Here is a 40,561-nt window from a genome sequence, read left to right on the forward strand (position 1 = left end):
ATGCGTTCGATCCGCAGCATCGCCTCGCCCGGCCAGAGGCCCAGCGAGACGATCACCTGCGGGCGCAGATCGTCGATCAGTGCGGGCAATTGGCGGCGCATGCCTTGGAAATCGACAGGCAGGACATGACCCCGCACCATTGCGCCGCCGATGCGGACGCCATCCAGCGCGCGGCTGACCAGTTCCGACGGATTGGCGCTGCGGCCGCCATAGCCCTGAAATCCTGTGACCAGGATCATGTCCGAACCCTTCTGCCCCGCGGTGGCCTGCGGCCAACCGATCCCCGGGCAGATTGCCGCTGCGGCGGCGAAAAGTCACCACCGGAAACGCTGGCAGGGTTTGGCGTATTGACCCGGCCCGATCAGAAGCCACCCGCCACCATCAGAAGCGGCAGCAGCAGGCCGAACATCAGCATGTCGGCGCTGAAGCCCAGATCATCGTTGCCATCGTCTTCCGGCATGTCCTCGGCCCGCTGGGCGTCCAGTTCCTCTTGCCGCGCGGCGATCTCTTCCAATGAGGGGCCGCCTGTGAACCAGAAAGCCTCGTCCACAGCAGCGACCTTGGCGACGGCTGGCTGCATCATGCTGACCGCCTGCAACGTGTCCTCCGTATCGCCCTCGCCCAGAGCTGCCATCAGATCGGGCGCAAAATCCGCACCGCCGATGGTGACTTGCACGATCTCGCGCGGGGCGAGGGTGACGGACACGAAGCCGTTGTCATAATGCGACTCCGGGTCGAGTTCGGTCAGAACCGGTGTGGCGGTGTTGCTGCCCACAAGATCCCCCGGGGCCACGCCCAGTTTCGTCATGGTGATCGAGTCAAAGCCGGTGACGAGGGAACTGATGTCCACTGTCGTTTCATGCGTTTCGTCAGGGTTGGTGGATTGCAGATAGAGCACCATCTTTTCGTTTCCTGCAAAGACATGCGCTTCGGCATTTTCCAGCGCCAGTTCGCTTTGCTGCCTGTTCGCGCCGTTCAGAACAACGGCGCGCGTGCCCGGCAGGGCCTCGGACATCATGCGGAAAAAGGCGCCGCCCACAGTCTCGTCCGGGTTGCCTTCATCCCCCATCAGATTGGAATTGCTGCCTTGCTGCACCGCCCAGACATAGGCGGCCGAGACATCGTGAAGGCCCATCGCCTCGACCAGATCCAGCATCTCGCCGGCTTGGACCAGACCGAAATCCGTCTCGGCGTCACGACCGGGCGAGCGCACGTTCCATTCGGTGATGACGGGCTTCACGTCATTGAACCCCTCGTCCCAGAACGTGTCGATCAGGCGCAATTCGAACGTATGGCTTGAGGTTTCGAATTCGCCCTTGGAATAGACATGCGCGATCACGCCATCGACGGCTGCGCGTTCTTCGGGCAGATCGAACTCGCGCACGATCAGCAGATTGGCGATCTTGGACCAGGCGACGGTGCCGTTGGAATAGATGAAGCCATCGTCCAGCGGCAGGTCATATTCCGCGCTGAACTGATCCAGCTGGTCCTGCGCTGTCCCACTGTAGCGCCCGTCCAGCGCGGCGTAGCCATTGTCCAGACCGACCTGCACATTGACCGTCGTCTCGGCGAAGAGGGTGTCGAAATCGGGATGGGTGGTCAACTCCTCTTTCACGATCCGGGCCATGGCGCTGGCTACGCGCCCGTATTCGACCGAGGTCATTTCGCCGCTGTCCCAGTATTCATTGCCGATCTCGAACCCCGCGATCCGGGGCGCGCCGTAGAAGCCGTCCAGCGTGTCGCGGAGGAAGTCGCGCAGGGTGTCTTCGTCAATGGCGGCAAAACGGTCGCCATTGGCATCCGCCTGCTGGCTGAGTTGCGAGCGGGTGGGCAGCACGATCATCACCGATCGGTCCGTTTCCTCCGCAAAAGCCATGAACTCGGAATAAGGCAACAGCGGCTGATCGGCCCCGGTGATGTAATGCTCGGCCATCAGGCGGTCAGGATCGGACAGATCGAAATACCGTTCTGTCAATGATCCGCCCGGGTAGCGGATGGTGCTGACGCCAAGGTGTTCGACGGCCTCGTCATAGGTGCCGTTCTCGCCCAGCTTGTCGCGGGTTGCGAGGATATTGGCACCAAAGTGATCGGCGGTATATGTTTGCTCATAGGCAGTCTTGATGGCAAGGCGGGTCATGGTCGGGCCTCGGGCGTGGCGGATTACACGTCCGAGGCTTTGCAGATTATGTGCCTTAACCAATTTTCACGACGGCACGTTGGTATTGCGCGCCTTGCCATGCGGCAGGGTGGCCCGACTTTCGGATGGGTCCTGTCGCCACATGGTCGTGACGGCGCGGCAGATGGGATCACGGCGCGCCGGATGGCACGGGAAACCGCGCGCGGTCGGGGCTGTGGTCAGCTGCGGATCCGGGCTGCCCTGATGCGGCTGGGTGCGGTGCCGAACCGGCGGCGGAAGGCGCGGGAAAAACCGGTGGGATCGACAAAGCCACAGCGCAGCGCCACTTCACGCAGGCTGTGGCGGGTGTCGGTGATCATGCGCCGCGCGGTTTGCAGGCGCAGGTCCAGATAGGCGGCAGCAGGCCCCTGCCCCAGCGTGTCGCGGAACAACTGCTCCATGCGGCGCAGGCCCAGACCTTGGGCGCGGGCGATGACCTCAAGCGGCAGGGGATCTTCCAGATGGGCGTTCATCATGGCAAGGGCGGCGGCAAGGCGCGGGTCATCGGCCATGGGCAACATGCCGGGCCGTTGCGGGCGGGTGCCATCGGTCTGCGCCTCGTATTGGAACGATGCGGCCACCTGCCCCGCAACAGCCGCGCCGCAGCGCGCACCGATCAGGTGCAGCATCAGATCGGCGGCCGGAGCCGCCCCGCCGGCGGTGAAACGGTTGCGCGACAGAACGAAACGGTCCGGCACCACATCGACGCGGGGATGGGCAGTGGCGAAATCCTCAAGATCCTCCCAATGGACGGTGGCGCGGTGCCCGTCCAGCAATCCGGCGCGGGCCAGCACCCAAGGCCCCGCATCGACCGCCCCGATGGCGCGAAAGCGCGGAGCCATCCGGCGCAGCCCGGCGATCAGGGGGCGGGTCGCGATCTCGGACTGGTTGTAGCCTGCAACGACGATCAGCACATCGGCGCCTTCTGCTGCGGCAAGCGCGCCCAGTGCGGGCAGTTCGATCCCGCAGGTCAGGGATACCGCTGCCCCGTCGGGAGACACCACACGCCAGCGAAACCCCTCGCGCCCCAGATGGCGGTTGGCGTTGCGCAGCGGGTCCAGCACTGACGCAACCTCAAGGATCGAGGCGCGAGGCAGGACCAGCACCGCGATTTCGAGCGGGTCGTCAGAGGCCGTGAAGATCGTTTCTGTAAATGCCATTTCCATTTCGTAAATCGCCAAGAGTGGCCATGCAAGCCTGATAGCCTGATCCCGACCAAGGGAGGGTTTCCATGCCATTGACCATGAACCGAGAGGTTTTCATCACCTGCGCCGTGACCGGATCGGGCGGCACACAGGACATGTCGCCCCATGTGCCTCGCTCGCCCGAGGCCATCGCCGCCTCTGCCATCGACGCGGCCAAGGCGGGTGCTGCGGTGGTGCATTGCCATGTGCGCGACCCTGAAACCGGCGCGCCCGCGCGTGATCCCGCGCTTTACCGCGAGGTGACCGAGCGGATCCGCGATGCGCAGGTCGATGTGGTGCTGAACCTGACGGCGGGCATGGGCGGCGACCTGATGTTCGACGGGACCGAGGCCATGAACCGCATGTCACAGCGCTCTGACATGGCGGGGGCCACGGAACGGGTGCAGCACGTCGTGGAATGCCGCCCTGAAATCTGCACGCTGGATTGCGGCACGATGAATTTCGCCGAGGCCGACTATGTCATGGTCAACACGCCCGGCATGCTGCGCGACATGGCGCGGCGCATGACCGACGCAGGTGTGCGGATCGAGATCGAAGCCTTTGACACCGGCCATCTGTGGTTCGCCAAGAAGCTGGTCGAGGAGGGCGTGATCCCCGCTCCGGTTCTGGTGCAGCTGTGCATGGGCGTGCCATGGGGCGCGCCGGATGATCTGAACACCTTCATGGCGATGGTGAATAATGTGCCGAAGGATTGGCACTGGTCAGCCTTTTCCATCGGGCGCAACGAGATGCCTTATGTGGCGGCCTCGGTGCTTGCAGGGGGCAATGTGCGCGTGGGGCTGGAAGACAATCTCTATCTCGAAAAGGGCGTGCTGGCGACCAATGCGCAACTGGTAGAACGCGCCGTCAGCATCATCGAGAATATGGGCGCTCGGGTGATCGGACCCGATGCCGTGCGGCAACGCCTGCAACTGGACAAGAGGGCGCCGCTATGAAGGCCGCGATCATCGGGGGCGGCGTCATCGGCGGCGGCTGGGCCGCGCGCTTCCTGCTCAATGGCTGGGATGTGGCGGTGTTCGACCCCGACCCCGAGGCGCCGCGCAAGATCGAGGCGGTCATGGCCAATGCCCGCGCCTCCCTCCCGGCGCTGTCGGATGTGCCGATGCCTGCACCGGGGCGCCTGACATATCCCGCGACGATCGCCGAGGCGGTGACGGGGGCGGATTACATTCAGGAATCCGTGTCCGAGCAATTGGCCCTGAAACATCGGGTCTATGCCGAGATTCAATCGCATGCGCCAGACGCGCCGCTGGGATCGTCGACATCGGGGTTCAAGCCTTCGCAATTGCAGGAAGGCGCAATCAACCCAGCGACGATTTTTGTCGCCCATCCGTTCAACCCGGTCTACCTGCTGCCTTTGGCCGAGGTGGTGCCCAGCGCCGCCTCGGACCCTGCACTGATCGAACGGGGCAAGGATACGCTGCGCGCCATCGGCATGTTCCCCCTGCATATCCGCAAGGAGATCGACGCCCATATTGCCGACCGTTTCCTTGAGGCGGTGTGGCGCGAGGCGCTGTGGCTGGTCAAGGACGGGATCGCCACCACCGAGGAAATCGACGAGGCGATCCGCATGGGCTTTGGCCTGCGCTGGGGTCAGATGGGCCTGTTCGAGACCTATCGCATCGCGGGTGGCGAGGCGGGGATGAAGCACTTCATGGCGCAGTTCGGCCCCTGTCTGGCCTGGCCCTGGACCAAGCTGACGGATGTGCCCGAGTTCAACGACGAATTGGTCGATCTGATCGCCGGGCAATCGGATGCGCAATCGGGGCACCATTCGATCCGCGACTTGGAGCGTATCCGGGATTCCAACCTCGTGGGCTTTCTGCGGACGTTGAAGGAACGCGACTGGGGCGCGGGGCGGGTGCTGAACGCCCATGATGCCGCGCGGCGCGAGGCTGCTGTTGCCGCCACTCCGACAGGTGCGCCGCTGGTGCTGGCGCAGTTGCAGGTTCTGCCGGGGTGGATCGACTATAACGGCCACATGACCGAAAGCCGTTATCTGTTCGCGGGGTCCGAGACGTCGGACGCCTTCCTGCGCCTGATCGGGGCGGGGATGGAGTATGTGGCCGGTGGGCACAGCTATTACACCGCCGAGACGCATATCCTGCATCTGGGAGAGGCCAAGCTGGGCGACCGTCTGACCGGATCGTTGCAGGTCCTGGCGGCGGATCAGAAGCGGCTGCACGTGTTCATCCGTATCGAAAAGGACGGGGTTGCGGTGGCGACGCTGGAGCAGATGCTGCTGCATGTGGACATGACGGCTGGGCGTGCCTGTCCTGCTGCACCCGGCGTGCTGGACAGCCTGTTCCGCATCCGCGATGCCCATGCCGCGCTGCCTCGCCCGGACAGCGTGGGCCGCCATGTCGGGCAAGGGAAAGGCTGATGCATTTCGCCCTGACCGATGAGCAGCGCATGATCGTGGATACCACCCGCGCCTTCGTGGAGGCCGAGCTTTATCCGCACGAGGCGCTGGTGGAGCGCACAGGCCATCTGCCGATGGAGCTGATCCGCGAGGTGCAGGCCAAGGCGATGGCGGCGGGCCTTTATGCCGCCAACATGCCCGAGGACGTGGGCGGCGCCGGCCTCGATCCGCTGTCATGGCTGCTTTATGAGCGGGAATTGGGCCGCGCCAACTATGCGCTGCACTGGACCTGCGTGGCGCGACCCTCGAACATCCTGCTGGCGGGCACGGAGGCGCAGCGGCAAAAATATCTGATGCCCTGTATCCGGGGCGAGACATGGGATTGTCTGGCCATGACCGAGCCGGGGGCCGGATCGGACCTGCGCGGGATGCAGGCCACGGCGCGGCAGGACGGCGGAGATTGGGTGCTGAACGGCACAAAGCATTTCATCAGCCATGCCGATATCGCGGGCTTCACCATCGCCTTCATGGCGACCGGTGAAGAAGACACGCCGCGCGGCCGGAAGAAGAAGATTACCGCCTTCTTCGTGGACAAGGGCACCAGAGGCTTCACCGTCCGCGACGGCTATCGCAACGTGAGCCATCGGGGCTACAGCAATGCCGTGCTGGACTTCGACGATTGCCGCGTGCCCGCTGAAAACGTTCTGGGCGAGGTCCACAAGGGGTTCGAGGTCGCCAATGACTGGCTGGGCGCCACCCGCCTGCAAGTCGCCGCCACCTGTCTGGGCCGCGCCGATCGCGCGCTGGGGCATGCGATCCGCTACGCCGCCGACCGCCGCCAGTTCGGGCAGGCCATCGGCAAGTTTCAGGGCGTCAGCTTCAAACTGGCCGATATGGCGATGGAGTTGAAGGCAGCGGAACTCCTGACATGGGAGGCGGGCTGGAAATTCGACCAAGGCAGCGTCACCGATGCAGACATGGCCATGGCCAAGCTCAAGGCGACCGAGGTGCTGGCCATGGTCGCGGATGAGGCCATCCAGATCCATGGCGGCATGGGGCTGATGGATGAATTGCCGCTGGAACGCATCTGGCGCGACGCGCGGGTCGAGCGGATCTGGGAAGGCACATCCGAGATCCAGCGCCACATCATCAGCCGCGAACTGCTGCGCCCCCACGAATGAAGCAGGGGGGCTGTCTGCCCCCCACGTTCAGCTTTGCTGAACGCCCCCCCCGAGGATATTTCAGGACGGAAAATGTGCAAATCCCGGTGTGATCTTCAGCAAGTGTTTACCAAGCACTGCCATATTGGGCCCACGGTACAGGCGGGGACGCCGATGACCGTGACGGGAAATGGCACCTCGTTGGCCGATGGTCAGCGGGGTGTTTCCATTTTTCGTCCTCAAATCTCCCGGGTGGGGTCCGGGGAGGGCAGCGCCCTCCCCGGCCTGTCGGACTGCGCCGGGTTCTGGACATGACGGCCCTCGCTCGCCTGTTGCGCCCCCGTTCCATCGCCGTGCTGGGCGCGGGATGGGCGGCCAATGTGATCGAGCAATGCCGCAGGATGGGGTTTGACGGACCGGTCTGGCCCGTGCATCCCACGCGGGACAGCATCGCGGGCGTGCCATGCCATCGCAGCCTTGCCGAGCTTCCCGCAGCCCCGGATGCCACCTTCATTGGTGTGAACCGCCATGCCACATTGGATGTAGTGGCGGAACTGGCCGCGATGGGCGCAGGAGGCGCCATCTGTTTCGCCGCAGGCTGGCGCGAAGCGGGTGAGGCGGATCTGCAGGATCAGCTTGTTTCCATTTCAGGAACAATGCCGATTCTAGGGCCGAATTGTTATGGCCTCATCAATTATCTTGACGGCGCCTTGCTCTGGCCCGACCAGCATGGCGGGCGACGGGTAGACCGTGGTGTCGCGCTGTTGAGCCAATCCTCGAATATCGTGATCAACCTGACCATGCAGGCGCGGGGCCTGCCCGTGGCCTATGTCGCCTGTCTGGGCAATGCCGCCAAGGTGGGCTTGGCTGAACTGGCGGGCGCGCTGCTGGACGATCCGCGCGTCACGGCGCTGGGTCTTTACATCGAAGGCTTGGGCGATGCGGCGGCAGTCGCCGCGTTGGCGCAGGCCGCGCGGGCGGCCGGCAAAGGGATCGTTGCGATCAAGTCGGGCAAGACCGCCGCGGCGCGCGAGGCGGCGGCTTCACATACCGCGTCACTGGCCGGGGGCGGTGCTGCGTCATCCGCCTATCTGCACCAGATCGGCGTGGCCGAGGTGAACACGCCCGCCGAACTGATCGAGACCCTGAAGATCCTGCATGTCCGTGGGCCCGGACTGGGGCGGCGGCTGTGTTCGCTGTCCTGTTCGGGCGGCGAGGCGGGATTGGTGGCCGATATGGCTGCCCCCTACGGGTTGGACTTCCCAACCCCATCCACGGCGCAGCGGGAGCGGTTGTCGGGTATCCTCGGCCCCCTCGTCACCATCGCCAACCCTTTGGACTACCACACCTTCATCTGGGGCGACGGGCCACGCACAACGGATGTCTTCACCACCATGCTGGAGGGATACGATGCGGGCATCTTCATCATCGACCCGCCGCGCCCGGATCGGTGCGATCCGTCGAGTTTCGAGCCTGCGCTGGAGGCGATCGTCGCAGCGGGGCGCGCCACGGGCAAGCCGGCCTTCCCGGTTGCCTCCCTGCCCGAGAATTTTGACGAGGCGCGGGCGATTGCCTTGATGGATCAGGGCATTGCGCCCTTGATGGGGTTGGAGACGGCGCTGGCCGCGATCCGGGCGGCGCAGGGAACGGGTGGCCGCGCGGGGTGGCGACCGTGGCCGGTGGCGCCGCGTGACGCGCCGTTGACCCTGATGCCGGAGCCGGAGGCCAAGACGCTATTGGCGGCGCAGGGTATTCCTGTGCCCCGCGGGGTGAGCGCGCCGGATCTGTCTGCGGTGCTGCCACTGGCGCAAAACCTGTCCCCGCCACTGGTGCTGAAAGGGATCGGCTTTGCCCACAAGACCGAGGCGGGGGCAGTGCGGCTGCACCTGTCCACGCTGGAAGGTCAGGCTGATATGCCCGGTTCCGCAGGCTATCTGGCCGAGGAGATGGTGACTGGCGCGCTGGCCGAATTGCTGATCGGGGCGCGGCGCGATCCGGTCTATGGCGCGACGCTGACGATCGGGTTTGGCGGCGTAACGGCGGAACTGCTGGACGATACCGCCACGCTGGTCCTGCCGGTCACGGGGGATGAGATCCGCGTGGCCTTGCGGTCCTTGCGCCTGTGGCCGCTGCTGGATGGCTATCGCGGGCGGGCACGGGCGAATGTGGCGGCCGTGGTCGAGGTCGCCTTGGCCTTGCAGGCGATGCTGGCGGCTGACAGGCTGCTGGCAGAGATAGAGATCAACCCCCTGATGGTGACGACCGACGGGGCCATCGCGGTGGATGCCGTGATCTGGAGGGAAGAAACATGATGCAGATGCGCGAGAGCGGCCCGATCAAGACACGGCGCGAGGGCGCGATCCTTGAAGTGACGCTGGACCGACCCAAGGCCAATGCGATCGATCTGGCCACCAGCCGGATCATGGGCGAGGTGTTCCGCGATTTCCGCGATGAGGATGGGTTGCGCGTGGCGATCCTGCGGGCGGAGGGCGAGAAATTCTTTTGCCCCGGCTGGGATCTGAAGGCGGCGGCGGATGGCGATGCGGTGGACGGGGATTACGGCGTGGGTGGCTTTGGCGGCTTGCAGGAGTTGCCGCATCTGAACAAGCCGGTCATTGCCGCCGTCAATGGCATCTGCTGCGGCGGCGGGCTGGAACTGGCCTTGAGTTGCGATCTGATCCTTGCCTCAAGCAACGCGACCTTTGCCTTGCCGGAAATCCGGTCGGGCACGGTGGCGGATGCAGCCTCGATCAAGCTGCCGAAGCGGATTCCTTATCATGTGGCAATGGACCTGCTGCTGACGGGGCGGTGGTTCGACGCCGATGAAGCCCTGCGTTGGGGGCTGCTGCGCGAGATCACGACGCCTGCCGACCTGTTGCCGAAGGCATGGGATCTGGCGCGACTGCTGGAGGCCGGACCGCCGCTGGTCTATGCCGCAATCAAGGAGATCGTGCGCGAGGCGGAAGCGATGCGATTTCAGGATGCGCTGAACCGCATCACCAAGCGGCAGTTCGCGACCGTGGACCGGCTCTATTCCAGCGAGGATCAACTGGAAGGCGCGCGCGCCTTTGCCGAAAAGCGCGACCCCGTCTGGAGGGGGCGCTGAGAGGGTGCGCGCCGCCTCGGGCCGGGGCTGTAGGCGCGCTGCCTTGGCATGATCCGCGCCGATTGCGCCCTGCCCTTCTACAGCAGCGCCTTCTGCATCATCATGTGGACGCCCTTTTCACGGTTCACTGTCTGCGTGATCCGCAGGTCTCCGGCCAATGAGCACAGCATATAGGCTTGCTCGCGTGTGATGCCCGCGCGGGATGCCACAAGGGCGATCATCCGGCGCAGGGCGATTTCCACGCAAACGTCCAGATCGGGATGCATGCCCATGGTGATGAAATGGGTGGGAGTCTCGGCCTCGGGATAAGTCAGGTCCATGTCGCGGCGCAGGGTGAGGCGGAAACGGCCTTGCAGCGCGGTTTCAATGGCGGTCACGCAGACTTCTCCATCGCCCTGCGCGCCGTGCCCGTCGCCGCAGGAGAAGAGCGCCCCCTCGGCCAGCACGGGCAGATAGAGCGTGGTGCCCGCCACCAGCTCCTTGTTGTCGAGATTGCCACCATGGGCGCGCGGTTCGATCGTCGAAATGCGGCCCCATGCGGGCGGTGGAGCCACGCCCATCACGCCGAAGAACGGCGCAAGCGGCAGTTTCAGCCCCCAGGGCATCGTCGCCTCGCCCCGTTTGGCATCCAGCGGGATCGTTGTGTGGTGCATCTGCGGAAAGTCCAGCGGCAGTGTCCCCGCCAAGGGCCGGATGAAATTGTAACCCCAGTCCTGCCGCAGCTGCACATCCAGAATATCCACCTGCAACACATCGCCGGGTTTCGCGCCCGCGACCGCCACGGGGCCGGTCAGAATATGGCCCGGCATTGCGGGTGCGCCTGCGGCGTGGATCTCGTGCAGTTCGGGGGGCACATGGAAACCCTCTCCCGGCAAGACCTGCGGCCCGCCCGAAACCGTGTTGATGGTCACCTCATCCCCGCTGGCCACCGTCGCGACAGGTGACAGGCTCGCATCGAAGTAACCCCAATGGCAGGTTTTCGGTCCGGCTTCGACAATCATGGAGGCACCTTTGCATCTGTGGCCGGAGGCGCGGCAACGCCGACGGGACGGAGTGGATCTGATCCTGCGGCGATGCTACCCGGCTGCGCGCGAAGGTGCAAACGGCGTGGCGCGTGATGGTCACTCCAATGGCGGATAGGCGGGGGGAAAGATCTCATCCACCGGGGGGTGGCCCCATGTCCGGTCGGGGTATTTGTCCCGCAGCCCGTCGAATTGCGCCTGCGCGCGGGTGCGGGCGGCCGCCATGTCGATGCCTGCCACCTGCCCTTCGCGCATGGACAGCCGCCCATCGACAAAGACGGCCCGCGTGACGCGGCCCGTCGCGCCAAGGATCAGAGTGCGGACCGGATCGACGCGGGGGGCCATCAGGGTGTCCTGCATGTCGAAGATCGCGATATCGGCCTTGGCTCCCGGTTCCAGCCGTCCGAGGTCGGGCCGTCCCAGTGCGGCGGCCCCGCCAAGGGTCGCCGCGTCAAGCATGTGTTCGGGTGCCGCGTCATGGATGCTGTCGCCCGCCATGCGCGCCATCATCACGCCAACGGCCATGTTCAGCACCATGTCGGGCGGGGCGGTGTCCGTGCCCATGCCGATGTTGATCCCCATCCGGCGCAGCTTGCCGAAGGAGCGCAGCATCGCGCCCGAGCGGGCAAAGACCAGTGGACAATGCGCGACCGTCACGCCGTGATCGGCATAGAGGCGCAGGTCGTCATCGGTGGCATAGGTCGCATGTGGCGCGATCAGGCGGGGTGACAGCGCGCCGAACCCGGCCATCCATTGCGGCGCGGTGGTGCCATGCAGGCTGTGCACCGTATCACGCTCCATCTGCCCCTGGGCCATGTGCAGGCGCACCGGCACGTCCAGATCCGCAGCCGCCGCCATGGTGCGGCTGAGCAGGTCCTGCGTGCAGGTTTCCACGCGGTCGGGGGCCAACATCCCCTGCACCAGCCCGCCGAAGCGGCCTGACTGCGCGGTGATGAAATGTATCGCGTCATTCAGGCCAGCCAGCCCGCGCGCTTCGTCGAAGCGGGGCTCCAGAATACCCGGCGCGGTGCAGACCATTCCGCCAGAGCGATAAGCCGGGCCCAACCAGACGCGCAGGCCCAATGCCCCCGCCGCCTCGGCTGCGGCTTCGAATTCCGCGACATTCTCGCCCCATTCCCGGTAGAACAGCGAGGCGATGGGCAGGGCCGAGGTGATGCCGTTGCAGAGCAACTGCGCAAAGCTGAAGCGTTTCTGAAAGGCCAGTTCCTCGGGCGTATACATCTCATAGGGGCCACGGCGGAGATAGGATTCGGGCCAGACGCGGCCCTTGGCCCATGCAGGGCCGCAGTCGACACCCAGTGTGGTGGTGTCCAGATCGGACAGGGCGTCAAGGTCGATCAAGCCGGGGGATATCAGCACCTCGCCCAGATCGACGCGCCGGGCCACCTCGCCCTCGAAGCGGGGGCCGACATGGAGGATGCGGTCCTCCTCGATCACGATCTCGCCGTTTTCCAGCAGCCGGTGGCCGCCGTCACGATGCGCGACGATCCAGCGCGCGGCCAACGCGGTGCGCCCCTTGAGGCGCGCGCCCAATGTCAGATCAGAGAGCATCACGGTGCCTCCATCACGGGTTTGCCGCCGCGCCCGGTCACGCGCCCGCCCTTGACGGTCAACTGGACAGGTCCGCCCATCGCCACCGCCTCGGCCAAAGTGCGGCCGGGCAGCAGGGCCAGATCGGCGGGGTTACCCACGGCCAGTCGGTGATCCATGACACCCATCACGGCGGCGCCACCCGTGGTAACCAGATCCAGCGCCAGCGCCAGATCGGCATCGGCGCGCAGGTTGTTCTTCTGTGCCACGATCCGCGCCCGATCCAGCATGTCGGGGCGGTTCCACGGGTTCCATGTGTCCAGAACGCCGTCGCAGCCCGCCCCCATGCGCAGCCCCGCGCCACGCACCCGTTTGAGGTTGGGCACCTCGCGCGAGGGCGCACCCGTGGTCAGGATCGCGACATCCTGTTCGGCCAGTTCGGCCAGCAGCACCTCGACCCGGTTCCAGTCGGGCATGCCAAGGCAGAAGGCGTGGCTGACCGCGACCTTGCCCTTCATCCCCAGCGCGGCCGTGCGTTCAAGGATCAGTTCCAGCGAAAAGGCCCCCATGTCACCGGGTTCGTGCAGGTGGATGTCGATCCCGCGCCCGTGTTTGTCGGCCAGGGCGAAGATTGCATCCAGATGGCCTTTCGGGTCGCGGTCGATCCCGCAGGGGTCAAGGCCGCCCACCAGATCGGCCCCCATGGCCATGGCCTCGTCCAGCAGTTCCAGCGTGCCGGGGCGGATCATCAGGCCGGATTGGGGGAAGGCCACGATCTCGATCTCGACCACGCCGCGCAGGGTGTCGCGGGTGTTCAGGACACCCTCCAGCACGGAGAGGCCATTATCCGTGTCCACGTCCACATGGCTGCGGATATGGGTGGTGCCGTTGCCCACCAGTGCCAGCGCATGCCGCATGGATTGCCGCGCGGGATCGAGGCCCAGTTCGCGCCGCGCGCGGCGTTCGTTGTTGATCATGGAACGGAGGTCGGTGCCGACGGCGTTCTCATACCAGCCCATGCCCATCACCGTCTTGTCCAGATGGGTATGCGCCTCGACCAGACCGGGGGTGGCGATGGCCCCGCCTGCATCCTCGGTCGCGATGCCGGGCGCTGTGATCCCGGACGCGATTTCGGCAATCCGGCCGCCCCGGATCAGCAGGTCAGTGGCGGGCGCGCCCATGGGGCGCAGGTTGCGGATCAGCAGGTCAGTCATGCGGCCTCCGGGGCGAAGCCCCCTGTCTTGACGCGCGGCCAGGCATAGCCGCCCAGTTTCGATGTGCGATAGCCCATGCCGACCAGCGCCTCGGCCTGCCGGACGGCGGCTGTGACGCCGTCGATCACCAGAACGCCGGTGTCACGCGAAAGCTTGTCGCAAAGCTCGGCCATGCCGGCGCAGCCAAGGATCACCGCCTCGGCCCCGTCATGCGCCTGCGCGGCGCGGATCTCGGCAGCAATCAATGCCTCGGCGCAGATGGGATCTTCCTCCAGTGCCAGAACGGGCAGGTCGATGGCGCGCACGCGGCGGCAACGCCGCCCGGCACCATAGGCATCGGCCAGATCCTCGATGATCGGGACAGAGCGCGGCAGGGTCGTGACCACCGAAAAGCGCGCGGACAGCGTCATGGCGACGCTGATCGCCGCCTGACAGAGGCCCAGCACCGGACCTGCTGCCACTTCGCGCGCCGCATCAAGGCCAGGATCGTCGAAACAGGCAATGACGTGCGCGGCGGCCCCGCGCGCTTCGGCGGCGCGAATGGCGGCCAGCATGGCAGGCACGGCCAGCGCCTCATCGGCATAGCCTTCGATCGAGGCAGGTGTGGCCCGGGCCGTCACAAGGTCGATCTTGGTACCGGGCGAGGCCACCCGCCGCGCCGCGCGTCCGATCTGGTCGGTCATCGCGGCGGTGGAGTTCGGATTGATGACATGGATCAGCATCATCGTGCCTTTGCTGTCTTTGGGGTCAGTTGCGCCGCTTCCCAGGTCGCCGCTTCCGCAGGTTTCAACAACTCGAACTGTCGATCCGCGACGATGTAATTGTCCGCATGCAGCCGCGCGATGGGTTGATAGACATCCGGGTTCACATAGCGGCCCTGCGCGTCCATGCAGTCGTCGCGCACGGTCATTTCCACCACTTCGCCCAGAATGATGGCGCGGGACGGAAAGTCGATGATCCGTTCGACCCGACATTCCATCGCGCAAGGGGTGCGCGTGATGTAATGGGCGTCAATCTGGCGGCAGGGCGCGGTGTCCAGTCCGGCAAAGGCAGGCTCATCCACATCGGGGGCGAAATTGACCCCGCAGAGGATCATCGCCTCGGCCAGTTCCATATCCACCATGTTGACGCAGAATTGCCCGGTGCGGCGAATATTGACCAGCGTGTCCTTCTCTTGCCCGTCGCCGCGCGTCTGCACGCCAAGGATCACGATGGGTGGGTCTTGCGAAAAGACGTTGAAGAAGCTCATCGGGGCGGCGTTGCTGTGCCCGCCTTCGGACCGCGTGGTGACCAGCGCGATGGGGCGCGGGCCGACGAAATTCGTCAGCAGGCGGTAGCGGTCCTGCGGGGGCAGTTGAGTGAAATCGAACTCCATCATCCGGCCTTTCTGAGTGGCATGGGGTCGGTGCGCCCCTCCTGCACGGCATGGCACCGCACCTGGCTGTCGCCATGGGCGCGAAAAACAGGAGCCTCGGTCCGGCAGCGCTCATTGGCAAGGGGGCAGCGCGGGTGGAAATGGCATCCCGAAGGTGGCGTGATGGGGTTGGGCACCTCGCCCGCCGGGCGGTCCATGTCGCGATGCGCCATGGTGATGTCCGGCACCGTGTCCAGCAAGAGCCGCGTATAGGGATGCTGGGGTGCCGCGAAGATGCGGTCCGCCGGGGCCAGTTCCACCAGACGGCCCAGATACATGACCCCGATCTGGTCCGAGATGAAATTAACCACCGCCAGATCATGGCTGATGAACAGATAGGTCAGGCCCAGCTCGCGCTGCAATTCCCGCATCAGGTTCAGAATCTGCGCCTGCACCGACACATCAAGGGCCGAGGTCGGCTCGTCACAGACCAGAAACTCGGGCTTGGTGGAAATCGCCCGCGCGATGGAAATGCGCTGCCGCTGGCCGCCCGAGAATTCGTGCGGGAACTTCTCGCCGTCTGCGGCGGACAGGCCCACGAATTCCAGCAGGCGGTCCACCTCCTTGCGGCGCGCCACCGGGTCGGGATGGGTTGCGAAGCTTTTCATCGGCTCGCCGATGATGCGCGCCACGCGCCAGCGCGGGTTGAGGCTGGCATAGGGGTCCTGAAATATCATCTGCATCCGGCGGCGCACCGCAGGGGGCTGACCTGCGCGCGAGCCCGCCAATTCGTGCCCGTCAAAGCGGATGCTGCCTGCCGATGGCTGCGTCAGCCCCATCAGCAATTTGGCCACGGTGGATTTGCCGCAACCGGATTCCCCCACAAGGCTGAGCGTGGTGCCGCGCGGAATGGTGAAATCGACACCATCGACCGCATGCACATATTTGCGCCCGCCGCCCTGCGTAAGCCGGGTCAGAAAGGGTTGGGACAGATCGAAAGTCTTTTTCAGACCGGTGACGGTCAGGATCGGATCGGTCATGCGGGAACCTCCTCGGACAGATGGCAGGCGACGGACCTTGTGGCATGGCCTGTCAGGTCGGGGCGAGTTTGCCCGCAAATCTCGATGCGCACCGGGCAGCGCGGGGCAAAGGCGCAACCGGCAGGGCGCGCATGGGGGCGCGGCATCGCGCCTTCGATCTGCGGCAGCACATCGGGGCGCGCGCCGATCCGCGGGATCGAGGCCATGAGACCGCGCGTATAGGGGTGGCGCGGCGCGGTCAGCACCTCGGCCACCGGGCCCACCTCGACGATGCGGCCCGCATACATCACGGCGACACGATCTGCGGTTTCGGCAATCACGCCCATGTCATGGGTGACGAGGATGACCGCCACGCCGGTTTCGCGTGCCAGTTTGCGCAGAAGCGCGATGATCTGCGCCTGCACACTAACATCCAGCGCGGTCGTGGGTTCATCCGCAATCACCAGACGCGGCTCGGCGCACAAGGCCAGCGCGATGACCACACGCTGCCGCATCCCGCCGGAATATTGATGCGGATAAGTGTCGATCCGCGCCTCGGGGGCGGGGATGCCGACGCGGCGCAGCCAGTCGATGGCGCGGGCGCGGGCCTCGTCCTTGGGCAGTTTCAGATGGGTCTGGATCGTCTCGATCAGCTGCTCGCCCACGGTCAGCACGGGGTTGAGGCTGGTCAGCGGGTCCTGAAAGATCGCCCCGATCCGCCGCCCGCGGATGCGGCGCATCTCATCGGGGCGCAGGGTGTCGATGCGCTGGCCTTCCAGCCGGATCTCGCCCGCGGCGATGCGGCCGGGGGGTTCGATCAGTCCGATGATGGCGGCCCCGGTCATGGATTTGCCGGCACCGGATTCGCCCACCATCCCCAGGATCTCGCCGGGTGAGACGCTCAGGCTTACATCCTCGATCGCGTTGACGGTGCCGCTGCGACCGGGAAAGGCCACGGTCAGGTTTTCGACGGTCAGAAGGGTCATGGCGCTTACCTCAGTTTGGGGTTCAGGGCGTCGCGCAGCCAGTCACCCAGAAGGTTGACCGCCAGCACAAGGGCCACCAGCACGACGGAGGGGAAGATGACGACCCACCAGATGCCCGAGAACAGGTATTCGTTGCCGATGCGGATCAGCGTGCCAAGGCTGGGCTGGGTCGCGGGCATGCCCACGCCAAGGAAGGACAGCGTCGCCTCGGTCAGCACGGCCATGCCAAGGTTGATCGTGGCGATGACAAGCACCGGGCCAAGCACGTTGGGCAGGATGTGGTGCAGCATGATGCCCATGCCCGACACGCCGTTGATGCGCGCGGCCTGCACATATTCCTTCTGCCGCTCGACCATGGTCGAGCCGCGCACGGTGCGGGCATATTGCACCCAGTTGGTCAGGCCGATGGCCAGGATCAAGACCCAGATCGCCGCATCCGCGTGGCGTTCAGGCGGCAGCACGCCGCGTGCGATGCCGTTGACGAGCAGCGCCACAAGAATGGCCGGGAAACTCAGCAGGATGTCGGCCACCCGCATGATGGCCCCGTCGACCATGCCGCCCACGAACCCGCCCAGAAGACCCAGCGAGATGCCCACGACCGCCGCCAGCGCCACGCTGGCAAAGCCCACGATCAGCGACAGGCGCAGACCATAGAGGATCGAGGAGTACAGATCGCGCGCCTGTTCATCCGTGCCCAGAAAATAGCGCGGATCGCCGCCTTCGATCCAAGCGGGAGGCAATTCGCTGTCCAGCAGGAAGAGTTGCGAAATGTCATAGGGGTTCTGCGTTGCCAGCAGCGGCGCGAACAATGCGGCGGCGAAGAGGATCAGGATCAGCACGCTTGAGATGCGCGCGGTCCAGGAGCGGCGGAAGTTCCACGCCACATCGCTGTTCCACAGACGGGTCAGCGCCGAGGGGGTGGTCTTGATCTGAGTGGTGTCGGTCATGGCGTCCTCCGGCAGGTCAATGGGCCGCCCGCGCGCCCTCGACCCGCAGACGCGGGTCCAGCACGGCATAGAGCAGATCGACAGTTGTGTTGATGATCACGAAGATCAGGCTGACCAGCACCAGATAGGCGGCCATCACGGGCACATCGCCAAAGCTGACGGCCTGAATGAACAGCGCCCCCATGCCCGGCCACTGGAAGACGGTTTCGGTGATGATGGCAAAGGCGATCAGCCCACCCAGTTGCAGCCCGAAGATGGTGATCACGGGAATCAGCGTGTTCTTCAACGCGTGGTGGAAATGGATGGAGCGGTTGGTCAGGCCCCGCGCCTTGGCGAACTTGATGTAGTCGGTGCGCAGCACCTCCATCATCTCGGCACGGACCAGCCGCATGATCAAGGTCAACTGGAAGAGGCAGAGCATCACGGAGGGCAGGATCAGCGCCTTGAGGCCCGAGAGCGTCAGGAACCCAGTGGACCACCAGCCGACATCGACCACCGTGCCCCGCCCGAAGGAGGGCAGCCAGCCCAGCCAAACCGAGAAGACAAGTATCAGCAGGATACCCGTCACGAACGTCGGCAGCGAGATCCCGACCAGTGACATGAGTTGCAGCGCCTGCGTTGAAAAGCTGTGCGGCCTGAGCGCGGTCAGGATACCCAAGGGGATGCCCAGCACCAGCGACAGCCCGGCTGCCACAAGCACCAGTTCCGCCGTGGCCGGGAACCGTTCCGCCAGCAGGGTCGAAACCGGCCGCGCGTTGCGCCATGACAGGCCGAAATCCCCGGTGGCGGCACGGGCGACGAAGCGGCCGTACTGGACGTAAAGCGGCTGATCCAGACCAAGACGTTCGCGCACGGCGTCACGTTCCTCGGTCGTGGCCGTCTCGGCCACCATGGAATTGACCGGATCACCCATGAAACGGAACATCATGAAAGCGATCAGCGCGACGGCCAGCATCACGAAAACCGACTGGATGATCCGGCGGATCAGGAAACCAAGCATTGCGGAACCTCCCTTGAATCATGGCAGGCAGGGGGGATCACCCCCTGCCCGTCCGGATCATTTGGTGACGCGCGCATACCACAGGCGCACAAGGTCATCGGCGGCCTGCGGCACCTCGACGGTGTCGCGTGCGGCCCATGACAGCGGCTGCTGGTGCAGCGGCAGCCATGCGATGTCGTCCTTGGCCAGCATCAGCGCCTCGATCATCATGGCGTTGCGCTTTTCGGGATCGACCTCGGTCGCCACGGCCTTTGTCAGCTCGTCCACGCGCGGGTTGGAATAGCCCGCAGGGGTGAAGGTGCCGTATTCGCCGCCCGGCGTCGCCAGCATCGCCGACAGGACCGAGAAACCATCCAGCATCGGCAGGGTGGCCCAGCCCAGCATGAAGACATCCACCTGACGGTTATCGACCTTCTGGAAATGCATCTGGCGCGGTTCGGTCACGAGACGTGGCTCAAGCCCGGCCTGCGCCAGCATGGCGGCCATCGCCTGACAGATGCCCTCGTCATTCACATAGCGGTCATTGGGGCAGTTAAGGTTGAAGGCGAAGCCGTTCGGATAGCCCGCCTCGGCCAGCAAGGCCTTGGCGCGCTCGGGATCATAGGGCAGGCGCGCGTCCATGGCCTCGGTATAGCCGTTCACCTCGGGCGCGATCAGCGAGCCGGTGACACGCGACTTGCCGCGCATGATGCGGTCGCGGATCAGGTCCATGTTGATCGCATGATAGAGCGCCTGCCGCACGCGGATGTCTTTCAGCGGATTGCCGTCCACATTGCCGTCCACAAGGCTGTCACCCATGTTGATGCCCATCATGATGCTGCGCAGGCCGGGGTTTTGCAGCATCCGCACACCATCCGCCGCTTCGATCCGGTTGGCATCCTGAAGAGGGGCGGGTTCGATCAGGTCGATCTCGCCCGACAGCAGCGCCGCCACGCGGGTGGCGTCCGATCCGATGGGCGTGTGTTCGATCCGGGTCAGGTTGTGGACCGGCGTGTCCCACCATGCGTCATTGGCCACCAGCACGTTCAGCGCATCGGGGCGGCGGCTTTCCAGCTTGAACGGGCCGGTGCCGTTGGCGTTGTTGGTGGTATATCCTTCTTCGCCCTGACTGGCGTCGATGGGGGCCACGGCGTTGTTCGCTTCAAGCCAGCCCTTGTCCAGAATGAAGATGTTGGTCAGGTAGTTGTTCAGCAGCGGGGTCGGCCCTTCAAGGATCAGATCGACGGTCAGATCGTCCACGATCTCGACCGCTTTCAGACCGGGCAGGTTGCCTCGCAGGGGCGATTTCGGATCGACCGCGCGCATCAGCGACACCTGCACGTCATCCGCGCCGAACGCCTCGCCGCCGTGGAAGGTCACGCCTTCGCGCAGGGTGAAACGCACGCGGGTCGGCTCGATCACCTCCCATGAGGTGGCAAGCGCGGGTTCGATCTTCAGATCGGCATCGTAGCGGACCAGCGGTTCATAAAGGTGATGGGTGAAGATGTTGGTGAAGCTGTCGGTGACAGCATGGGGGTCAAGCCCATAGACGTCGCGCGCCGTGGCAAAGCGCAGGGTTTCGGCACTGGCCCCGGTAGCGAACAGGGTCGCGGCGGCGGCGGTCATCATGAGGTGGCGAAGCATCGCAAGTCTCCCGTTGGTTTATGGCGCTGGCCGCATTGCACAGACTGCATGGCCGCGATGCGTATATTGCAAACATACGGACTTCAAATTGTCTACAATTTTTTATTCTTGTGCTGACACTATTGTTGACTTAAATTTAGGCAGACCTGATTTTGCCTTTCAGGACGGGAGGATACCGCGCATGAATCTGGCCGAGACGACGACAGACGCCCCGCATGTCGAGATCTACAACCGCATCTGGCTGTCGATTGCCGAGCGCAAGCTGAAGCCCGGCACCCGACTCAAGGAAGAGCAACTGGCCGAGATCTTCTCGGTGAGTCGCGCCCGCGTGCGCCAAGCCTTGACCGCGCTGGAACATGACGGGCTGGTCACGCTGGTGCCCAATCGCGGTGCCTTCGTCTCGCAGCCTTCGATCGAGGAGGCGCGGGACATCTTCTTTGCGCGCCGCACCATCGAGACGCAGCTGGTGGCCCGGCTGTGCGAAGTGGTGACACCCGAGGCGATTGCCCGGCTGGAAGCCCATGTCGCGCAGGAACGCGAGGCGCGGGCGGCGGGCGACACCAAGGCGACCGTGCGGCTGTCTGGCGCGTTTCACCTGCTGATCGGGGAACTGGCCGGATCGCCCTATCTGTGGGATGTGCTGCGGGATCTGCTGTCGCGCACCTCGCTGATCATCGTGATGTATCAGACCCGCAGCCAGACTGATTGCGGCCCTGACGAACATGCCGAGATCGTGGAAGCTGTGGCAGGCGGCGACACCGCGCGCGCGCGGCATCTGATGAACCACCATATCGACCATCTGGAAGGGCAGCTTGATCTGGAACAGGACACGCAGGAGCCCAGCGACCTGCGGGATCTGCTGGCATGAGCGCGCCGCACGACCTGCTGCTGCATTGCGCCACGATCGTCACGGTGGACCCGGATCGCCGGGTGATCGAGGGCGGATGGATCGCGCTGGACGGCGACCGGATCGCCGCCATCGGCACGGGCACACCGCCCCCCGCGCACCGGGTGATCGACAGGCCCGGCCTGATCGCCCTGCCCGGCTTGATCGACGCCCATTCCCATGCCGGCCACGGCCTTGTCCGGGCAGCCGGTGACGGCGACGGTGATCTGTGGTTTCAGGTCTGCGCTGATATCTATGCCCGCGCGGCGACCCCCGCCTTCTGGCTGGCCGAGCAGCGGTTGGCGCAACTGGAACGGCTGATGGGCGGGGTGACAACGGCTGTGTCGCTTCTGGGCGGCGGGGCGGATGTCTATCGCACTGATGCGCCCGAAGCGGGGGATGCGCATTGCGCGGCCACGCAGGAGTCCGGGCTGCGGACGATCATGGCGGTGGGGCCGGGGCGGATGCCCTTTCCGCGCATGTTCGGCCCGGACCAACGGCCCGTGAGCTTTGCCCAGCAGATGGAGGTCTGCGCCGATCTGATCGCGCGGCACGATGATGTGCTGACCCGGCGCACCGGCGTGGCGCTGATCCTGCCGGTCTACACGCAGGATCACATGCAAGCGCATGGTGACGAGATCCGGGCCATGTCCACCGCCATGCGCGCGTTGCAGGACCGCACCGGCGTGCTGTTCACGCAGGACGGGCATCGGGAGGGGTCCATCGCCTTGGCGCATGATCTGGGTCTGCTGTCGCCACGCGCCGCCCTTGGACATAGCGTGGACCTGACGCAAGCGGATGTTGACGCGCTGCGCGAAACTGGCGCCTCCATCATCCACAATCCCAGCGCCATCATGTCGATCATCGGCCGCTGCCCGGTGCCGGAGCTGCTGGAGGCCGGCGTGACCGTCTGCCTCGGCTCGGACGCGGGCGCGCCGGACCGGGGGTTCGACATGTTCCGCCATATGGCGCAGGCGATGCACTACCACCGCCGCCACTTCCGCGACCCGGCCGTCCTGCCCGAGGGCAAGACGTTGGAACTATGCACCATCAACGCGGCTAGGGCGCTGGGGCTGGAGGATGAGATCGGATCGCTGGAAATCGGCAAGAAGGCGGACATCATCCTGCTGGACGGGCGCAAGCCGCATCTGTGGCCGCCGGTCATGGCGCTGAACCGGATCACCCATTTCGCCAGCGCCGCCGATGTGGATACGGTCGTGGTCGATGGGAAGGTTCTGATGGAGCAGCGGACAATCCCGCATCTGGATATGGACGCCATTCTGACAGCCGCCGCCGACGAGGCGGAACGCGTCTTTGCCGCCACAGGGCATGCGGGATCGCGGGGGGAAGGACCCGAGATCTGGCGCGGGGCACGTCGTGCCGCGCAACCCTATCGCCCCGCAGGCTCTGCCGAGGCGCAGTCGGGTCGAAATGGGGCGGATATCGAAAAAGCTTGAAAAGCGTATCGCTGCATAGCATTGAGTCGCGCATGGTTCGATGTGCCGTCACTTTGTCCCGTCTTGCAGGTATCGCAACGCTGGCCGCGGCGCTGATCATGATCGGTTTTGGCCATCGCGCCCCGGCGCAGTCCGATGTGGCGGTGCAGGCCTATGTTCTGGCCGGTGGCAGTCTGGCCGAGCTTTGCGCCGATCCGCTGGATGACAGCCTGCCGGCCCATATGGACTGTCCTGCCTGTCACCTCGTGGCGACCTGCGCGGGGGGAACCCAACCGGATCTGCTGCGTGACGCTGATCTGCGGATGCTGTCGCGTGTTGTGGCCCCGCAGGAAAACCGTGCAGCGCGCATGGTTCTTGATCCCGCATTGGGACTGCGCGCGCCCCCTCTGGCCTGATCTCGTTTCTCTGAAAACCTGATCCCTTCCGGGCCATGTGCGCCCATGCCTGAGGACTATCCCATGACACGTTTTGCGTTTGCAGCCGCAGCTGCTTTTGCGGCGACGCCCGCACTGGCCGATATGGCCGTCTCGATCCCCTTTGCCGCCGAAATCGCGGGCCAGCCTTTTGCCTGCACCCAAACCTATGCCGGTCTTGGTCGCACCCGAGCAGAGGTTCAGGCTGTTGACTTTCGCCTGTTCGTCGCAAACCCCGCGCTGATGGCAGTCTGCAATCCATGACGCTGGACCAGGATGGCGCTTGGCGGTTGGGTGATCTGGCCTTGCTGGATTTCGAGGATGCCAGCGGGGCCTGCGCCAATGGCAAGGCCGGGATGAACACCACCCTGCGCGGCACGGTGCCCGAAGGTGAGTATACGGGCCTCAGCTTCACCATCGGCGTGCCATTCGATCAGAACCATATCGACCCGACGCAGGCCCCGGCACCTTTGAACACCACAGCGATGTTCTGGAACTGGCAGGGCGGCTACAAGTTCCTGCGGATCGACATGGTGCCCACGGACCGCAAGAACGACGGGCCACGCGGCTGGTTCCTGCATCTGGGCTCGACCATGTGCGACGCGGCCTCCAAGACCGAGGCACCCACGGCCTGCAAGAACGGCAACCGGATGGAGATCCGTCTGGACGGGTTCGACATCGCGCAGGGCACGGTGGTGATCGACCCTGCCCCCGTGGTGGCCGGGGCGGATCTGAGGGCGAATGCCCCTGACACCTCTCCCGGTTGCATGTCCTTTCCGGGGGATGCCGATTGCATGACCGTGATGGCCGCCCTTGGCTTGGGCTACATGGATGTGCCGGCGGCCACCCAATCGCTTGTCGCCCAGCGATAAGACGATGGTCCGCGTGATCCTCAAGGCGGTTGCAATGGGTCTGGTCGGGGCGGCAGCCCTGGCCGATCCTGTCGCCGTCGCGCCATTTGCATGGCCGATGCCTGCATGGATGGTGCCCCCTCATGTGCCTGACGACAACCCGATGTCGGCGGCCAAGGTGGATCTGGGACGGCACCTGTTTCATGATGCCCGCCTGTCGCGCGACAGCACTGTGGCCTGCGCGTCGTGCCATGTGCAGGCGCTGGGTTTCGCCGATGGTCGCCCTCGGGGTCTCGGAATCAATGATACCCCCAGCACGCTGAACGTGCCGGGGCTGGCCAATGTCGGCTATCTGCCGGCGCTGACATGGGCCAACCCGCATATGGACAGTCTGGAGTTTCAGGCGCTTGTCCCACTTTTTGGCGAGACCCCCGAAGAAATGGGGGGCGCGGGACAAGAGGTGGCGATCTTTGCCCGGCTGGCTGCCGATCCCTGGTATCGGACAGCCTTTGCCGCCGCTTTTCCCGACCGTCCCGCGCCTGACCTTTTCACGATCACGCGGGCGCTGGCCGCCTATCAGCGCAGTTTGATCGCGGTCAATGCGCCCTATGACCGCTACAAATACCGGGGCGAGGTCGACGCCCTGTCTGCGGCAGCGAAACGCGGCGAACAGTTGTTTTTCGACCATCGGTTCGAATGTTATCACTGTCATTCGGGCATCCACTTTACCAATAACCTGCGCACCGCGCGTCAGCCGCAGGGCGAGGTCGGATTCCACAATACCGGCCTTTACGAATCCTATCCGGCCACGGCCCCCGGCCTGATCGAACTGACCGGTCGGCCAGAGGATGCGGGACGGTTCCGCACGCCCAGCCTGCGGAATGTTGCGGTGACCGCACCCTATATGCATGACGGGTCGATCCCCGATCTGCGCGGCGTGATTGCCCATTACGCGGGCGGAGGTCGCGCGCCCGGCCATCCGCAGAAGGACGGGATGATCGTCGGCTTCACACCGACCGAGGCCGAGATCGACGACCTGATCGCCTTTCTGGAAAGCCTGACCGATCGGGACTTCCTGACCGATCCGCGCCATGCCGACCCCTGGCCACCCGGTCATCCGGCCGTCGCGACACGCAGGATGCCGGCGCCATGATATACCTGTCACGACAAAGGGCCGTGTCACATGGTAAAGCCCGCGACCACCACCAGCAATATAGGACACACGCATGAAAACCCTCTTCGCCATCGCCGTTGCAGCGATGCTTTGGACAACCACCATGGCCGGGGCGCATGGTATTTCGGTCGGGGATCTGGAGCTGATCCATCCCAATATCCCCGAGCCTTCGCAAATGGCCAAATCGGCGGCGGGCTATCTTGTGATCTCCAACGAAGGATCGCGGGATGATCGTCTGATCGGGATCGAGACGCCCATCGCAGCGGTCGCGGAACTGCATATGACCGAACATGGCAGCGACGGTGTGGCCCGCATGATCCGGCAGGACGGGATCGACATTCCGGCAGGCGAAATCGTCGCGCTGGAGCCCGGCGGATATCACATCATGCTGATGGGGCTGACCACGACCCTGACTGAGGGCGAGGTGCATCCCGTCACGTTCATTTTCGAACATGCGGGCCGGATCGAAACCGAATTCGTGATCGATCCGCCGGGCGGAGGCGATCACAGCCATCACGACCATTCCGGCGTAATGCCCGATGCAGGCAGCACCACCGATACCGCCCGGATCACGGCGCGGCTGGGGCCCTGGATCGCCCGTGCCGATGTGCAGACACTTGGACGCAATGCGAACGCGCGTTTCGATGGTTTTGACGGAACACGCTTCATCATAAGCACGGGCACGCAGGAGCATGGGCAAAGCCGCGCCCATGGCACGTCCCATGGCGGATAAAGATCAACGCCCCGGCGAGCGGCAGCTGCCCTTCGATCCCGGAAGCCGAATACAGGCGGGTGTGACCTTCATCGGGCATCTGGCGACGCCATGGCGCAAGGGCGACTGCCCCAAGAACCTGACCGAGGCGCGCAACCGTGGCGGCTTGTTTCAGGCGGTCGTGGCACCGGACTATCGTGCCGGGCTTGAGGGACTTGTCGCAGGTGACGGGATCATCCTGCTATACTGGATGGCCGGGGCGCGACGTGACCTGATCGTGCAGGCCACGGCCCATCGCCCTGCCCCGCGCGGCGTGTTTGGCCTGCGCTCGCCCGCCCGACCCAATCCGGTGGCGCTGGCCTGCGTGCGGCTGCTGGAGATCGACCACGCGGCGGGCATTCTGACGGTGGATGCGCTGGATGCCTTTGACGGAACCCCGCTGATCGACATCAAACCCTGGCTGCCCGGTGTGGACAATCTGACCCGGTGACAGCCGCGGTCATCATTCCTCTGCGTGCGGCCGTTATGCTGACGGCGCGGGGCGCGGGGACCGTGTCGATGGCCCGCTTGAAAGCGGGCTGTCATGGTGTCTGGCCCCGTGCCAGACCACGCAACCGATTCTATCGTTCATCTCTCGGACGCCTCGCGCAGGTGAGACGACGCCCGCCCGCAGGGATGATCGACACCTGCGGATCGTTCCGTGAGGTGCATGGGCCGCAGGGCGGTGATTCCGCGCATCTATGCGGATTTCTGCTGTCCGAGGGGTTGGGTTGCCCGCTTTGGCACCGGCGGGACTGCGCGCGTCATTCACCGCGCGCATGATGTTTCTCCGCCGCTGCACGAGGGGTTTACTTGACCTGCCCCCGCAATCCGGCATCATCTGATCAGGGAGGATGCCAGGATGTGCCAGATTTTCGCGGGCCAAGATCCCAGCCGTTATGAATATATCACCCGCCGTCTGCGGTTGAATGGACAGTCCACCAGCATACGCCTTGAACGGGCGTTCTGGGGGATCGTCGATCAGATGGCCGAGAAAGACGGCGTTTCGACACCGGCCTTCGTGTCGAAACTTCATTCCGAAGTGCTGGAGCAGCATGGGGAGGTGACCAATTTCACCTCGCTTCTGCGCTGCGCCTGCACGATCCATCTGGGCGAGTTGGATCAGGTGCCGCAGCCTGCGCCGCGCTTCGCCGCCGAGTGACGAAAATACTGCGCCTGTAGTAGTCACCTACTACCCGCAGCCGAAATTGGTTCGTTAGCCTTACCAGAACAAGCAAGTTCCGGAGGGCCCATGGCCAAGACAATACATTCGATGATCCGCGTGCTGGAAGAGGCGCGCTCTGTGGCGTTTTACGAAACGGCTTTTGGCCTGCGTGTCGCTGATCGGCTGGATTTCGACAGTTTCACCCTGATTTACATGTCCAATGACGAAAGCAGCTTCGAGCTGGAGTTGACCGTCAACAAGGGCAGGACAGAGCCTTACAATCTGGGCGACGGCTATGGGCATCTGGCGGTCTCGGTGGATGACGTCGAGGCCGAACATGCCCGGCTCGCGGCGGCCGGGCTGTCGCCGCGCAATCTGGTCGATTTCAAGAATGACGGTGTGCAGGTGGCCAAGTTTTTCTTCATCGCCGATCCGGATGGTTACCAGATCGAGGTGCTTCAGCGCGGCGGTCGCTTCCAGTAGCGCCGCCTGCCCGGCCGTCGGGGAGGGCGGCCGGGATCATTCCCAGGGAGGATACATCAATGACAAGAGTGGAACGAAAGGGGCTGACCCGGCGCGCGCTGCTTGGTCGCGCCGTGGCAGCCGGGGCGCTTGCCGTTGCGGGGACAGGCTTCATCGCCGCCCCCGATGCGGCATGGGCCATGGAAGTGTCGGTCATCACGCCCGAGCAGATGGCGACGCTGATGCAGATGGCGCGCGATATCTATCCGCATGATCAGGTGGCGGACCGTTTCTACGCGGTGGCGGTCAAAGGCTATGACGACGCGGCGGCCAAGGACCTGGTCGATGCGGGCATTGCCGCGCTGAACGCGGCCGCACAGGCGCAGGGCCATGCGGATTACCTGTCGATCGGCTGGGAAGAGGACCGCGTCAAGGTGCTTCAGGCGATCGAGGGCGAGGTCTTTTTCCAGACCGTGCGGGCGGGTCTGGTGACCGGCCTTTATAACCAGAAGGACGTCTGGCCGATCTTCGGCTACGAGGGCGAGTCCTTCAGCCAAGGCGGATATATCGACCGTGGCTTCGACGATATCGACTGGCTGTAAGGGAGGACGCTGACATGGTTGCGAAATTTGATCTGAACGACGACTCGGTCGTCGTCATCATCGGCACCGGCGCAGGCGGCGGTGTTCTGGCCAATGAACTGGCGCAAAAGGGCGTCAAGGTCGTGGCGCTTGAGGCGGGCGGGCGTTACCTGCCCGACGACTATATCAACGACGAATGGGACAGTTTCGGCCAGTTGGCATGGCTGGACGCGCGCACCACAAGTGGCGACTGGCGCGTGGCCAAGGACTTTGCCGGGCTGCCCGCGTGGATCGTCAAGGCGGTGGGCGGCACCACGACCCATTGGGCCGGTGCCTCGATCCGCTTTCAGGAGCATGAGTGGAAGGCGCTTTCCACCTATGGCGCGGTCGAGGGGGCGAACCTGCTGGACTGGCCCATCGACGCCGCCGAGATGGAGCCGTGGTATGCGCTGGCCGAAACAAAGCTGGGCGTCACCCTGACCGAAGGCCGCGCGGGCCTGCCCGGCAACAACAACTACAAGGTCTTTGAAGCCGGGGCCAAGAAACTGGGCTACAAGGAAGTCCATACCGGGCGCATGGCCATCAACTCGTCCGACTATGACGAGCGGCCCGCCTGCCAGCAGACGGGTTTCTGCTTTCAGGGCTGCAAATGGGGGGCCAAATGGTCGGCCGCCTATACCGACATTCCGCGCGGCGAGGCGACAGGGAATCTGGAAGTGCGCGAGCATGCCCATGTCGCCCGCATCCTGCATGACGATACGGGCAGGGTCACGGGAGTCGAGTATTTCGACAAGGAGGGCAATCTGCATCTGCAAAAGGCGCGGATCGTCAGCGTGGCGGGCAACAGCTTTGAAAGCCCGCGCCTTCTGCTGAACTCGGCCTCCAGCATGTTCCCGAATGGCCTTGCCAACAGCTCGGATCAGGTGGGGCGGAACTACATGCGCCACACGACCGGGTCGATCTACGGCATCTTCGACAAGCCCGTGCGCATGTGGCGCGGCACCACCATGGCCGGGATCGTGCAGGATGAGGCGCGGCACGACCCGTCGCGCGGCTTTGTGGGTGGCTACGAACTGGAAACGCTGGCGCTGGGTCTGCCCTTCATGGCGGCCTTCCTCAATCCCGGCGGCTGGGGGCGTGGGTTCACCACGGCGCTGGATCACTATGAGAACATGGCCGGGATGTGGATCGTGGGCGAGGATATGCCACAGGCCACCAACCGCATCACCCTGTCCGAGACCAAGGACCAGTGGGGCCTGCCTGTGGCCAATGTGCATTTCAGCGATCACCCCAACGATGTCGCCATGCGCAACCACGCCTACAAGCAGGGGATGGCGATCTATGACGCGGTGGGGGCCACACGGTCCTTCCCGACCCCGCCCTATCCGTCCACGCATAACCTTGGCACCAACCGCATGTCGGAACGGCCCGAGGATGGGGTCTGCAACAAATGGGGCCAAACCCATGATATTGCGAACCTGTTCATCTCGGACGGCTCGCAGTTCACGACGGGGGCAGCGGAAAACCCGACGCTGACCATCGTGGCGCTGGCGATCCGGCAGGCCGACCATATCGCGCGCGAGATGGCGGCGGGCAACCTCTGATCCGAAACGCAACCGGGCGCCTGCATCCGCATGGCGCCCGGTCTATTCTGTGACGCCTTCTGTTTCAGATCACTCGGCTGCGATCGGCGGTTTCGTCGTGACCGGGATGGGGCAGGCATACGGGAATTCCGCCAGATGCTCCTGATGGGCCTTTCTGGCCGCAGCCCGGAGTGTCTCGCTGAGAATCGCGGCGCGCGCCGTCGCGGCCATCACCTTGGCCGCATGGACCATGCCCTTATGCGCGAAGGGGGCCTTGCCCTGTGCGGTCTGCTGCCAGGTGTGCAGCGGCGTGCCCATCGCGGCGGTTGCGACGCGGGCCTGCACTGTGGGCACGGCCCAACTGACATCGCCCACATCGGTCGATCCCATCCCACCACCAAAGGGCCGGTCCAGTGGAGCGATGAAATCGCACAGCGGCTTGTCCATCTGGGGTTTCATGCTGAGGCGGCGGAAGGCATCGGCAATATCCTCGGGCGTCAGGGTCTTGCGGATCTCATTGGCAAACTCCACGTCGGTGGCGTCGAAGGGCACCGGGCCCAGCGCCTCGAACTCGGTCTGCATCGCTTCCTCCAGCGGGCGGTTGCCCAGAAGGTTGGACACCGCCGAAAAGACGTGCGATTCGACCTTGGTGCCGGACATCAGCGCTGCGCCATCCGCGATGGCCCGCACCCGCGCCACCAGATCGGACAGCCCTTTCAGGTCGCGCGCGCGGATCAGTTGCCGCACGGTGGCCTTGGCCTGCACCACATTGGGCGCAGAGCCGCCTGCATCCAGATAGGCGTAATGCACCCGCGCATCATCGGGCATATGTTCACGCATGTAATTGACGCCGATATTCATCAACTCGACCGCGTCCAGCGCCGACCGGCCCAGTTCCGGGGCTGCCGCCGCATGGGCCGCCTTGCCGGTGAAGGTGAAGTCGATCCGCGTATTGGCCAGCGACCGCGCGTCATCCACGGCATTGAAACTGCCCGGATGCCATGTGATCGCCAGATCGACATCATCGAACCAGCCATCGCGCACCATATAGGTCTTGGCCGCACCGCCCTCTTCCGCAGGGCAGCCGAAATAGCGCACGCGGCCCTTGATCCCCTCGGCCGCCAGCCAGTCCTTGATGGCGGTCGCGGCCAGCATGGCGGCGGACCCCAAAAGGTTATGCCCGCAGCCATGCCCCTGCCCTGACGGGTCGATCATCTTGGGCATGGCCAGACCCGGCTGCTGGCTGAGGCCGGGCAGCGCGTCATATTCCCCAAGGATCGCGATGATCGGACCACCCTCGCCTGCCTCGCCCATCACGGCGGTGGGGATGCCTGCCACCCGTTCAGTGACACGGAACCCCTCGGCACGCAGCATGGCTGTATGTTCGGCGCAGGAGCGGACCTCGGTATAGGCGATCTCGGGCATGTCGAAAACACGGTCGGACAGGCCGACAAAAGCCTCACGCTTGGCGTCCACGCGGGACCAGATCGGATTTTCGTTCGTCGTCATTCCAGTTTCCTTTTGGGCGCGGACGGAGTCAGGGTGTTTGCCGGAAACTCAATCACGGCGGGGCCGGTAAATCCAGTTGTGAAATACCGCGCGGCGCGGGTGATGCGGGATGGCGGCCCGCACCGCCTGAATGCGCTTGCACGGGAGCAATCTGAGCGACGCCGCCGGCGGCGCGGAACAGGACGTCTGACAAGACGAGGGCATGGTATCCCGGGACGGAATGGATCAAAACCGAAAGCTGGACGTTGACCGGATCGGCATGCAAGCCGCGCCTTGACCGGGATAGGAGAGAGTGACCGATGATGGACAGACATAGCACATCCGCAAGGATCGCCGTCATTGGCCTGGGCCCGCGCGGTTTGGGTGCGCTGGAATCGCTGGCCGCCCTGTTGCAGGGACAGGGCGCGCCCCTGAGCGTCGATGTGTTCGATCCCTTCCCGGCCAAGGGCGCGGGGCCGAATTTCGACCCGCAGGAAAGTGCCACCTGCCTGCTGAACATCCCGTTTCGGGATATTGCGATTGATGGTCCCGCTTTCTCGCGTTGCGGAGGATTTGGCGCATGGTTGGGAGGGCGGGCGGCACCTGACAGTTTCCCGCCTCGGGCCGATCTGGGCCGCTATCTTGAGGCGCGGCTTGCGGATCTGGTGGATCTTGGCCTGCTGGACATGACCTTTCTGGCGCAAAGCGTCGATACCATCGCAAAGGCCGATGGCGGTTGGACCCTGCGCGCGGGCGGCACATCGCATGGCCCCTATGCCGAGGTGTTGTTGACGGTCGGTCAGCCCGCGGTGACCCCAGACGAACAATTGGCCGCATGGCAGGATCACGCGGCCGCATCCACGGCAGTGCTGGAACAGGCCTATCCGGCCCGACGGTTGACCGCCAAGGCAGCGGACTGGACGGGGAAAGGTGTTGCCATCCGGGGTCTGGCCTTGTCGGCCTTCGATATCCTGCGCGTGCTGACCACCGGTCAGGGCGGACGGTTCGCGCAGGGGCGCTATTATCCTTCCGGGCGGGAACCGGCACGAATCCTGCCCTTCTCGCTGGATGGCAAACCGCCCTATCCGAAGCCCGCAACCGCCGCACTGGATGCGGCCTTCACCCCCCTGCCTGCCGAAACCGAGGCAGTGGCCGCAGCCATCGCCGCTGCGGTGCAGGACACGCCAGCCGGGGCAGAGCAGCGGATCAACGCAGCGCTTGCTCCGGCCGCGCTGCGGATCATGCGCGCCCATGGCGCAGCGCCCGCGCCGCGCATGATCGCGGACTGGTTGCAGACGGAATGGTCAGCGCCCGGCCAGCAAGAGCATGGGGACGCGCGGGAGATCCTTCAGAACGGCATCGCGATTGCGGCGGGTCTGTCGCCGCCGACCATCGGCTATACGATCGGGCAACTCTGGCGGAAATGGCAGAACGACCTGCGGGCCGGTTACAACAGCGCGCTGCCCTCACCCGAGACGGCGCGCGCGATCCTTGGCTTCGATGAAGGGTTGAAACGCTATTCCTATGGCCCCCCGCTGACCTCCAGCCGTGAACTCAAGGCTTTGCTGGATTGCGGGTTGGTCGATCTGGATCTGTGCGCCGACCCCGAGATCGCCATGACAGGATCAGGCTGGACCCTGTCCAAGGGAGCGCGCATGGCAGATGTATCGGTGATGGTCGATGGCGTCATGCCGCCACCCGATCTGTCCCGCATCTGCGCGGACCCCATGGCGGGGTTGGTGGCCTCTGGCAAGGTTGTCGCCCATGGCGCGGGGCTTTCGGCGCGCACCGCACCGGATGGATGCGTGATGGATGACGCGGGCCGGCCCCTGCCCGGACTTTGCCTGTTGGGGCGGCTGGCTTTGGGAAGCGTGATCGCTGTGGATTCGCTGCATGATTGCTTTGGCCGCGCGGGCGACCGCTGGGCCGAAGGCGTGCTGCGGCGACTGGGCCTGATGGCATGCCTGTGATGGGCACAGTTGCCCGCCCAACGTGGACATCTTTGCGCAGGAAACGGATTGCGGCAGATGTGGCCGGTCGGAGAATGAAACCTCTGACAACACAGGACAGTCCACATGGCCCAAATCATGTTCCACCCCCTTTCCACCGAGATCGTGACCCATCTGCGGCATGGGGGCCGCGATGCCTATGGCTGCGCGCCCGAGCATGTCCTGTCGAATGACGGCGGCAATCCGTGCAGGCATTGCCTGAACCTGATCCCGGACAAGGCCGGGATGCTGGTTCTGGCGCACCGACCCTTTGACGGTCTTCACCCCTATGCCGAAACCGGCCCAATCTTTCTGTGCGCGGACGCCTGCGACCCGTGGACGGGAACCGGGCTTCCGCCGATCCTGAACGCAAGTCCGGATTACCTGCTCAAAGGCTATACGCCCGATCAACGCATCCGCTATGGCACCGGCAGGATCGTGGGCAGAGAGGATCTTGCCGCCTATGCCGCAACCCTGCTGGAACGGGACGAGATCAGCTTTGTCGATGTGCGATCTGCGCGGAACAATTGCTTTCTGACACGGATCACCCGCGCCGCCTGAGGCGTGACCTTCATCACGGGCATCGCTGTCCGATGACGCATCGGGGTCCTATTGGTGCAAGACCGCAGCATCGAGGCACGGGTTGCGCCGGGCAGGACGACAAACAGGTGGTCATCTCGGCGATTGACGCGGTGCATGATTCCGGGCTCAAAATCGGCGGACCGGGTCAGGTCATGATCGGCAACCTGTTGTGTGACCTGCTGTTCAGGGGCGATGACGAAGGTGACATCCTGATCCTGCACCATGCCCCCGCGACGGACAGGATGTTTCTGGACTGGGTGCTAAACCATTACGGCGCCGAGGCGATCGCGCCGATCTGGCCAAGCGGCTTTCAGACCGGCTCTGATCCTTTGCCCGAAAAGGGCCAGCGCCAAGATTCAACCGGGTCGCTGCGAAGCAGGACGGTGCGGCGCACAACCGACCGAAACGCTTGGAAGCACTGCATCGCATGGCCAGCGGAACGGGCGCGCCCCGCGCGCATCAGGGCCGCCACGACCGACGATCCCTTCTGCCTCTATCCCGATTTCGCAGCGGCTCTGGGCGAGGTCTGGCACTGGAACAGCGACACCAAGGTGCGCACGGTCATTCCGGGGGCCGATCCGGCAAGCTTCTGCAAGGTCGGAGAAAGTGTCGGCACGGATGGGGTGCAGATCTGTTCTGGCCCCCATCCGGGTCCTTTCGATCCCCGCAAGACGCGACGCGACGGGTTCTTCCTGAAGGACGATGCGCATGTGTTCCTCGCGCATCGGGACCTGCCGCTGAAAGCCGCCGGTTTCCGGGTGCTTCTGGCAGGCGCTGTGTCCGGCCCGCCCTTTTGCCGCGCGCGTGTCACCCATGGCCTGCACACGGTGATCGTTCATCCCGATGGCAGTCTGCACCCTGTTACCCCTGATGGTTGACGAGGAAAGGCGTGATGATGACCGCACTGGACAAGGCCATGGCCGCCTTTACCGCCGCCGCGCCCTATGGCTGGGCCGAGACGAAGGCGCTCTGGGCAGAATGGGCCGACCTGATCGAGAGCGCGCCCGCTCTGCTGCCGGGGCTTTACCGCATCTATCTGGATGCGGTCCGGGGTGTCCTCGACGATGCCCCGCCCGCAGCTTTGGGCGATAAAGCGCGGGCCTGCCGCTTCGTGCTGGTCTTTTCCGCAAGCAACTACTTGCCCGGATTCCAGCGGAAAAAGGATGCATGGCGCCTGCTGCAATCCCATCACGCCGAACATCTGGACCTGCTGCGCGCGGCGCTGGCGCGGCCCGATCATATGGTGTTCGACATGCCGTCGCGCGGCGAAACCGGGCGCTGGGGTGCCGTGGTCGCCGCGATGCTGATGCTCTACCGCAGGCACAAGGTCTTTGGCCCCGGATCAGATGTGCTGGAGGGTGATATCATCCCTCTGATCCCCGATATCTTTCGTGCCTTCCCGCAGGAAATTGACCATACCCTGATCAGCATGCTGGCCGAGCATCCCGATGCGGCAACGGTCACAGCGGATTGGATCCTGTTTCATCTGGAAGCGGACGGCAATCCGTCCAACGCGCCGAGTGTCTCGCTGGCAGCAAACTTGCTTGGGGCGCATGCGCAGAAGTTTGGCGCGCTCTTCTCGCAAGGCCCGGCGATCTTCACCCATCTTTTGCGGGATGCCCCCTCATGGCCCGAGGCGCGCGTCGCGGCTTTCTGGCGCGCCTTTGTGGAAGGGCCTTTGCAGATCGTGCCGAAAACGCAGGAGGACGCCGTCAAGGATGCGCGAATATGGGCTGAGACATATCGTAACGCCATAGCCGCATCGGAAGGAGACATGAGCTTGGCCGCAAAGGCAAATCGGGAGAAAGACGCGCGCTCTGCACGCGAGTTTGAGGCCGAAGCCGCGCTGATCGCGGCCGATTTCGACAACTGGAACGCCCGGCGGCGGCAAGGTGCCGTGCGCGCACTGTCCAGTGCGGCCACCAAGCGCAAGGCTTTGACCGTCGCCGCCCGTCAACTGCCCGCACCCTTTGGTCCCATGGCGCAAGCCTTGCTGGACGAGGCCAAGGCCGATGCCGCGCGGCCCAAGGTCTTTGCCATCGCCAAGCCCGCGCAGAACCGCTTTCGCGATTTCGGGCTGAAACTGTTGGTCATAGAAGAGTTGATGTATCGGCAGGGCGTGCTTCTGCCCAAGTTCGATATCCACGCCTTTGCTGCCGAATACCAGAAGCGTGAAATCAATGTAGACAAGGACGGTTACGCCATCATCCCCGAGGTGAAAGCCTATTTCGCCAACCTGCCTACGCCGGACGATCTGCTGGCAAGGGTTGAAAGGTTGCACCAGTCCAGCGGCCTTGACGGCGGTCCGCGGTATATCGACCATCTTTTCCCCTTCTGGGACCCGGGCGCTGGCGATGATCCCGTGCCGGTGACGGCCAAGGCCATCGCGGATCTGGACCTGCTGCCCAACCTGACGCGCATCAGCGGGCTGGAGAACAGCAAGCCGAACCGCACGCTTCTGGCAGCAGTCAAGGCGCGCGGGATCATGCTCTTGCCCGAGGATCAGGCGCATCGCTGACGTGACCGAGGACCAGCACCTTGCCTTTGCCGAGGCCGGGGCGCAGATCTCAGACGCCAAGGCGACGGGGGCAGGTTCCTTGTTGCTGCGCGATCTGCACGCGTTTCCGGGTTGCTGTCCGTGGTAGCACCACACACCATCAAAAACCTACCGCAAAGCATGGCGATCTGCTTATCTGGTGCAAGATAAGGAGGGGATTGCGATGAAATGCTTGTCCTTGGCCGCCGTGGCGGCACTAATCCCGATGGCGGCACTGGCATGGGACGAGGCCGATCTGGCCCAACTCATGGCGACCAAATCCTGCGAGGCCTGCGACCTGTCCGAAGCAGACCTCAGACGCGCCGATCTGGCCGGGGCGGCGCTTTCGGGGTCCAATCTGTCCGGGGCGCGGCTCTGGGCGACCGATCTTGACGGCGCCGGTCTGGAAGGGGCCAATCTTGCGGGGGCCAACCTTGCCGCGGCCACGCTGACAAAAGCCGATCTGTCAGACGCAAACCTGACCGGGGTCTATCTGACGACGGCGGACCTCGGCGGTGCCGACATGAGCGGGGCCAACCTCAGCGACGCGGTCCTGACACAAACGAGGCTGGACGCGGCCGATCTGTCCGGGGCCAATCTGAACGGCGCCTATATGGAACTGGCCAGTCTTGCAGGAACCAATTTGACAGGCGCGAACCTGACCGGGGTCAACCTCACCTCGGCCAGTCTGCGCGGGGCCGTGCTGACCGGCGCCATGCTTGAGGGCACGGTCCTTCTTGGGGCGAACCTCGAAGGGGCGTCGCTGGACGGGGCCAAACTGTGCAACACTGTCATGCCGGACGGATCACGCAACACAGCCGGGTGTTGAGCGCTCCAAAGCGGCGCGGGGCTGCTTTCTGCTCACCTTTGCAACAGGGATGGGCAACACCGGCGCGCGGTTCATGCCCCACCCGACTGACTTGCAAGGAACAAAGCCGATAGTTCTGCGTTGGTTCTCCAAGTGATGCTTCAAAAAGCTAAGGGAGGACCAGACATGACCATGACACGACGCAATCTGCTGGAGGCGGTCGGAATGGCCGCAGGGTCGGCCGCAATGTATCACGCGATGGCCACTTTGGGACATGCGCAGGATTCGACCTACACGGGCCGCGTGGTTCTGGAAGGTGAGCCCAATGGGCGACGCGTCCTTATTCTGGGGGCGGGTCTGGCCGGGCTGACAGCGGCGCTTGAACTGCGCAGCGCCGGATATGAGGTGCAGGTTCTGGAGTACCGTGAAAAAGCGGGCGGGCGCTGTTGGACCCTGCGTGGCGGTGACACCTATACCGACCTTGCTGGAGTATCCCAGAAAGTGGCGTTCGAAGAGGGCGGCTACCTGAATCCGGGTCCGTGGCGGATTCCGTACAATCACCATGCCGTTCTGGATTATTGCAAAAGGCTCGGGGTGAAACTGGAACCGTTCATCCAGAAGAACCACAACGCCTATCTTCATCGCAGTGAGGCATTCGACGGCAAGCCACAGCGTTTCCGGCACATCGCGACAGACTATCGTGGGCATATCGCCGAACTGTTGGCCAAGGCCACCGACCAAGGCAAGCTCGATGCAGAGGTCACCGAAAGTGACAGGGTCAAGCTGCTGGAATCGCTGCGTTCCTATGGCATCCTGAACGATCAGAATGCCTATGTCTCCAGTGACGCGACCAGCGAGTACCGCGGGTATGAGCGCGAAGCGGGGGGTGGACGCGACGGGGCCCCAACCCCGTCATCGCCGCTGGACATGACAGAGCTGCTACAGTCCGACCTGTGGACATGGCTGAGCGATCCGGAAAGCGTCCATCACCAAAGCGCCATCTTTCAGCCGGTCGGCGGCATGGACATGATCGCGCAGGCCTTTGCGCGCGAGGTGGGTGACGTGATCACCTACAACGCCAAAGTCATCTCGATGCTTCAGGACGACAGCGGCGTCACTGTCCGCTACGAGGACGCGCGGCAAGGCGGCGACCCGATCGAGGTGACCGCCGACTGGTGCGTCTGCACGATCCCCTTCTCGATCCTCGGCCAGATCGAACACAACCTGTCGTCAGACAAGACCTATGCCATCGACACCATGTATTATGAAGGATCGGTCAAGTTCGGCCTCGAATTCAACCGCCGTTTCTGGGAAGAGGACGAGCACATCTTTGGCGGCATCTCCTATACCGATCTGCCCATCGCCCTGATCAGTTACCCCTCCTACGACTATCTGAGCGCCGGGAAAGGCGTGCTGCTGGGCGGCTATGTCTGGGGCGCTGATGCCTATCAGTTCAACGCCATGCAGCCTGACGAAGCGGTGAAATGGGCCGTCGAATACGGCTCACGCCTTCATCCGCAATATGCGGATGAGTTTGCAGGGGGCGTCTGCGTCAGTTGGCACAAGGTGCCTTGGGTGCTGGGCTGCTATGGCATCTGGCAGGACAAGGACCGCGACTACACCGCTGCGGTCACCATGGAAGAGGGCGACCGTATCGTCCTTGCGGGCGAACAGCTGTCGTATCTGCCAGCCTGGCAGGAGGGTGCGATCCTCTCTGCCCTTGATGCGATCCAACAGCTCCACGAGCACGCGACCAACCGCTGATCAGGAGAACCGACATGACAACGATAGCAAAAACACTCGTGGCAAGCGCCGCTGCCATCTGTCTTGGCCTCAGCGCCCAGGCACAGTCCAGCGCGGCTGATCCGGATGAAACCCAAACATCGGATTTCCGGACCTTCGAACCGACAGGAGCGGAATGGGAAAGATTCCGGTCCTCGGGCGAGATCACCCAAAAGGGGGGTGAGGCCGTCTATAATGCGGTTTGCGCAGGTTGCCACATGCCGATGGGGCAAGGCGCTGTGGGTGCCGGGGCTTACCCCGCGCTTGCCGACAACGCGTTGCTGGCCGATCCGTCCTATCCCATCTACCTTATCCTGAATGGACAAAAGGCCATGCCGCCTTTTGGTGGGTTGCTGGACGATCAACAGATCGCCGATGTCGTGAATTACATCCGGTCCAGTTTCGGTAATGATTTCATCGCCGAATACGGCGAAGCGACTGCCGAAGACATCGAGGAGTCACGCCCATGACCATCTGTGTCCCAAAGCGCTGCGCGATTGCGCTGGCCCTTCTCTTGGGCGCGACGACGGCCCACGCACAGGAGGTCGTCAGACACGCCATTCCTGGCTCGAACTTCCCGATCGCGCGCGCGGTCGAGGTCCCGGGCGATGCGACCGTCGTCTACCTGAGCGGTGCCGTGCCGTCTGTCATCGACACAAGCGCCGCAGAAGGCTCGGTCGATGCCTATGGCGACACAAAGGCGCAGACAGTGTCCGTCCTGACATCTATCCAAGACACCCTGTCCGATCTGGATCTTGAAATAGGCGACATTTACAAGATGCAGGTGTTTCTTGTGGCCCCGGACGGGTCCGACAGTATGGATTTTGCAGGGTTCATGGACGGATATACCCAGTTCTTCGGCACAGCGGATCAACCGCGCCTTCCGGTTCGGTCCGTCTTTGAAGTCGCAGGCTTGGCAAACCCCGCCTGGTTGGTCGAGATCGAAGTAACAGCCATTCGACCACCCGGCGAATGATGACAGGCCAGCGGACGCGGGGAGTATTCCCGCGCTCTGATGTGGCACGGCTCTGAACGACAAGCCGGAGACTGGAGCACCCTCGCACTCTGACCCTGATCGCCGTGCAGCACTGCTGTCGGTGACGGTGGTCAGGGTGCGCGCGGCTTTGGCGCTTGCGCCACCTATCCAGCCAAAGACCGAGTTTCCGCGCACGCCGCAGGACACAGCAGCGATCCGCATCTTGATGGTGCGCATTTCGCGGAATTTGGGCAGTGATTTCGCGTGATCTCGGGCACGCGTTTCACGGCATCGCGGGCAGCCATTTCACGCCCTCGGGCAGGCTGGCCAACGGGTTTCATAGAGTCAGGGCT

The 40,561-nt window shown here is 64.4% G+C and carries 39 protein-coding genes (1 of these 39 only partly in view); 25 read left to right on the forward strand and 14 right to left on the reverse strand.

Features of this window, described 5'->3' with window-relative positions; all coding sequences use genetic code 11:
• The 3 genes from PVW27_RS10340 to PVW27_RS10350 form a co-directional block, all read right to left on the reverse strand.
• On the reverse strand, positions 1-239 hold the 5' portion of the coding sequence (locus PVW27_RS10340; protein WP_274557450.1) for a pyroglutamyl-peptidase I family protein. The gene continues 418 nt to the left of window position 1, outside the view; the window shows 239 of its 657 coding nt (coding positions 1-239); its start codon is at positions 237-239; its stop codon lies beyond the left edge, outside the window.
• A gap of 122 nt (positions 240-361) precedes the next feature.
• Positions 362-2,137 carry a type I secretion protein gene (locus tag PVW27_RS10345; protein WP_274557451.1) on the reverse strand — a complete coding sequence of 592 codons (1,776 nt, stop codon included), beginning with the start codon at positions 2,135-2,137 and terminating at the stop codon, positions 362-364.
• Positions 2,138-2,355: 218 nt separating this feature from the next.
• Entirely contained in the window at positions 2,356-3,336 is a 981-nt protein-coding gene (locus PVW27_RS10350) for a GlxA family transcriptional regulator (protein WP_274557452.1), read from the reverse strand.
• 71 nt (positions 3,337-3,407) lie between these two features.
• On the opposite strand from PVW27_RS10350, the gene PVW27_RS10355 reads away from it, so the two are divergent.
• From PVW27_RS10355 to PVW27_RS10375, 5 genes are all read left to right on the forward strand, one after another.
• Complete coding sequence (locus tag PVW27_RS10355) at positions 3,408-4,316, forward strand: 3-keto-5-aminohexanoate cleavage protein (RefSeq protein WP_274557454.1); 909 nt, start codon at positions 3,408-3,410, stop codon at positions 4,314-4,316.
• Positions 4,313-5,764, forward strand: coding sequence for a carnitine 3-dehydrogenase (locus tag PVW27_RS10360; RefSeq protein WP_274557456.1), 1,452 nt, complete (start codon positions 4,313-4,315; stop codon positions 5,762-5,764). Before PVW27_RS10355 ends, PVW27_RS10360 begins: the two co-directional genes overlap by 4 nt.
• Positions 5,764-6,924 carry an acyl-CoA dehydrogenase family protein gene (locus tag PVW27_RS10365; RefSeq protein WP_274557458.1) on the forward strand — a complete coding sequence of 387 codons (1,161 nt, stop codon included), beginning with the start codon at positions 5,764-5,766 and terminating at the stop codon, positions 6,922-6,924. Before PVW27_RS10360 ends, PVW27_RS10365 begins: the two co-directional genes overlap by 1 nt.
• 290 nt (positions 6,925-7,214) lie before the next feature.
• Positions 7,215-9,215 (forward strand): acetate--CoA ligase family protein, encoded by a 2,001-nt coding sequence (locus PVW27_RS10370; protein ID WP_274557459.1) that lies wholly within the window; start codon positions 7,215-7,217, stop codon positions 9,213-9,215.
• Positions 9,212-10,009: a carnitinyl-CoA dehydratase gene (locus PVW27_RS10375; protein WP_274557460.1), complete on the forward strand. Its 798-nt coding sequence runs from the start codon at positions 9,212-9,214 to the stop codon at positions 10,007-10,009. Before PVW27_RS10370 ends, PVW27_RS10375 begins: the two co-directional genes overlap by 4 nt.
• A gap of 77 nt (positions 10,010-10,086) precedes the next feature.
• Here PVW27_RS10375 and PVW27_RS10380 read toward each other — a convergent pair whose 3' ends face one another.
• The 10 genes from PVW27_RS10380 to PVW27_RS10425 form a co-directional block, all read right to left on the reverse strand.
• Positions 10,087-11,010, reverse strand: coding sequence for an acetamidase/formamidase family protein (locus PVW27_RS10380; protein WP_274557462.1), 924 nt, complete (start codon positions 11,008-11,010; stop codon positions 10,087-10,089).
• 120 nt (positions 11,011-11,130) lie between these two features.
• Complete coding sequence (locus PVW27_RS10385) at positions 11,131-12,603, reverse strand: chlorohydrolase family protein (RefSeq protein WP_274557463.1); 1,473 nt, start codon at positions 12,601-12,603, stop codon at positions 11,131-11,133.
• Complete coding sequence (locus PVW27_RS10390; protein WP_274557464.1) at positions 12,603-13,796, reverse strand: amidohydrolase family protein; 1,194 nt, start codon at positions 13,794-13,796, stop codon at positions 12,603-12,605. Before PVW27_RS10390 ends, PVW27_RS10385 begins: the two co-directional genes overlap by 1 nt.
• Positions 13,793-14,518, reverse strand: a complete 726-nt coding sequence (locus PVW27_RS10395; RefSeq protein WP_274557466.1) for an aspartate/glutamate racemase family protein — start codon at positions 14,516-14,518, stop codon at positions 13,793-13,795. Before PVW27_RS10395 ends, PVW27_RS10390 begins: the two co-directional genes overlap by 4 nt.
• Positions 14,518-15,171, reverse strand: a complete 654-nt coding sequence (locus PVW27_RS10400; protein ID WP_274557468.1) for a flavin reductase family protein — start codon at positions 15,169-15,171, stop codon at positions 14,518-14,520. Before PVW27_RS10400 ends, PVW27_RS10395 begins: the two co-directional genes overlap by 1 nt.
• Positions 15,171-16,190, reverse strand: a complete 1,020-nt coding sequence (locus tag PVW27_RS10405; RefSeq protein WP_274557470.1) for an ABC transporter ATP-binding protein — start codon at positions 16,188-16,190, stop codon at positions 15,171-15,173. Before PVW27_RS10405 ends, PVW27_RS10400 begins: the two co-directional genes overlap by 1 nt.
• Entirely contained in the window at positions 16,187-17,155 is a 969-nt protein-coding gene (locus tag PVW27_RS10410; protein ID WP_274557471.1) for an ABC transporter ATP-binding protein, read from the reverse strand. Before PVW27_RS10410 ends, PVW27_RS10405 begins: the two co-directional genes overlap by 4 nt.
• A gap of 5 nt (positions 17,156-17,160) precedes the next feature.
• A complete protein-coding gene (locus PVW27_RS10415) occupies positions 17,161-18,102 on the reverse strand; it encodes an ABC transporter permease (protein ID WP_274557472.1) in 942 nt (313 codons plus the stop codon).
• 16 nt (positions 18,103-18,118) lie between these two features.
• A complete protein-coding gene (locus PVW27_RS10420; protein ID WP_274557474.1) occupies positions 18,119-19,102 on the reverse strand; it encodes an ABC transporter permease in 984 nt (327 codons plus the stop codon).
• A gap of 57 nt (positions 19,103-19,159) precedes the next feature.
• Positions 19,160-20,725 (reverse strand): ABC transporter substrate-binding protein, encoded by a 1,566-nt coding sequence (locus PVW27_RS10425; protein ID WP_274557476.1) that lies wholly within the window; start codon positions 20,723-20,725, stop codon positions 19,160-19,162.
• Positions 20,726-20,906: 181 nt separating this feature from the next.
• Between PVW27_RS10425 and PVW27_RS10430 the strand changes: the two genes are divergently transcribed.
• From PVW27_RS10430 to PVW27_RS10485, 12 genes are all read left to right on the forward strand, one after another.
• Entirely contained in the window at positions 20,907-21,593 is a 687-nt protein-coding gene (locus PVW27_RS10430) for a GntR family transcriptional regulator (RefSeq protein ID WP_274557478.1), read from the forward strand.
• Positions 21,590-23,068, forward strand: a complete 1,479-nt coding sequence (locus PVW27_RS10435; RefSeq protein ID WP_274557480.1) for an amidohydrolase family protein — start codon at positions 21,590-21,592, stop codon at positions 23,066-23,068. The genes PVW27_RS10430 and PVW27_RS10435 overlap by 4 nt, the downstream gene beginning before the upstream one ends.
• A gap of 32 nt (positions 23,069-23,100) precedes the next feature.
• Positions 23,101-23,463: a hypothetical protein gene (locus PVW27_RS10440; protein ID WP_274557482.1), complete on the forward strand. Its 363-nt coding sequence runs from the start codon at positions 23,101-23,103 to the stop codon at positions 23,461-23,463.
• Positions 23,464-23,526: 63 nt separating this feature from the next.
• Positions 23,527-23,745 (forward strand): hypothetical protein, encoded by a 219-nt coding sequence (locus PVW27_RS10445; protein ID WP_274557484.1) that lies wholly within the window; start codon positions 23,527-23,529, stop codon positions 23,743-23,745.
• Positions 23,742-24,353 (forward strand): MbnP family copper-binding protein, encoded by a 612-nt coding sequence (locus PVW27_RS10450; RefSeq protein WP_274557485.1) that lies wholly within the window; start codon positions 23,742-23,744, stop codon positions 24,351-24,353. Before PVW27_RS10445 ends, PVW27_RS10450 begins: the two co-directional genes overlap by 4 nt.
• 4 nt (positions 24,354-24,357) lie before the next feature.
• On the forward strand, positions 24,358-25,485 hold the full coding sequence (locus PVW27_RS10455; protein WP_274557487.1) for a methanobactin export MATE transporter MbnM: 1,128 nt from the start codon (positions 24,358-24,360) through the stop codon (positions 25,483-25,485).
• A gap of 73 nt (positions 25,486-25,558) precedes the next feature.
• Positions 25,559-26,239, forward strand: a complete 681-nt coding sequence (locus PVW27_RS10460; RefSeq protein WP_274557489.1) for a copper chaperone PCu(A)C — start codon at positions 25,559-25,561, stop codon at positions 26,237-26,239.
• The gene (locus PVW27_RS10465; RefSeq protein ID WP_274557490.1) at positions 26,229-26,708 is read left to right on the forward strand and encodes a TrmO family methyltransferase domain-containing protein; all 480 of its coding nucleotides are present in this window, start codon (positions 26,229-26,231) and stop codon (positions 26,706-26,708) included. The genes PVW27_RS10460 and PVW27_RS10465 overlap by 11 nt, the downstream gene beginning before the upstream one ends.
• 411 nt (positions 26,709-27,119) lie before the next feature.
• Complete coding sequence (locus tag PVW27_RS10470) at positions 27,120-27,419, forward strand: ribbon-helix-helix domain-containing protein (RefSeq protein ID WP_274557492.1); 300 nt, start codon at positions 27,120-27,122, stop codon at positions 27,417-27,419.
• A gap of 90 nt (positions 27,420-27,509) precedes the next feature.
• Positions 27,510-27,905 carry a VOC family protein gene (locus PVW27_RS10475; RefSeq protein WP_274557494.1) on the forward strand — a complete coding sequence of 132 codons (396 nt, stop codon included), beginning with the start codon at positions 27,510-27,512 and terminating at the stop codon, positions 27,903-27,905.
• 59 nt (positions 27,906-27,964) lie between these two features.
• Positions 27,965-28,486 (forward strand): Twin-arginine translocation pathway signal, encoded by a 522-nt coding sequence (locus tag PVW27_RS10480; RefSeq protein ID WP_274557496.1) that lies wholly within the window; start codon positions 27,965-27,967, stop codon positions 28,484-28,486.
• 14 nt (positions 28,487-28,500) lie between these two features.
• Positions 28,501-30,069, forward strand: coding sequence for a GMC family oxidoreductase (locus PVW27_RS10485; RefSeq protein WP_274557498.1), 1,569 nt, complete (start codon positions 28,501-28,503; stop codon positions 30,067-30,069).
• Between the two features lie 69 nt (positions 30,070-30,138).
• Here PVW27_RS10485 and PVW27_RS10490 read toward each other — a convergent pair whose 3' ends face one another.
• The gene (locus PVW27_RS10490; protein ID WP_274557499.1) at positions 30,139-31,557 is read right to left on the reverse strand and encodes a M20 family metallopeptidase; all 1,419 of its coding nucleotides are present in this window, start codon (positions 31,555-31,557) and stop codon (positions 30,139-30,141) included.
• Between the two features lie 299 nt (positions 31,558-31,856).
• Between PVW27_RS10490 and PVW27_RS10495 the strand changes: the two genes are divergently transcribed.
• The 8 genes from PVW27_RS10495 (at position 31,857) to PVW27_RS10530 (ending at position 40,208) form a co-directional block, all read left to right on the forward strand.
• Positions 31,857-33,506, forward strand: a complete 1,650-nt coding sequence (locus PVW27_RS10495) for an FAD/NAD(P)-binding protein (RefSeq protein ID WP_274557501.1) — start codon at positions 31,857-31,859, stop codon at positions 33,504-33,506.
• 105 nt (positions 33,507-33,611) lie between these two features.
• Positions 33,612-34,085, forward strand: coding sequence for a DUF1203 domain-containing protein (locus PVW27_RS10500; RefSeq protein ID WP_274557503.1), 474 nt, complete (start codon positions 33,612-33,614; stop codon positions 34,083-34,085).
• A gap of 107 nt (positions 34,086-34,192) precedes the next feature.
• Positions 34,193-34,984: a hypothetical protein gene (locus PVW27_RS10505; RefSeq protein ID WP_274557504.1), complete on the forward strand. Its 792-nt coding sequence runs from the start codon at positions 34,193-34,195 to the stop codon at positions 34,982-34,984.
• Positions 34,985-34,998: 14 nt separating this feature from the next.
• The gene (locus tag PVW27_RS10510) at positions 34,999-36,624 is read left to right on the forward strand and encodes a DUF6892 domain-containing protein (RefSeq protein WP_274557506.1); all 1,626 of its coding nucleotides are present in this window, start codon (positions 34,999-35,001) and stop codon (positions 36,622-36,624) included.
• A gap of 202 nt (positions 36,625-36,826) precedes the next feature.
• Positions 36,827-37,471, forward strand: a complete 645-nt coding sequence (locus PVW27_RS10515; RefSeq protein WP_274557508.1) for a pentapeptide repeat-containing protein — start codon at positions 36,827-36,829, stop codon at positions 37,469-37,471.
• Positions 37,472-37,636: 165 nt separating this feature from the next.
• A complete protein-coding gene (locus tag PVW27_RS10520; protein WP_274557509.1) occupies positions 37,637-39,214 on the forward strand; it encodes an NAD(P)/FAD-dependent oxidoreductase in 1,578 nt (525 codons plus the stop codon).
• Between the two features lie 14 nt (positions 39,215-39,228).
• On the forward strand, positions 39,229-39,702 hold the full coding sequence (locus PVW27_RS10525) for a c-type cytochrome (protein WP_274557511.1): 474 nt from the start codon (positions 39,229-39,231) through the stop codon (positions 39,700-39,702).
• Positions 39,699-40,208, forward strand: coding sequence for a RidA family protein (locus PVW27_RS10530; RefSeq protein WP_274557513.1), 510 nt, complete (start codon positions 39,699-39,701; stop codon positions 40,206-40,208). The genes PVW27_RS10525 and PVW27_RS10530 overlap by 4 nt, the downstream gene beginning before the upstream one ends.
• The last annotated feature ends 353 nt before the right edge of the window (positions 40,209-40,561 follow it).

The sequence above is a fragment of the Seohaeicola sp. 4SK31 genome (genome assembly GCF_028802875.1).
GTDB lineage: Bacteria > Pseudomonadota > Alphaproteobacteria > Rhodobacterales > Rhodobacteraceae > Seohaeicola.

What these genes read in the sequence shown, in the direction of transcription:
- PVW27_RS10490 (WP_274557499.1), bottom strand. Translation starts at nt 31,557, where the DNA reads ATGACGACGAACGAAAATCCGATCTGGTCCCGCGTGGACGCCAAGCGT.
- PVW27_RS10395 (WP_274557466.1), bottom strand. Translation starts at nt 14,518, where the DNA reads ATGCTGATCCATGTCATCAATCCGAACTCCACCGCCGCGATGACCGAC.
- PVW27_RS10345 (WP_274557451.1), bottom strand. Translation starts at nt 2,137, where the DNA reads ATGACCCGCCTTGCCATCAAGACTGCCTATGAGCAAACATATACCGCC.
- PVW27_RS10520 (WP_274557509.1), top strand. Translation starts at nt 37,637, where the DNA reads ATGACCATGACACGACGCAATCTGCTGGAGGCGGTCGGAATGGCCGCA.
- PVW27_RS10465 (WP_274557490.1), top strand. Translation starts at nt 26,229, where the DNA reads ATGGCGGATAAAGATCAACGCCCCGGCGAGCGGCAGCTGCCCTTCGAT.
- PVW27_RS10445 (WP_274557484.1), top strand. Translation starts at nt 23,527, where the DNA reads ATGACACGTTTTGCGTTTGCAGCCGCAGCTGCTTTTGCGGCGACGCCC.
- PVW27_RS10380 (WP_274557462.1), bottom strand. Translation starts at nt 11,010, where the DNA reads ATGATTGTCGAAGCCGGACCGAAAACCTGCCATTGGGGTTACTTCGAT.
- PVW27_RS10355 (WP_274557454.1), top strand. Translation starts at nt 3,408, where the DNA reads ATGCCATTGACCATGAACCGAGAGGTTTTCATCACCTGCGCCGTGACC.
- PVW27_RS10460 (WP_274557489.1), top strand. Translation starts at nt 25,559, where the DNA reads ATGAAAACCCTCTTCGCCATCGCCGTTGCAGCGATGCTTTGGACAACC.
- PVW27_RS10485 (WP_274557498.1), top strand. Translation starts at nt 28,501, where the DNA reads ATGGTTGCGAAATTTGATCTGAACGACGACTCGGTCGTCGTCATCATC.
- PVW27_RS10450 (WP_274557485.1), top strand. Translation starts at nt 23,742, where the DNA reads ATGACGCTGGACCAGGATGGCGCTTGGCGGTTGGGTGATCTGGCCTTG.
- PVW27_RS10375 (WP_274557460.1), top strand. Translation starts at nt 9,212, where the DNA reads ATGATGCAGATGCGCGAGAGCGGCCCGATCAAGACACGGCGCGAGGGC.
- PVW27_RS10495 (WP_274557501.1), top strand. Translation starts at nt 31,857, where the DNA reads ATGATGGACAGACATAGCACATCCGCAAGGATCGCCGTCATTGGCCTG.
- PVW27_RS10370 (WP_274557459.1), top strand. Translation starts at nt 7,215, where the DNA reads ATGACGGCCCTCGCTCGCCTGTTGCGCCCCCGTTCCATCGCCGTGCTG.
- PVW27_RS10435 (WP_274557480.1), top strand. Translation starts at nt 21,590, where the DNA reads ATGAGCGCGCCGCACGACCTGCTGCTGCATTGCGCCACGATCGTCACG.
- PVW27_RS10500 (WP_274557503.1), top strand. Translation starts at nt 33,612, where the DNA reads ATGGCCCAAATCATGTTCCACCCCCTTTCCACCGAGATCGTGACCCAT.
- PVW27_RS10405 (WP_274557470.1), bottom strand. Translation starts at nt 16,190, where the DNA reads ATGACCGATCCGATCCTGACCGTCACCGGTCTGAAAAAGACTTTCGAT.
- PVW27_RS10390 (WP_274557464.1), bottom strand. Translation starts at nt 13,796, where the DNA reads ATGACTGACCTGCTGATCCGCAACCTGCGCCCCATGGGCGCGCCCGCC.
- PVW27_RS10440 (WP_274557482.1), top strand. Translation starts at nt 23,101, where the DNA reads ATGGTTCGATGTGCCGTCACTTTGTCCCGTCTTGCAGGTATCGCAACG.
- PVW27_RS10415 (WP_274557472.1), bottom strand. Translation starts at nt 18,102, where the DNA reads ATGACCGACACCACTCAGATCAAGACCACCCCCTCGGCGCTGACCCGT.
- PVW27_RS10455 (WP_274557487.1), top strand. Translation starts at nt 24,358, where the DNA reads ATGGTCCGCGTGATCCTCAAGGCGGTTGCAATGGGTCTGGTCGGGGCG.
- PVW27_RS10360 (WP_274557456.1), top strand. Translation starts at nt 4,313, where the DNA reads ATGAAGGCCGCGATCATCGGGGGCGGCGTCATCGGCGGCGGCTGGGCC.
- PVW27_RS10530 (WP_274557513.1), top strand. Translation starts at nt 39,699, where the DNA reads ATGACCATCTGTGTCCCAAAGCGCTGCGCGATTGCGCTGGCCCTTCTC.
- PVW27_RS10420 (WP_274557474.1), bottom strand. Translation starts at nt 19,102, where the DNA reads ATGCTTGGTTTCCTGATCCGCCGGATCATCCAGTCGGTTTTCGTGATG.
- PVW27_RS10365 (WP_274557458.1), top strand. Translation starts at nt 5,764, where the DNA reads ATGCATTTCGCCCTGACCGATGAGCAGCGCATGATCGTGGATACCACC.
- PVW27_RS10425 (WP_274557476.1), bottom strand. Translation starts at nt 20,725, where the DNA reads ATGCTTCGCCACCTCATGATGACCGCCGCCGCCGCGACCCTGTTCGCT.
- PVW27_RS10400 (WP_274557468.1), bottom strand. Translation starts at nt 15,171, where the DNA reads ATGGAGTTCGATTTCACTCAACTGCCCCCGCAGGACCGCTACCGCCTG.
- PVW27_RS10350 (WP_274557452.1), bottom strand. Translation starts at nt 3,336, where the DNA reads ATGGCATTTACAGAAACGATCTTCACGGCCTCTGACGACCCGCTCGAA.
- PVW27_RS10515 (WP_274557508.1), top strand. Translation starts at nt 36,827, where the DNA reads ATGAAATGCTTGTCCTTGGCCGCCGTGGCGGCACTAATCCCGATGGCG.
- PVW27_RS10410 (WP_274557471.1), bottom strand. Translation starts at nt 17,155, where the DNA reads ATGACCCTTCTGACCGTCGAAAACCTGACCGTGGCCTTTCCCGGTCGC.
- PVW27_RS10475 (WP_274557494.1), top strand. Translation starts at nt 27,510, where the DNA reads ATGGCCAAGACAATACATTCGATGATCCGCGTGCTGGAAGAGGCGCGC.
- PVW27_RS10430 (WP_274557478.1), top strand. Translation starts at nt 20,907, where the DNA reads ATGAATCTGGCCGAGACGACGACAGACGCCCCGCATGTCGAGATCTAC.
- PVW27_RS10470 (WP_274557492.1), top strand. Translation starts at nt 27,120, where the DNA reads ATGTGCCAGATTTTCGCGGGCCAAGATCCCAGCCGTTATGAATATATC.
- PVW27_RS10480 (WP_274557496.1), top strand. Translation starts at nt 27,965, where the DNA reads ATGACAAGAGTGGAACGAAAGGGGCTGACCCGGCGCGCGCTGCTTGGT.
- PVW27_RS10385 (WP_274557463.1), bottom strand. Translation starts at nt 12,603, where the DNA reads ATGCTCTCTGATCTGACATTGGGCGCGCGCCTCAAGGGGCGCACCGCG.
- PVW27_RS10510 (WP_274557506.1), top strand. Translation starts at nt 34,999, where the DNA reads ATGATGACCGCACTGGACAAGGCCATGGCCGCCTTTACCGCCGCCGCG.
- PVW27_RS10525 (WP_274557511.1), top strand. Translation starts at nt 39,229, where the DNA reads ATGACAACGATAGCAAAAACACTCGTGGCAAGCGCCGCTGCCATCTGT.